We start from the raw sequence: 54,509 nt of genomic DNA, 5'->3' as shown, positions 1-54,509 counted from the left end.
GACGAGAATGCGGGAAACTATAGGATGGCTCCGAGGACGCCGTAGATAAACGCGGTGGTGACAGAACCCGTTCACACCGGCAGCATCGGTCAACAAAGGATTCAACCGCTCGCGCGGCGAACTCAAGGACGTGACTATGACAGTCGAGCGGAATTCGTCGTCGAGACGAACGTCGCGACGTCGTCCCGTCGTCGCTCATCGGAGTCGAATCGCTGCCTGCCGGACAGTGAATGGACGTCCTGGCCGAACCGACGGGGGAGGTCGATGCTGAACCCGGTCCGCGTCGACGCGGCGGTCGACCTCGCCTACGGTGCGCTGATCGTCATCGCGGTCGTCATGATCGCGACGCTCGAGTTCGGGATCGGACTCGCGTTCGCCCTCGGCGTCTTCGCGTCGTACGCCCTCCACGTCGTCTGGAAGATGGCCCGGTTCGATCCCGACTGGATGACCAAGGCAGTCGAGGAATCGGTCGGCGAGCAGATGCAGACGGTCGAACGGTCCGTCGAAGAGACCGTCGGAAAGACGGTCGAACAGGAGATGGAGAAGACGGTCCAGGCACAGGTCGGCGAAACGGTCGAACAGTCCGTCGAGGCGACCGTCCAGAAGACCGTCGGTGACCAAGTCGAAGCGACGGTTGGTGAGACGGTCGAACAATCCGTCCAGGAGACGGTCGGCGAACAAGTCGAAGCGACGGTTGGTGAGACGGTCGAGCAGTCCGTACAGGAGACGGTCGAGCAGTCCGTCGGTGAAACCGTCGAAAAATCGGTCGAAGAGACCGTTCAGGAGACTGTCGAGCAGTCCGTCGAAGAAACCGTTCAGGAAACCGTCGAAAAATCGGTCGAAGAAACTGTCGGCCAGACAGTCGAAAAATCGGTCGAGGAGACGGTGGGAGAGACAGTCGAAAAATCGGTCGAGGAGACGGTGGGAGAGACAGTCGAAAAATCGGTCGAAGAAACTGTCGGCGAGACAGTCGAGGAAACCGTCGGCGAGCAACTCGAGACGGTCCAGGAACAGGTCGAGGCCGTGGACGAGCGGATCAATCGTCGACCTCGCGAGGACCAGGTCGAGGAGTTGATCGAACAGACCGCAGGGAAAGCCGAGACGGACGACGAAACGAAGACGGACGGCGAGTAACCGCCCTGGCCCACCGAATTGCGCTCAGCGGACGATAATCACCGGAACCGGCGCTCGTTTCGAGATCGTCTCCGCGACGTTCCCGACGAGAAACCGACGAGTCGCCCGGCTCCAGTCTTCGCCGTGGGCCCCGACGACGATCGTGTCGTAGTCGTCGGCCCGATCGATCACGTTCCGGGCCGGGTGACCGACGCCGACGATCGTCTCGAGTTCCCGATCGTAGTCGTCCGCGGTCTCCCACGCGCGTTCGAAAACCGGTTCTGCGAGATCGGCAGCGGCGTCGTTAATGTCGTCTTCGAGGGTGAGAGCGACCGCCTCACCCATCATCATCGACGGGACGCCGACGACGTGTAAGACGGTGATCTCGGCCGCTGGAAAGTTCTCGAGAGCGTACTCGAGGGCGTGGCTAGAGTGCTCGGAGTCGTCCATCGGGACGAGGATTTGAGAGAGCATACGATCACAGTAGGAGATCAAGAACCTAAATCACCGCGTGCCCAGCCGATCCAGACGCACCCACACGATGGGGCCGTTGTGAGAAGCGGTCAGACGACGCCCGGAACCGCGATGAAAAAGCCATACGCCAGGATCGTCGACATCGACGGACCGATGACCCACATCGAGACGTACTTGATCACCGCTCGCGGGTTGAACAGGTCGGCACCCTGGAGAACCTGGCTGGGTTCGGGTTCGCCGATCGGGCGAGCATCCTCACCTTCTTCCTCCTCGGCGACGATCACCCCCAGTTCGATGTCGCGATCTTCCACCTCGCTGTCCCGCGTGACCGCCTCGCGGAACGTGATCGGTCGAGTTGCCCGACCCCAGCCGATACCGACGATCGTCATCACCGTCGCCATCACGAGACTGATCGGGATGCCAATGTAGGAGAGGGCAGTCGTGATCGTCGAGGCGGTCACCATCACGAACAGTGCCGCGAGCAGCGGGATGTCACTCAACTCACCGCCCACCGAGTCCATCGTCCGACGGGCGATGGTGAACCCACCGAAACCGATCGCGAGCGTAGCGATGATGACCGCAGTCGTCACCTCGAGGCCGGCCTCGCCGACCAGCGGTGCCGCGGCGTTCGGGATGTTACTCGCACCCGCGCTGAACGCCATGTAACAGCCGATTACGATGACGATGAACGTCGTCCCGAGTTCAGACCAGGTCGTGTTCGGACCGAGCGCAGGCGTCGGGAACCCCCCGTCGCGATCGAAGACGAGCAACGGGCCGTCGGACTTCTCGATCGTGACGCGCCGGTTGACCTCGGGATAGATGTAGCGACCGATGATCCCGCCGATCCAGAAGCCGATGATCGGCGTGACGATCCACCAGGAGATGATCTCCGCGATCGTCGCGTAATTGAGCGTTCCCGAAGCCAGCCCCAGTCCGGCGATGGCGCCGACGGTCGTCATCGACGTCGGTACGGGGACGCCGAAGATGTTCGCGACGAGAATCCCCAGTCCGATGAAAAAGAGAACGGCGACGCCCGCCTCGAGCGTCAGTGGAATCGTGATGATATCGTCGCTGAGCGTCGCCATGACGTTCTGTCCGACCGTCATCCCGCCCAGAAAGACGAAGACAGTCATCACCGCTGCTGCCGTCGTCTTCTTCACAATTCCCGCACCGACGGACGGGCCCCACGTAATCCCCGTAGACGAACCACCGATGTTGAACCCGACGAAAATAGAGGCGATAATACCGACTGCCAGAACTGTTTCGACCATCTGTAGCTGGATTCGACTTACATCGGAAAATACGTATTGGAATCGAGAGGGACGATCATCGCACGTGATCAGTCTCCCCCTGCTCTGTGTCTCGAGCCTGCCTGAACAGCTACGTAACCGACGGACTGAAGGTCACGACCTCCGAGGAGAGAGGTGATGGCCGACGAACTCAAACGCCGGCTGGTTCACGCCAGTGGAGCCGGACTGGTCGCGCTCTGGCTGCTCGCCGACGCCTTCGAGCTCGGACTGACCTGGGCGCAGTTTCGGCTCCTGATGGTCGTCCTCGCCGTCGGTGTGATCGGTCTGGAGTTCCTCCGGCTTCGGGTCGGCCTCGAGTGGTGGATCTACGAGAAGCTCACCCGCGAGTACGAAGCCGACCAGTTCGCCGGCTACGGCTACTATATGGTCAGTATGACGATCGTCGTGCTCCTGTTCCAGCCAGCGATCGCGCTACCGGCGATGTTGATGCTCGCACTCGGGGACCCGATCAGCGGAGCGCTCTCAGACGACACGTTACGTCGGGTCAAACGACCGCCGGTGCTCGCGGCGACCGCTGGCGTCATGCTGGTGCTTGCGCTCCCGTTCCTTCCGCCTGCGGCCGCCGTCGCCGCAGCTCTGGGAGGGACGGTCGCCGACGGGATCAAGGTCACCTACGGCGAGTTCGTCCTCGACGACAACCTGACGATCCCCATCTACGCTGCGGTAGCGGCGTGGCTCGTCCTCGAGTTCGTCCCGCTCTGATCGAGCCGCCATAGCTCGAGTCGGTAGTTCTGCTGCCACGACTCGAGTCGGTAGTTCAGCCGCCATAGCTCGAGGCGGTAGTTCTGCTGCCACGACTCGAGTCGTTAGTTCAGCCGCCACAGCTCGAAGTTGAGCACGGCCGCGAACGTCACCCAGAGGAGATAGGGGACGAGCAACGCCGCTGCCCGACGATCGACACGTCGAAAAGCGACGATCGTCGCGACGAGGACTACCCACAGTGTCCCGATGACCACCAGCCCGGCGAACAGTTCCTGGGCGCTAAAGAAGGTGGGCGTCCACGCCACGTTGAATACCATCTGGACGACGAACAGCCCCAGCGCGAGCCGTCGGCCCGGACCGTCCGCCCGCCAGACGAGCCAGAGGGCAACACCCAGTAGTGTAAACAGCGCCGTCCAGACCACCGGGAAGGCGATCTCGGGGGGATAGAACCACGGCTTCTCGAGCGCCCGAAACCAGGGGGTGTCGGGACTCGAGAGCACGCCGGGAACGCTCCCGACGACGTTGACCAACACGACGAAGCCGACCGCCTGGAGGAGGTCGGTACGGTCCGGGAGTCGGCTGGCGCTGGTTTCGAAGGCCATATCCAATGGAGGACCTCGAGGAACTTGATCGTCGCGGCGTCGGCGGTGGATATCGGGGGTCGACGGTTCGGACGTTCCGGGTCCGGTTGCGTACATTTGTTCAAGAATGTCTCGAAAACCTTTCGTTCAGAGAAGGTATTTGTGCGTGTGGCGACGTTCACTACGTATGGTCGTAACGGTCCGAAAGACACTCACATTCTTCCTCTCGTTTGTGCTCGTCATCTCCGTCGTAGCCGTCGGCGTGCTCGTCTACTTCGCGCTCGTCGACGTTATCCTCGAGGCGACGACGTAAGCCGACACGCGAGTGTCAGAACTGGCGTTCGAACTCGAGTAGCTCCGAGACCGTGTAGTAGGGGCCACCGAGTCGGCCTACGGTATCGAACTTGGCGGCGTCGATCTGGCCGTCGGTGAGCACCGCGTCGTCGACGTGGACGTACTCGACGTCGCCGAAGATCGTCAACCGGTCACGAATCTGCATCGAGTCGTATAGCGTACACTCCATGGTGACGACGGCATCGGCAACTCGCGGCGGGTCGATCCGCTCGCATGGGGCTCGGTCGACCTCGGCGAAGTCGAACTCGCTCTCGTCGGAATCGAGCGACGCCGCGGTCGTGTCCATCGCTTCGGCAAGGGGTTCGGTGACGACGTTGACCGCGAACTCCTCGGTCTCGAGGGCGTTTCGCGGCGTGTCCTTCTGGTCGTCGCCCTCGGCGTAGGGCGTGTTGAAGAGGACGACGGGCTCGTCCGAGGAGACGTAGTTGTAGCTGCTGAAAGGGGCGAGGTTGTCGACGCCGTCGGGACTCGTCGTGCTGATCCAGGCGATCGGGCGCGGCGAAACGGCCGATTTGATGATTCGGGCGCGGGCTCGAGGCTCGAGGGAGTCGATGTCGTATGCTGGCATTCGACTGTTGCGTTTCGGACCGACCACGATAATCGTTCGCAATGGGGTGGATGCGACCGACTGTCGGTGTACGGGAGGACACCCGTTTCACTTTCACCGCGGTACGGGAACCCTTATTCGGGGGGACGGCAAAGGGCCGCCAATGGCTACGACGGACGAGGAGCCACCGTCGATCGAGCACCCACTGCTCGAGGCGAATTTCTTGGAGCGTCGCCTCTATCAGTTGAAACTCGCCGGCACGGCCGCGAACGACCACACACTGGTCTGTCTGCCGACGGGACTCGGCAAGACGACGGTGAGCCTGCTCGTGACGGCACGGCGGCTCGACGAGGTCGGCGGAACGTCGCTCATGCTCGCACCGACGAAACCCCTCGTCCAGCAACACGCCGATTTCTACCGCGAGGCACTACGGATTCCCGACGACGAGATCGTCGTCTTCACCGGCGACGTCAGCCCCGACGACCGCGCGGCGCTGTGGGACGAGGCGACGGTCGTGATGGCAACCCCGCAGGTGATCGAAAACGACCTCGTCGGGAGCCGAATCTCGCTTGCGGACGTTACCCACCTCACCTTCGACGAGTGCCACCGCGCGACCGGCGACTACGCCTACAACTACATCGCCGAGCGCTACCACGCCGACGCCCGCGATCCGCTCGTCACCGGGATGAGCGCCTCGCCGGGGGGCGACGAAGAAGCCATCCTCGAGGTCTGTGAGAACCTCGGCATCCACGAGGTCGAGGTGATGACCGAAGCGGACGCCGACGTCGCCGAGTTCACCCACGACACCGACGTCGAGTGGGAACGGATCGACCTCCCCGACGACGTACTCGAGATCCGTGACGCGGTAAACGAGGTCATCCGCGAGCGCCTCGAGCACCTCAAAGAGCTGGGCGTCGCCGCCTCGACCCAGCCGGACCAGTCCCAGAAGGACCTCAACCGGATGCGAGCGGAACTGCAGAAACTGATGAACAACGACCAGTCGGAGGGCTACGAGGGGATGTCGATCCACGCGGAGGTGATGAAACTCCGGCAGGCCGTGACGCTGGTCGAAACCCAGAGCGTCGAGGCCCTGCGACGATACTTCGATCGCCAGCGCAATCAGGCCCGTTCGTCGGGCGCGTCGAAGGCGAGCCAACGGCTCGTGTCCGATCCGCGGATCCGGGAAGCGATGCGCCGCGCCGAGGAGTTCGATCAGTTACATCCGAAATACCGCAAGACCCGGATGCTGCTCGCGGAGACACTCGGCCTCGAGGGGGGCGAGCGCGTGATCGTCTTCACCGAGTCCCGGGACACGGCCGAGGCCCTGACCGACTTCCTCTGTGAGAGTTTCGACGCCAAACGGTTCGTCGGGCAGGGTGACCGCGAGGGGTCGGATGGGATGACCCAGACCCAGCAACAGGAAGTGTTAGACGACTTCCGCGCCGGCGAGTTCGAGGTACTGGTCTCGACGTCCGTCGCCGAAGAGGGGCTGGACGTCCCCGAGGTCGACCTCGTGCTCTTTTATGAACCCGTCCCGACCGCGATTCGGTCCATCCAGCGAAAGGGTCGAACCGGTCGTCAGTCGGAGGGTCGCGTCGTCGTTCTCATGGCCGAGGACACCCGCGACGAGGCCTACTTCTGGATCTCACGCCGACGCGAGAAGGAGATGGAGTCCGAACTGCGCGAACTAAAGGGCATAGCAGACGACCTCGAGAACGAACTCGAGGGCGACCAGCAAGCACTCTCCGACTTCGGCGGCGAGACCGCAGCGAAAGTGAACGGTTCGGATGGAAAACCCACCGACAGCGGCGACCCGTCCAGTGGAAGCGGGGGGGTTCAGTCACAGCCAGGACTCCAGGAGTTCGCGGCTGAAGACACCGACGACGCCGATCCAGACGCCGTCGAAACACACGAGCCACACGCGGACGGCGACACCGTCGAGGTCGTCGCCGACCAGCGCGAGATGGACGCGAACATCGCCCGTGACCTCTCGAGACGCGACGAAATCGAGGTTCGTCTCGAGACACTCGAGGTGGGCGATTACGTCCTGTCCGATCGCGTCGTGGTCGAACGCAAGTCAGTGGCCGACTTCGTCGACTCGCTGGTCGGCGGCGATCGATCCGTCTTCGAGCAGATCGGCGCGATGGCGCGTCATTACTCCCGCCCGATCGTGGTCGTCGAAGGAGAGGGGCTGTACGAACAGCGCGATATCCACCCGAACGCGATTCGTGGGGCGCTCTCGAGTCTGGCCGTCGACTTCGGCGCGAGCGTCCTCCGAACCGAGAGCGAGGCCGACACGACGGAGTTGCTCGCCGTGATCGCCGGTCGTGAACAGGAGATCTCGAGCCGCGAGGTCTCCGTCCACGGCGAAAAACAGGCCAAAACGCTCAGCGAACAGCAAGAGTACGTCGTCTCCTCGATCGCCGAGATCGGCCCCGTGACGGCGCGATCGCTACTCAGCGAGTTCGGGACCGTCGAAGCGGTGATGATCGCGACCGAGGACGAACTCCAAGAAGCCGACGGCGTCGGACGGGTGACGGCCGAGCGAATCCGCGAAGTGATCGGGACCGACTACACCGGCCCGTCCTGATCGGGACCCCGCCGTGGCTAGCAGGCGGCGGTTCGCCGACCGACTGCTGTCGATGGGTCGACCACTCACGGTGCTCGGTTCGACGAAAGGGACGGTCATCGAAACGAACAGAAAATACTTGTAACCACGCTGGGGACTATACAGGAGATAGCTGACCACTCCGGCCTCGAGCGACTACGGCCGGTATACGGCCGAATCGGACTCGAGCCGAGTCCGCCCCTTCCAATGAGCGACGTTCCACTCGACGCAAACGGTTCGATCGATCGGTACCGAAACGACTCTCGCCTGTCACCGGGTCCGTTACTCACGCGTCCGAAACGATGACGTCGGAATCCGCGCCAGGTGAGCCTTCGTTGGCCCGCCGTCTGCGACGCAACGTGCGCGACTGCGTCCGCATCGACACGCGGTCGCTGGCCGTGTTTCGGGTCCTGATGGGGGCACTCCTGTTTGCCGACGTGCTCTTGCGGAGTCGGAACTTCTCGTTTTACTACACCGACGACGGCGTGATGCCCCAGTCACTGGCGATGGAGATGACGCCCGATAACGCGTTCTCCGTCTTCTTCTTTACCTCCGATCCGACGGTGATCGCCGGGCTGTTCGTTCTGCAGGCGCTCGTTGCGATTCAGCTGATCGTCGGCTACAAGACTCGGATCGCCACGGTCCTCGCGTTCTTGCTGGTCATCTCGACGGATTACCACAATCCTGCGGTGACGAGCTACGCCGACGTTCTCTACCGGTTGCTCCTGTTCTGGGCCATCTTCCTCCCGCTCGGAGAACGCTGGTCGGTCGACGCCGCCCACGCCGACGGACCGCCACGGGCCTCCGTCGCCGGCGTTGCCTCCGCACTGATCCTGTTACAGATGTTCTATATGTATTTCTACAACGGCTATCACAAGCTCGAGGACGAGATATGGCACACCGGCGAGGCGGCACCGAAGGTGCTGGGGCTCGACGACATGACGTTTCTTGCGGCCGAGTACATCCGTGAGTTCCCTCTACTGTTGCAACTCGGTGGAGCGACGTGGTTCATCATGCTCCTCGGCTCGGGGCTGCTGATCGTTCTGGTGGGCCGACCACGCATGGCCGTTGTCGGGATGTTCATGATCGGCCACTTCTCGTTCGCCATCACCGTCCGAATCGGCGCGTTCGCGTTCGTCGCGATGGCCGCCCTCGTCCTCTTCCTTCAGGCGCAGTTCTGGGACGACGGCAAACGCGTCCTCGAGCGTCTCGGCGTCGACGACGGTCGGGTTCGGCTGCTCGAGCGAGCCTCGAGCCTCGAGCGCGTCGCGGCGTCCGTCCCACGGTTCAGAATCGACGACGAGCGCTACCGGCGGGCGAAATCGGGCGTCTACACCGTCAGCCTCGTCGTGATCATCGTCTCGGTCGCGTTGGTGCTTGCGGCGACGCACACGCCGCTTGGGACCGTCGGCGCGGTCGACGACACCGCAGACAGCGTCGACGACACGTTGTCCGTCGTCAACGCCGACCAGCCAGACTGGACCGTCTTCGCGCCGACGCCGCGAACCACCGACCGGTACTACGTCTTCGCCGCGAAGACTGTAGACGGTGATCGGATCGACGTCTACAACGACCGACCGTTGACCTACGACCGGCCCGGCCAGGAGCTACAGCAACAGTATAGCACCTACCGCGAACGGTTCTACATGAACAGCGTCCGCCGGCATGCAAACGACGAGCGGGCGAACGGTGCCCACATCGAACTCGCCGAGCACTACTGTACCACCTGGGCCGACGAGAACGACGTCGAACTCACCCACCTGAACATGTACCAGGTTTCGGAAGACGTCACGCTCGAGACGATTACCACGCCGGAAGACCGGGAAACGTGGACGTCCGAACTGTACCAACACGGTTGTGGCGACAACGAACCGACCGAGATCGAGCCACCCGAGTGAGACCGTCACCGCCGCGACGGGAAGTGAGACCCACCATCGCGACGGGAAGTGAGACCGTCACCGCCGCGACCGGAACGCTGAATTGCGCACGGACAGTATTCTCGCCCACTGATGGACGACGAGATCCCCACCGAGGACCCGATCGTCCTCTTCGACGGTGTCTGTAACCTCTGTACCGGGTTCGTCCAGTTTCTCATCCCGCGCGACCCAGAGGGACGCTTTCACTTCGCGTCGTTGCAGTCCGACGTCGGCGACCGGCTTCTCGAGGAACACGGCCTGGCGAGCGACGAGCTCGACTCGATCGTTCTGGTCGAGGGCGACGACGTCTATATCAAATCGTCAGCCGTGATCCGGATCGGTGCCATCCTCGGCGGCGTCTATACCCTTGGACGACCGTTGCGCTACCTCCCACGACGGGTGCGTGACTGGGGATACGACCTCGTCGCGGCGAACCGTTACCGCCTGTTCGGGAAGAAAGACCAGTGTATGATGCCAAGCGGCGACATCCAGTCGCGGTTTCTCGACTGAGTCGGACGACACCGCTCGAACGGCCCGTGTCGTCCCTTATCGAAGCGTACTTAGCGTCTCGCTCGCCTCGCGGGCGGCCTCGAGACACTCCCTGGCGTAGCGTGGGTCGTCCGTGCTGGCCGCCTCGGCGGCGAACTTCTCGAGGGCTCGCTGGAGGGAGTCGCGGGCCGTCTCGAACTCGCTGGTCGAGGCCGCACGCGGTTTCGGTCGGACCGGCTGCCGGTCGTTTCTCGTTGGACTGGAGCCGGTTGAACTGACCCGTTCGACGTCGGCCGTGGCGTCAGAGTCGGGGTCGGGTGCACGCTGTCGTCGGTCGACGGGGCCGGTGGGTCCGTCCTCGGACGGGCGGTCGGGCGACGGCGCGGGCTCGTCGGCGAGAGACGGCTCGGCGTCGGTTCCGGGCTTCCCGGCGTCGGGCGTCCCCTGATCGCTCGCTCCATCGTCAGTGGCGTCCTCGAGCCCCGTTCCCTCGACGGCCTCCGGGCCACCGTGACAGCCCGGACAGAACGTCGTCCCGTTCTGCTGGAACAACGGATCCCCGCAGGTCCCACAGTGGGCGTTGGTCATCGTGGCCCCTTTGAGCAGGAGGTCGCTCATCCGCTGGGTGGCCTCACGCTCGCGCTCGTCGCGCTCGTACTTCTCGCGGAGTTCCTCGCGCAGGGCCTCCTTGTCGATCCCTTCGTCGTCGCCTGCGTCGCTATCGCTCATACCCGCACTGAAGCGCTACACCGTCGAAAAAGCTGCGAAGTGACCGATTTCCCAATCACTGACGTCCGCCTGGGCGTACCCGCCGGGGTTTCCTCTCGCACGAGGGCAGACGTGCCGACGCCACCGGAGAGGTGTCAGTTCGGGGGACGAGCGCTCTCTGACGGCCGGTGATCCGTCGCCATCACCCGGTTCGACGGTACAGTCCTTTCGAGGCGGGCCGGGTCTCCTCGTACCCAAATCGCTCGTAGAAGCCGTCGACGTCCGCCAGCAGATTCACGTACGCGTTCGGGGGTGCCGTCTCGTCAATGTAGGCCTCGAGTCGGGCCATAATCCGCGTGCCGAGACCTCGGCGCTGGTGGTCCGGGTGGACGGCCATATCCGAAATCTGGTAGACCGTCCCACCGTCGCCGACGATCCGGCCCATACCCACCACTTCGCCCGTTGGCCGGTAGATCGCAACGACGCCGTAGATCGAGTTCGAGAGCCCGCGTTCGATCCCCTCGAGCGAGCGCGGCGACATCCCCGCGGCGTCACGCAGGCCAGCGAACGTCTCCGGCTCGGGGAGTTGCTCCCGGATCGCATAGGGATCGGGGTGGTTGGGTGCGGTCATGACTCGAGGGCAGCCTCGACGGCGTCGACGGCGGCTTCGGCCGTCTCGACGGTCTCGAGGCCGGGAACGTCGTGGGTGCCGAGACCGACGACCGGGCGGTCGTAGATGCCTGCGAACCCGAGTTCCGTGAGCGTGCCGTGGCCGCCAGAGAGGGCGATAACTGCGTCACCGTTGAGCGGGACGAGCGCGTTTCGGGCGTGGCCGAGGCCGGTCGCGATGGCCACGTCGACGTATTCGTTCGCCGCCTCGCGACGCTCGCCGGGGAGGATTCCGATCGTGGAGCCGCCCTCGGCTTTCGCGCCGCGACAGACGGCCTCCATCGTCCCGCCACGGCCTCCACAGACGACCGTCAATCCTCGAGTAGCAAGCTCGCGACCGACCGCAGTCGCGACCGTCCGTGATTCATCCGGAATGCTCCCACCGCCGATGACGCTGATACGATCGCTCATACCGAAGACGGTGCGACGCCGATGTATGATCGATTCGGTCTGCCTGAGACGCGCCGCGATTCGACGATCGACGTACTATTTCTCGTCAATATCAGGTCTGCGTGCTGAATCCGACGGATTTAACGCGAGGGGAGGTCGAGTTTGACGTGGTATGACGAAAGTTAGCGTAGTTGGCGCGGCCGGGACGGTCGGGGCCGCTGCAGGCTACAACATCGCACTTCGGGACATCGCAGATGAACTCGTCTTCGTGGACATTCCGGATCAGGAAGACACGACGATCGGCCAGGCAGCCGACACGAACCACGGTGCGGCCTACGATTCGAACACGACGGTTCGCCAGGGCGGCTACGAGGACACCGAAGGCTCCGACGTCGTCGTCATCACCGCCGGCATCCCACGCCAGCCGGGCCAGACCCGTATCGATCTGGCGGGCGACAACGCGCCGATTATGGAGGACATCGGCTCGTCGATCGCCGAGTACAACGACGACTACGTCACCGTCACCACGTCGAACCCCGTCGACCTGCTCAACCGCCACCTCTACGAGACCGGCGACCGCGCCCGCGAGAAAGTGGTCGGCTTCGGCGGCCGACTCGACTCCGCACGCTTTCGCTACGTCATCGCCCAGCGCTACGACGCCCCCGTCCAGAACGTCGACGCGACGATCCTCGGCGAACACGGCGACGCACAGGTCCCCGCCTTCTCGAAGGTGCGCGTAAACGGCCAGGACCTCGACTTTTCCGACGAGGAGAAAGACGAACTCCTAGAAGAACTCCAGACCTCGGCGATGAACGTCATCGAGAAGAAAGGCGCGACCCAGTGGGGCCCAGCGACGGGCGTCGCTCACACCGTCGAGGCCATCCTCCGTGACACCGGCGAAGTGCTGCCCTGCAGCGTCACGCTCGAGGGCGAGTACGGCCACGAGGACACCGCCTTCGGCGTCCCGTGTAAGCTCGGGAAAAACGGTATCGAAGAGGTCGTCGAGTGGGACCTCTCGGAGTTCGAACGAGACCAGCTCGGTGAGGCTGCCGAGAAGCTCTCCGACCAGTACGAGAAGATCTCGTAAGCTCGAGGGACAGTTCGACGCGACTGCACCTCGATTCCACGTTTTCGTCGCCGACCACGGGGGTGGGTCCCGTCGCCGACCCTGAATCGACACCGAGAGCGATTCGCACGGAAAACGGCCGCGTCAGCGCTGTTGCACTCGCTGCTCGAGCGGTCCCGGATTCAGCGTCGCCGCGAGAAGAGACGGGAACCTAGGGGATCAACTGCTCGCCATCGTCGTCGTAGATCACGATCGCATCGACCGGACACGTACGAGCGGCGAACTTCGCGTCGAGTTCTGCGTCCTCGGGCACTTCACGAGCGAAAACGCCGTCTTCGATCTCCGTTGCGTCCTCGAGGACCGCCTTTCCGCGCGATTTGTCCTTCTCGAAGGCATCCCACTCGGCGACACACTGGAACATTCCGATACACGTGTCCTCGTCGAATTCGATTCGCATAGTGAGTCGTTCGGCCGATCGGCGTAAATCGTTAGCGATCGAACGGAATCGACCGTCCGTACAGCCCGGGACAGTGCTCTCGAGCGATCGCGCGTCCGAGAGCGGACCCGGCCCCAAGAGCGGGCCCTGGACCAGCCATACGTGACTGTGGAGTCGGTCCCGCCGGTAAGAGACCGACGAAGGTCGCGTTCCGGCGTGTGTTGCACGAACTCAACTTATAGCCCACGTTATTCAACAAATCACAAATATAGGGACAAGAGTTAGACCCATTCCATTGTCTGAAGATATAATTGCTCTAGATACAACTCTAGTCGGAAGATACAAGACAGAGTCCGTGAAAAACCTTCCTGGAAGAAACTCACAACCATGTCAGAATCTACTCACGGGTTGGAAAAGACGTTAGGGAGCAAGGAGACGCTTATTCTCTCTTTCGGGGCGATGATCGGCTGGGGATGGATTATTCTCGCCGGCGACTGGATCGACTCGGGCGGCCCGCACGGGGCGATCGTCGCGTTCGTCGCCGGGGCAATCGTCGTCAGTTTCGTCGCGATCATCTACAGCGAACTCGCGTCGGCGATGCCGCTCGTCGGTGGGGCACAGGTGTATAGCCTCAGGGCGCTGGGACCAATCGGCTCGTTTCTCTGTACGTGGGCACTCATTTTCGGATACGTCACTGTCGCGGCTTTCGAGGCGGTTGCGTTGCCCTCGGCGATGGCGTTTATCATCCCCGGATTCGACGCGTTCCCGCTCTGGAACGTCGCTGGCGAACCGGTGTACGCCACGTGGATCGTCGTCGGCGTACTGGGAACGGTCGCGATGACGTTCCTGAACTACATCGGCATCCGCATCGCCGCCCAGTTCCAGATCATCATGACCGTCGTCATCGCACTGGCCGGTGTCATGCTGGTCGCCAGCGCAGTCACGAGCGGCCAGCCGTCACCTGATCCCTCGTTCGGTGCCGGTACCGCCGGCATCTTCGCCGTCATCTTGATGACCCCCTTCATGTTCGTCGGCTTTGATGTCATCCCGCAGTCGGCCGAGGAAGCCGACATTCCCGCCCGAACGCTGGGACTATTGATCTTGCTGTCGGTCGGGATGGCCGCGCTGTTTTACATGGCCGTCATCTGGGGCTCGAGTCGTGCCCTTCCGGGTGCCGAACTCGTCGACAGTACGCTGCCTGCCGCCGAGGCGATGGGTGTCCTCTACGACAGCACCACTGTCGGCCAGATCATGGCCCTGGCGGGTATCGCGGGGATTCTGACGAGTTGGAACGCGTTCATCATCGGCGGGAGTCGAGCGCTGTTCGCTCTCGCCGAAGCCGGGATGCTCCCGAAGTGGCTCTCGACGGTCCACCCCACGTACAACACGCCCAGTAACGCAATTTTGCTGATCGGTGCCCTGTCGGTACTCGCGCCGTTTTTCGGCGAGCAGATGCTGACGTGGATCGTCAACGCCGGCGGGATCGGCATCGTCGTCGCCTGGTTCTTCGTCGTCCTCTCGTTCCTGATCTTGCGATACCGTGAGCCGGAGATGGACCGCCCGTACAAGGTTCCTGGCGGCTACCTCACCGGTATCATCGGGCTGATACTGACTGGGGTCTTCGTCACGCTCTATCTCCCCGGCGGCCAATCCGCACTGCTATGGCCCTACGAGTGGGCCATCGTCCTCCTCTGGTGTGCGTTCGGGGTCGTCCTCTACGCGCTCTCCGGCGATTCACCGGTCGACTCCTCGGACGAAGTCGTCGAGAAGATGAGCGCGCTGAGCGACGACTAGACAACACCACACCCGAGCAACCCCCTCGGAACGGTCGTGGTCGAACGTGCACGCTGTTGACCGATCGCGTACCTTCATTACTGGTGAGCGAACTCTATCCAGATACGTCGTTTCGAGCCGGCGATCGATCGGTCGTCGTCGCTCGAGCGAACCGAACTTCACGTCGTAAACGATGGACGAAAAAGATATCCGGATTCTCAAGGCGGCAGCGGCAGCGGGCACCGATAGCGCAGTGGCGATCCACGAACACACCGGGATCCCAAAGTCGACGGTTCACTACCGGCTCAAACAACTCCGAGAGGAGGGGGTCGTGAAAAACGACCTGCTCGAGGTGGATCTGTCGAAGATCGGCCTCGAGATCGCGATCATCAGCGAGGTGTACGCCGAGTTCGGCGAGGGCTATCACGACGACGTCGGCGAGAAACTCGCGAACATCGAGGGCGTCAACCAGGTTTACTTCACGATGGGCGATACGGACTTCGTCCTCGTCGCACACGCGACCAGTCGGAAGATGGTCGAGACCCTCGTCGAGGAGTACGAGTCGATCGACGAGGTGACGCGGACGAGTTCGAAGTTCGTGATCACGACCGTCAAAAACGAGACGTACCCGGTCAACGACTTCGAAGTCGACACCCTCGTCGACGCACTTACCGACGAGGATTCATCCTGACCTTTGGGTCAGGCATTCTCCTTGCGCTTCTGTAACCGGACCCAGCGAGACGAGCGTTTTGATCACCCTCATCGCAACTTTCATGACCGTTCCCACATCGGATAGGCGACCGATACGAGCTGTTGTACCGGTGAGTCGGTACAAGCGCGTCGGCACGCACTCCATCGAAAACAGACAAAAGGCAGACTAAACGCCTCGAGACCGTTCGGGACAGCTTTGCCGACTCGTGCTGGTGGGTGAGTGCTAGCCGCTCGAACCACCTGGTCTCGAGGTGGCTCACGTGGCGACTGCTTGCCGTGTCGAGGTGTCGGCGACCCCGAGACGATTCGATCGGAGATCCCAGTCATAAACGTGGCGTGCGAGTGCGATCCGGCCGCGGAGACGACACTTTAAACCGCAACACGCTCCAAAGACGGCCAATGACTATCGAGGAGCTGTCGGGGCTCCCGCCCGGGGCCGTCTCACACTTCCGGGACGAGGGGATCGAGGCACTCTACCCACCACAGGCCGAGGCAGTCGAGGCCGGAGCACTCGAGGGTGAAAACCTCGTCGCCGCCGTCCCCACCGCCAGCGGCAAGACGATGATCGCGGCCCTCTCGATGCTGTCGGCGGTCGCCCGCGGCGGGAAGGCGCTGTACATCGTCCCCCTGCGCGCCCTGGCAAGCGAGAAACAAGCCGAGTTCGAAGCCTACGAGGAGTTCGGCGTCACCACCGGCGTCACGACCGGGAACTACGAGAGCACCAGCGACTGGCTCGCGACGAAAGACATCGTCGTCGCGACCAGCGAGAAAGTCGACTCACTCGTGCGAAACGGTGCCAGCTGGCTCTCGGAGCTGACCTGTGTCGTCTCCGATGAGGTCCACCTCATCGACGACCGCAACCGGGGCCCGACGCTCGAGGTTACCCTGGCCAAACTCCGGCGACTGAACCCCGGGATGCAGGTCGTTGCACTCTCGGCGACCGTCGGCAACGCCGGCGAGATCGCCGACTGGCTCGACGCCTCGCTCGTCGATACGGACTGGCGACCGATCGACCTCCGGATGGGCGTCCACTACGGCAACGCGCTCAACTTCGACGACGGCTCGACCCGTGAAGTGCCCGTCGAGGGCACTGAGAAACAGGAAGCCGCGCTCGTCCGCGATATCCTCCAGGAGGGTGGCTCCTCGCTCGTGTTCGTCAACTCCCGACGGAATGCAGAGGCCGCAGCCCGCCGGCTTGGAGGGGTCTCGAGTCACGAACTGGCCGAGGACGAGCGTACCGATCTCGCCGACCTCGCCGCGGAGATCCGCGACGACAGCGACACCGAAACCAGCACGGACCTCGCCGATTGCGTCGAACGCGGCTCGGCCTTTCATCACGCGGGGCTCTCTGCGACCCAGCGGTCGCTCGTCGAAGACGCCTTCCGTGACCGCCTGCTGAAGGTTATCTCGGCGACACCCACCCTTGCAGCCGGCGTCAACACGCCCGCCCGCCGCGTCGTCGTCCGCGACTGGCGACGATTCGACCCAAGCGCTGGCGGGATGGCCCCCCTCGACGTCCTCGAGATCCACCAGATGATGGGACGAGCCGGCCGACCGGGGCTCGACCCCTACGGCGAGGCCGTCTTGCTGGCGAAGAGCCACGACGAGAGTCAGGAACTGTTCGACCGCTACGTCTGGGCCGATCCCGAAGCCGTTCGCTCGAAACTCGCGGCCGAACCCGCACTGCGAACGCACGTCCTCGCGACCATCGCCTCCGGCTTCGCCCGGACCCGTGAAGGCCTCCTCGAGTTCCTCGAGGCGACCCTCTATGCGAGTCAATCCTCGGAAGCGGGCCGACTCGAGCGCGTCACTGACGACGTGCTCGCGTATCTCGAGCGGAACGACTTCATCGAACGCGCACCGTCAGGTGGCTCGGATCGCTCGAGCGAGCCACCGCGAGAGCGCGAAGGGGCGGAAGGCGGCGACGACGCGACGAGCGCGTTTACCGCCGCTGCCGACCTCGCCGACGACGCTGGCACGGACGAAGAACTCGAGGCCACCAGCCTCGGTCACACCGTCTCGCGGCTCTACCTCGACCCGATGAGCGCCGCCGAGATCGTCCACGGGCTCGAGGGCGCTGACGAGCGACCGACTGCTCTCGGTCTCTACCAGCTCATCTCGCGCACCCCGGACATGTACGAACTCTACTTGCGCTCCAGTGAGGACGAGACATTCGGCGAACTCTACTACGAACGCGAGCGCGAGCTGCTCGGGGACGCCCCGAGCGAGTTCGAGGAGAGTCGCTTCGAAGACTGGCTCGCCGCGCTCAAGACCGGGAAACTGCTCGAGGACTGGGCCGACGAGACCGACGAGGAGACGATCACCGAGCGGTACAAGATCGGTCCCGGTGACCTGCGGGGCAAAGTCGACACCGCCGAGTGGCTGCTCGGGGCCGCCGAGTCGCTCGCCCGCGAGGTCGACAGCGAGTGGACCGTCGCCGTCCGCGAGGCCCGCGCCCGCGTCGAACACGGCGTCGGCGAAGAGCTACTAGAACTCGTCTCGGTGGGCGGCGTCGGTCGCAAGCGCGCCCGGCGGCTCTACGCGGCCGACATCGAGGAGCCCGCCGACCTGCGGACGGTCGACAAAGGGGTCGTCCTGGGCGTCCTGAAAGGGGAGAAAACGGCCGAAACGATCCTCGAGAACGCTGGCCGCGAGGACCCGTCGATGGACGGCGTCGAGCCGATCGATCCCGAAACGGGCGGTGTGACACGCTCGAGCGGCGAGGGCAGGGACGACCCCGACCCGGGCGTCGAATCGGACGAGTCGGACGACGGCCAGTCGAGCCTGGGTGATTTCTAATGCGGGTGCTCGAGTGTCGACTGGCCGTCGACGACCTCGATTCGTTCGTCGCCGATCTCGGCACGATCGGCGAGCGCCACGGCGTGACGATCCAGGCGTTCGACGCCCACTACGTCGCAGACCGCGATCACCTCGAGCGGGCCGTCGAACTCGCCGACCGAGCGATCGAACGCGGCGAGAACATCGCCCGCGACCGGGCGGTCGAAATCCTGCTGTACGCCGCCGGCCGTCGCCAGATCGACCGCGCCCTCGAGATGGGCGTCGGCGAGGGCGAAAACCGGGCTGTGATCCTAATCGACGCCGGACCGAGTGATGATGCCGACGGCGACACCGACCGCGAAACCAGAGCGGCTGCTGCTTGCGAGCAGGTCCGCGGGCTGGACGCCATCGGCTCGCAGGAACCGACGCTCGAGCGAACCGACGCCGAGACACTGTGTGCGTTCTTCGACATCACCGAGGCTGAGCGGGCCGCCACCGACGCGTCACTCTCCGCGCTCGTCCGTGAGCGGGTGGCCTTGCTCGAAGTCGAGAAGTAACGCTCTGACAGCCACGCGTGGGACGGTTCTCCCGAACCGAGGAGGTCGCTATCGATCGAGATCGACAGACCACCGTCTACAGGCGGCGACGTGGGCAGTTCGCCAACGTAGAAGGGCCATTACAGGTCAGTTCAAGCATCGTCTATGATCGAGAGGATGGTGAAGGCCGTGCTTGTGATCGCCATCTGTGGCGGCGTCGCACTGGGCGGGTTGTTCGCGACGGGTGCTCTCGGCGTTCCAGACGCTGGACTCGAGGACAACGCCTGGGGCGAGGTCGACGACGAGCGCATCGAGGTGGTAACGGCGGTGTGGATCGACAACCCCAAGCCCGCCCTCGAGGTAGTCGACGACCTTGGAGCCCACCACACGGTCGACCCGAGCGAGGAGGATGTCGCCATGTCGTATCAGGGCGATCTCGTCGGTCGGTACACCGAACTGCAAGAGCTGGTCGCGCTCGTCGACCGCGGCGACGTCGAGTTACACACCGAACGCCACGACTTAGCGGAGATTAACACCGTCGCGGAGCGACTCGAGCACGGCGAGATCGAAGGCCGCGCGGTCGTACTCCCACCGTAAGTCCGACCTCGGGGTTGCCGACGGAGTGTCAGTCGGCCGCCGATTCCGTCGTGATGCGCCGTCGCGTGAGGGCTCCGACCACCGTTCCCGTGACCGTCCCGCTCAGCATCACGAGCGCGCTCCGTCTCGGAATCCGTCCGCGGAGTCCCGCCTCGAGAATCATGAGTGTGTCCAGCGTATCGACCAACAAGGCGATACGGTCCCAGTCGGGACGGCGGTCGGCGGACGCCGTCAGCTGCCCGAGTCCCAGGCCGAGTGCCCGAACGCACGCATACCGAAGGGCGACCTCGAGCGAGCCCCCATCCGCGGCGGACAGGCCGTACCACCGGCCGAGCAGGCGCGGGGATAGGAGACCGATCGTGCCGAACACCACGCGAAACCAGGGGAGGAATCGGGAGGCGTCGTCGACGGACGTCGGGATCGTGGACAGAGCTCCCATACTCGAGTCGTCCACAGCCGGAGACAAGAATCGTACCAGGCGATCGAAAGGCAGTCAAAACGGCTCAGCCGGGTAAGAAGACGTTGATGCCCGCCACGACGATCCCGGCCAGTCCCATGCGAACGGCCGCAACGTACCAGCGCTGTTTCGAGATCGACGCGAGATAGATCCCGAACGCCGCCAGGATCGCGACGCCGACGGCGATCGACGCCAGGACCGACTGGGCCATCGTAAAGACGACGCCCTCGAGCACCAGCGGCGAGAGCGTCAACAGGATGGCGAGGATCGGCCCGGTTGCGCTCGCGGTGGCGTGGACGATCTGGGCGGCGCGATGTTCACGCTGGACGCGGGTGTCCTCGAGTTCGGTGAGCATCGCCTGCTCGATACGTTCCTGTTCGGCCAGCGCCTGAGCGCGCTCGATCTCCCAGACGCTCCAGACGCCCGAGGTACCGAGCCCGACGGCCGCCCCGAGGCCGATCGCGACGACGGTGAGCCCCTCGTCGATCCCGGAGAGATACGCGCCGACGACGACGCCGATGCTGGTGAGCGTCCCGTCGAATCCGTTGGCGATGAAGTACCGCCGCGAGATCGAGCGGACGTCCTCTTTCTCGAGGACGCGACGAAGCCGGGCGAGTCGACGACCCATCGTCAGCCGAGCCAGGGATCGTCGATGGCACGCGAGCCACAGGCGACCTGATCGATCGAGTGAATCGACCCGCTCAGGTCCTGAATTTCCTCGCGGATCGCGTCGATCGAGAGGGCCTCGCCCTCGAGCGTTACCCGCAGCGTCTTGACGGTCTCGTCGACTTCGACGACCGTCGCCGTCGCCGCCTCGACGGCCTCGAGGTCGCCCAGTTCCGTCGTAAAGTCGACGACACCGGGGTCGTGGGGTTTCAACACGTCGAGGACGAGTCGCGTGATCGGAGCCATGCCCGTTCGAACGGCGAGCTGACAGATATGTCTACGGACACCGACTCACGAGAGCCGTTTTCGCCCACCGACGCTACGCTCTTGTGTACACCCGTAATAGACGGGCTATGGCCACCCTCGAGGACCCATTCGAGATCGGCGACGTGACGGTCCCGAACCGGCTCTACCGGGCACCGCTGCTCGAGTGTGCGGGCAACGGGCCGGACGCAGTCGAGACGCTGATCGAGGAACTCGAGCCCGCCGCCAAATCCGGCGTGGGACTGCTCTTTCAGGGCGCGACGATCGTCCAGGGCGAGGGCGGCTGTGCCGCACCGGGGATGACCCGCGTCCACGACCCCGCGTTCGTCTCGCGGCTGTCGCGGCTGACCGACCGGGTTCACGACCACGGGAGCCGCATCTTCATCCAGCTCGAACACGGCGGCCTGCGGAGCATGGAGACCTGGAACGCCGAGTACCGCCGCAAACACCCCGAACTCGAGCAACTCGCCGTCTCCGAACTCCCGTGGCAACTGCGACTGTTCGATCGCGTGGGAGCGCTCTCGTACGACCCCCACGTCCTCTCGACCGAGGAGGTGTACGATCTCGCAGCTGACTTCGGCCGCTCGGCCGCCTACGCCGCCGACGCCGGCTACGACGGGATCCACATCTCGGGGGCGAACATGGGGATCGTCCAGCAGTTCCTCTCGCCGTTTTACAACCGTCGCGACGACGAGTTCGGCGGCTCACCCGAGGCCCGCCTCGAGTTTCTCGCGCTCGTTCACGACGAGATCCGCGACCGGGCGGGGGACATCCCGCTCGTGACCAAAGTCCCCGCAGAGACCCCCGCGCCGCCGTCGCCGCTGGTACGGCGGAAGCTCTCGCTCGCCGACGGCGTCGAAATCGCCCGCCGCCTCGAGACGATCGGCTACGACGCCGTCGTCCCCGTCCTGACGTCGGTCGTCTGGGATATGAGCATCGTCCGTGGCGAGTACCCCGCTCGAGCCTGGGAGAACGAGGCGCTACAGGAGGGGTACGACGCGGCCTTCGGCGGCCCCGTTCGGAAACGACTCGTCGCCCTCGGCAATCGCGTGGAGTCGCTGCAGTACGACTTCGAACCGGCCTGGAACGAGGCGTTCTGTCGCCGAGTGAGAGACGAGGTGTCGATCCCCGTCCTGGCGGAGGGCGGGATCCGCGAGCGCGGGCAGATGGATCGGCTGCTTGGTGACGGCTCGAGCGGGACTGAACCGGCATGTGACGCCGTCGGGCTCGCCCGTCCGTTCTACGCGGAGCCACGGCTCGGTGCTCGGTTGTTGCACTCGAGCGACGACGACCCGACCGTCCTCTGTGAGAACTGCAACAACTGTACCGTCCCGCAGGCGACCGGCGCTCCCGGTATCTGTCGAACACCGAGCGTGTTACGACGGCGCGGTGTCCTCGAGCGTGAGGGAGCGTACGACCAAAATCGACAGTGATTCTGCACTTCCCAGCACAGACAACCACGTCACACTAACCCCTTCGTTTCAGGTGGAAACCGATAGAGGCGGCTACCAACATTGTCGAAGCGAAGCGGTAGAGAAGTAGTCCATCCTGGATTCGAACCAGGGTCGAAGCCCCCAGAAGGCTTCAGGATTGGCCACTACCCCAATGGACTGATATGTTTCCGTTGAGCCAGTTCCAACGGTGTATCCATTAATAGAGGGTGCACGTATTAGAGCGTTACGAACTCAACCGGAGAACGGACGGTGGATGGTTGGGTCGACGAGGTGAAAGAACGCTATTGCAGGTCAGCGACAAACGTTCAGATCACAGATCCTCAGTTGGAGAGAGCTGAGAGCGCTAGTCCCGATAAGGTGGCACGTAGTGCTCTATTCTATGGCAGTTCGCACAGAGGACGGTACATCGATCAATCTCCGCCTGTATCCGCTTTTTCGACCGGTTTTCGGAGGTCAATGATGCGACTGTCGCTTCTTTCTCGTCCGTAGTATGGTGGAAGTCCAAACACGCTGGTCGATTTTCCTCACACCGGGCGCATCCACCTGCTATCTGTTTCCGTTCCCAGACCCACTGTTTCAGTTCACGTTCCGGTGGGTCGCAATGAGTGACTCGATGGCAGTTCGCACAGAGGACGACACACTTTTGGATTTCATCCCAGATACCGTCCTTGCCATATCCATACGTGATCATACGACCAACGCTCATCCGCTTGGTTCGTGCCGATACGTGATGAAAGTCGAGACAGGCAACAGTGTCTACGCCACAGGAGTGACATGCACATCTGCGTTTGTAATCGTTGAGCCATCGTCTGTGTCGGGCACGACGACGTAGCGACCGCTCGGTGTTCCACTCGGCGTTTCGGTAGTGCCACCGCTGATCGACGCTCAGTTCGTCCCACGACGTGTCGTTTGGGAGTTGGATGTCGTCGGGAGGCGGACTAACCCGAGGCCCTCGCGAGGAATACGTCTCGAGCCCGGCTAGCCCTTTCGCCTCGTTCCACCCGCCGACCGTCCGAATGATTGTCGCTGAAGCAGGCGTTAGCCCTAGCTCCTCGTACTCCGCCTTCGTCGGCGACTTTCCGAGCTGGTCGGCAGCCCCACGCAAGGCGTCCAGACACTCCCGTTTCGTCGTCACACCCCTGTTGGTCGCGTCATCGGTTATAAAATCGGGGACTCGAGATGAACCCGCGAACCGACACGCCTTTTCCCCTCTCTCACACACCACCGGGTATGTACGTCGGACGATTCGTCGTCGTCGGCCCCGAGGGCGGTGCCTACCGCGTCTCCTCGAGATCGTTTCCCAACCGCGAGATTACGGCTCGAGACGAGGCGCTCACCGTTGGCCCGACCGACGACGCCCCGGAAACGGACAACCCGTACGTTTCCTACAACTGCCTGCGCGTCGTCGAGACGCCGACCGGCGAGACGGTCGCCTTTGGCAACGGCTCGCAGGTCGATCCGATCGCCGAAAAACTCGAGTTGGGGTATCCCGCTCGAGACGCGCTCGCGGAGTGTCTGCTCGCGCTCGATTACGAGAAAGACGACTACGACACCCCTCGGATCGCGGCGACGATCGACGACGAGGGTGAGGCGTTGATCGGGACGGTTCGCAAGGACGCCCTGGTCGTCGAAACCGTCGAGAAACCGACGCTCGTCGCGACCTACGAGAAAGACACTCCCGAGCCGTTCGACTTCGAGGCCGAAAGCGCCGCCGAGGCAGCACGGGCGGCCTACGGTCTCGAGTTCGAACACGCCGTCTGTGCAGCGGGCGTCGTTCGGACCGACGACGGCTTCGAGACGGCGATCGAGAACGGCGCGTAATCGACACGGACACATCGCCACGCCGGACAACGTTCTTACGGGGCGATCTGGTAGCGACGGCCATGCGCGTCGGACTCATCTCGGACGTCCACGGCAACCGGGTCGCCCTCGAGGCCGTCCTCGCGGACATGCCGACGGTCGACGAACTCGTCTGTGCGGGCGACGTCGTCGGCTACAACCCCTGGCCCGCCGAGTGCGTCGACGAACTCCGCGAGCGAGCCGTCCCGACGGTGTGTGGAAATCACGATGCTGCGGTCGTCGAGGGCCGAACAGCCGGGTTCAATCACACGGCGCGGGCGGGCCTCGAGCACGCGCGAACCCAGCTGTCCGACGATCAGCTCGAGTGGCTCTCGAACCTGCCGGTCGAGCGCCTCGCGTGTGACGATCGCATCCGGCTCGTTCACGGTCACCCGGATGACCCCGACCGGTACACCCGCTATACGTATCCCGACGAGTTCTCGCCGCGATTGCTCGGGGACGAGCAGGTTCTCGTCCTCGGCCACACCCACGTTCAGGGAGTCCGACAGTTCACCGAGGGACTCGTCGTCAATCCCGGAAGCGTCGGCCAGCCACGCGACGGCGACCCCAGGGCCGCCTACGCGGTGGTCGACCTCGAGACGATGTCCGTCGACCTGTTCCGTATCGAGTACGACGTCGACGCCGTCCAGGCGGCCGTCAGGGATGCGGAACTTCCAGCCCGGATCGGTCGGCGGCTCGCTCGCGGCGCCTGAACGGACACCACGAGAACGAACTACTTTTGGCCGACTCGAGAAGTAAGTCGGATATGGACGACACCGGCCACACGGAGCGAATCGAACGAGCACGATCGCGGGACGCCGTCGGCCGGTGTCGGCTGACGGGAACGGTCCTCGAGCGCCAGTACCGACGCGTCACGAACGCCAGCGGTCCGCAGACGGGGATCGATGTTCGGCCGACTGCGTGAGGACACGCGGGCGATGTGTCGGCGCGATCCGGCCGCAAGCGGCTGTCTCGAGGTCGCGCTCTGCTATCCGGGCGTCCACGCCGTCTGGGGCCACCGGATCGCCCACCGGCTCTGGACCGGCGGCTTTCGGCTGTTCGCCCGGCTGTTCTCTCAGCTCGTTCGGCTGCTGACTGGCGTCGAGATCCACCCTGGAGCGACCGTGGGTCGGCGAGTGACGATCGACCACGGGATGGGCGTCGTGATCGGCGAGACGGCGGAACTCGGCGACGACGTCCACATGTATCACGGCGTCACGCTTGGTGGGGACGCAAACGAGCCAGTGAAACGACATCCGACGCTCCAGGACGGCGTCCGGGTGGGCGCCAACGCGACGCTGCTCGGCGACATCACGATCGGCGACGGGGCGACCGTCGGCGCGGGCTCGGTTGTCACCGGCGACGTCGAGGCAGGCGCGACCGTCGCTGGCGTTCCGGCCCGGCGCGTCGACGATTGATCTGCCGACTCGACGATCGATCAACACTTTTGGGTCGACAGGCGAATTTGAGATCTGATGTCCGTCGGACCGACCAGCCTCCAGGTTCGAATGCTCGCCGCCCTCGTCGGACTGACACTCGTCACCGCCGGGTTCCTCGTTGGCGTCTGGGTGATCTTCTACGTCACCCTCCTGATCGTCGGACTCGAGTTCCCCACGCTGTTCGCATCGATCGCAACCGCCGGGACGGTGCTCGTCATCGGATACCTCGAGTATCACCAGCCCGAGACGGTCGAACGACTCGCGGACGCGTATCCGGTCGACGAAGAGACCGCGCCCGAACTGTACGAACTGACGACGCGCGTGGCCGCCCAACTCGGCGTTCCAGCACCGACCATCGCCGTCTCCGACCGCGACGCACCCGAAGCGCTGGTGGTCGGGTTCCGCCCGAAGCGCATCCACCTGGTCCTCTCGCTCGGAACGATCGATGCGCTCTCGCAGGCGGAACTCGAGGCGGTGATCGCCCACGAACTCGCCCACGTCGCGAACCGGGATGCGATGGTGATGACGGTCGTCTCGCTGCCGGTCGTGATCGCCGAGGGGATTCGATCACGGATCATGAAGATCGAAAATCCGGGCTGGACCGCCGTCGTGATCGTCCCGCTGGGACTGGTGTCGACCGTCGCGTGGACCACCGGACAGGCGATCACCGCTCGGCTTTCACGAACCAGAGAGCGAGCCGCCGACCGTGCCGCCGCGGCAGCCATCGGCTCCCCCGCCACGCTCGCAAGCGCCCTCGAGCGGCTGGATCACGAAATCGCCGCCACGCCGAACCGCGACCTCCGGGAGGTTTCGGGCGTCTCCTCGCTGTCGATCCTCCCGCTCGAGCCCCGCGAACTCGAGAAGGTCATGCTCGGCCCCGACGGTGACCGCGAGCCCGACCACTGGTGGTTGCAGACGCGGCTGCATCGGCTCGAGCGGTGGCTGTTCGATACGCATCCACCGACCGACGAGCGCGTACAGGAGTTAGCGGCGCTCGAGCGCGAGACGTGACGGCGACCGATGGGGTGAGATGTGGGAACTGAACTGGTGTGCACACCGACCGAACCGTCCGCAGTTTGCACTCGATTCCTCGCTCCGAACCGCGCTCCCGCCGTGCGGTGAGGTGGGTTCTAGCGTTCAGTGGCCACTATCGTTACCCGTCGTCGACGGTGCCGTCCGTTCCGGGCGGCGAGCCCTGCGCGGCGACACCCTCCTCGGTTTCGACCTCGCTCGCTGACGCACTGGGCGCGTCGTCGGTCGTCGACTCCGGGTCCGAGGTGTAGCCGAGTTCGAACCAGAGTGTCGCGGTACAGTCGAACGCTTCCTCATCGAGTTCGGTATCACCCTCCCGCTGGTCCAGATAGCCGTTACAGCGGCCGTGGTTGACGACGTTCATCAGCGACGCCGTGGAGCCACACTGCGGGCAGTCGATGTAGTAGTTGCCCGCGTCGTTCTGGTGCCACGAATCGGGCGTGAGTTCCGTGTAGGCGGCGTCCTCGTGGGTCCGTTGACTCATGTCCGTCACGTAGATACCGAGTCCAGTAACGGCCGACCCGGAGTGTGCAAGTCGCCCTCGAGCTCCGCCAGAACCGACTCTAGACGAGCGGTTCGACGAGTTCCCGACCGGCCTCGAGCAACGTCTCGATCCGGTCTGCGTCCGAGGCTTCGGCGTACACCCGCAGGACGGGTTCGGTTCCGCTCGGACGGACCAGCACCCACGAGCCGTCGGCGAGCCGGAGCTTGAAGCCGTCGGCGGTGTTGACGTCCTCGACGGTCGTGCCCGCGACGGCGTCGGGAATCTCGTCCTCGAGATCCGCGAGGACGCGCGTCTTCTCGTGGTCGGGACAGGCCAGGCTGATCTTGTCCTGGACGACGGTGCCGTGTGCCTCGAGCAATCGGTCGACGCGTGAGTCGAGTGACTCCTCGGCGTGCATCGCGGCCGCGAGCACCGCCATGAGGACGCCGTCTTTCTCGCGGACGTGACCCCGGACGGTGAAACCGCCCGACTCCTCGCCGCCGACCAGCGCGTCGCCGTCGGCCATCGCCTCGGCGACCCACTTGAAGCCGACGGGCACCTCACGGACGGCCTCGCCGTGAGCGTCGGCGATGCGATCGATCAGGAACGTCGTCGAGACGGTCCGGATCGCCGGCCCGGAATCGTCCTCGAGGAGGTAGTCGTACAGCGCCGCGAAAAAGAGATTCTCGTCGAGGTAGCCCCGCTCGGGGGTGACGATCGCGATGCGGTCGGCGTCGCCATCGTTGGCGATTCCGAGCGCCGGCTCGGAGCCGTCGTCGGTGACGAGGGCGATCAACGCCGCTAAGTTCTCGGGTGCGGGTTCGGGCGCGCCGCCCCCGAACTCGGGGTCGCGGTCGCAACGCAGGCACTCGACGGTGGCACCGGCGCGCTCTAAGAGGGCATCAGTCGTGTCGCGGCCGCTGCCGTGCATGGCGTCGTAAGCGATGACCTGTCCCTCGAGATCGGTGGCTCCCGTGATCGTCTCGACCAGCTCGAGGGCAGCGTCGGCGTGCGGTTCGACGAGGTCGGCCTCGCGGACGCTCCCGTGGTCGGCCTCTGGAAGTGGGTCGGGGTCAGCCAGTCGGTCGGCGATGGCGTCGGTCACCTCGGGCAGCGCCGGCGCGCCGTCGTGGGGGATGAACTTCACGCCGTTGTACTCCGGCGGATTGTGCGAGGCCGTGACGGCGAAGCCGCCGACGAGGTCGCGGTCGACGATCGCGTGGGCGTAAAGCGGTGTTGGACGGTCGCGGTCGGGCATCACGACGTCGAAGCCGTTCGCACACAGCACCCGTGCCAGCTCTTCGGCAACGCCTCGTGAGGTCTCCCTGGCGTCGTACCCGACGGCGACCGTCCCCTCGAGTCCCTCGTCTCGAAGGTAGGTCGCAACCGCTTGCCCGACCATCCGAACCCGTGGTGTCGTGAACTCCTCGAGCGTCGCCCGCCAGCCGTCGGTGCCGAAACTGATCGTCTCCATACGCGTTCGTCATCGGGAGTGGCGAAAAAAGCGACGCTGACGCTCACGCAGAGACAGCCCGGCCATCTTGGTCTCACTGACAAACAACGGCGTTTTCCGCCCACGGGCCGATACCGTCACTAATGAGCCAGTGTCCCTCCATCGTCGCCATCTGTGGAAGCATCCGTGAGGAGAGCTACACGCGAACCGCGCTGAAATACGTCCTCGAGGCCGCAGCCGACGAAGGCGCAGAGACGACGTTGCTGGACCTCCGCGAGTACGACCTCCCCGTGTTCGATCCCGACGTCGACGATTCCGAACAGGGTGATGCGATCGAGGTCAAACGGCTCGTCCGCGAGGCCGACGCCGTCGCGCTGGGGACGCCGGTCTACCACGGCTCTTACTCGGGCGCACTGAAAAATCTCCACGACTACTGTGGCTTCGACGAGTACGAGGACACCACGGTCGGCCTGCTGGCGACCGCCGGCGGCGGGAGCTACGGGTCGACGCTCGATCACCTCCGAATCACGGTCCGCGGCGTCCACGGGTGGGTCCTCCCCCATCAGGTCGGCCTGCGTGCTGCAAGTGACCAGTTCGAGGCCGACCCAGACGCCATCGACGGGCGACGGTTTTGTGACCCCGACCTGCAAGCGCGGGTCGAACAGCTCGGACACAGCCTCGTCGAGTACGCCTCCATCGACCCGAGTGTCAGCAGTTCACGGTCGGCGACGGCCACCGACTGACCGGTCACCCGAGGGCGTCGAGTCGCTGTTCGAAGAGTCGTTCGCCCGTCTCCTCACAGGTAACGGCGATCACGTCGTGGCTCGTACAACAGGACTCGACGACCGCTTCGCCCATCGTCACGTCGCCGCCGGTCGGACACCGCTCGAGGAACATTCGCAACGCGTTACAGAGTTGTCCTTTCGTCTCCGGCGCTGTGACGTCCCAGTCGGGCACCCAGTGCTCGAGGGTCCGGCTGGCGGCGACGTCGGCGAGCAACGCAGCGCGTGAGGGCCACCGCCCTGCGATTGCCGTCTCGGAGACGAGACTGTACGTCTCGTTGCCGGATCGAAGTTCGTAGTCGTCTGCAACCGCGTCGAAGTCGAAGGCATCGATGACGAGAGCGGCATCGAGCCCCGACTCGTCGACCGACTCGATCCGGTCGAACCAGGCGCGCTCGAACTCGTCGGTGAGACAGAGGTCGTCCTCGTCGGCACACGGCTCGAGGACCCCGTGTGTTCGGAAGTACCGCTCGAGGTCGAGGTGACCGTCGACGGCGTCGACGGGACCAGGAGCGTCGCTACTGGGAGTGTCGTCGGTGGGTGCGTCGCTGTCAGCGGTGCTGTCGCCGGACGTGTCACCGGCCGAAGTCCCGTTGCCGGCGGCCGTTCGTGACGGGCCGTCGCTCGAGTCAACGCCTCCGGAGTCAGCCCTACGCTCGAGGCCCGTTTCGTCGGCCGACGAATCCATGGCGTGCGCGCTGAAGCCGCTCGCGGGGGCGGGCGCTGAGCCTTTACCGAACCAGTCGAGGACGGTGGCTGGCAGGTATCGCTTCGTCAGCGTGGGCGTACCGGGAACGAGGTAGCCCCGCAGATAGACGAGCGCAATCGACGCCACGGTCACGAAGAGTCCGGCGGTTCTGGACTTGCGAGCGACGAGTGTGCCGAGTATCGCGGCGATCACTAGATTGACGATCGTACACGGCAGACAGCGATTCCGACCCGTGTACTCGGGCTGCTCGAGGCGGTCGAGGAGGTCGTCGAACATCTCGTCTCGAGTGACTATGGACCCAGCTATGTATCTTTCTACGAGGGAGCACTCCGCCGGTTAGTGGACACCGAAAAAGGCGACACGGTTCGGAGCCGACGCTGCATCGGGGATCGGAGACTCGAGTCCTCGAGGGCGGCGAGCGCTCACGCGAGTCCGACGAGCCGTTCTTTCTGTGCTCGAGTGAGCTGTTTGATCTCGTACTCGCGGGACATCGCCGCCGAACGCGACTCGTATCGCTCCTGATGGCGGACGACGACGGGCGTTCGGCCGCGAGTGTACTTCGCGCCGTCGCCGTCGTTGTGTTCGGCGACGCGTCGCTCGAGATCGGTCGTATAGCCGGTGTAGAGGGATCCGTCGGCACATTCGAGCACGTAGACGACGTGGTCGTCGGGCATCGGGGTGACGTACGGCCGCGTCCGGTAAAAAGCGGCTCGTCCGTAGGGGCACGTGGGTAGTCCGAGTCCGGTTCTCGAGTGGTCAGGTTCCGCGGGCGCGATCTCTCGCCACTTCCGCGATCCCTGCGTTCGCCGAGCAACTGATACACGCGTGAATTTCACCGTACTCATCGGCGAAGACGCGGGCAAAGCGCTCGGAAACGTGCGCGTCGCAGTGGTTACACTTGGGCATTGGTCACACCGGCCGGAGCCGGTATCTACTGCTACCAGGGGAATCTATAAAAGCGCTTTCCCAAACGATGGGAAGATTTCTCCAGCAGACGATGATAGTTACCCATCTCAAAAGTTATTTTCTATTGTGGCCAATTCACCGTCGGCCTGCGTCGATCGCTCGAGCGATCAACGTCGCCTGTCCACCGGCGACGAACCCAGCGTCGACGTTGACGACAGATAGCACGGTACAGGACTGCAACATTCCGGCGAGCGCAGCCTCGCCGTCGCCGCCGAACCCGTAACCGCTCGAGACGGGCAGACCGATCACGGGCGTGTCGACGAGTCCGGCGACGACGGTCGGCAGGGCCCCTTCTCGCCCGGCGGCGACGACGAGCACGTCGGCTGCCCGAAACCGGTCGACCTGATCGAGCGTTCGGTCGAGCGCCGCGACACCGACGTCGTCGATCCGTTCGACCGTCGCGCCAGCGTCGGCACAGACGACGTGGGCCTCGTCAGCGACCGGGGCATCGACCGACCCTGCGGTGACGATTCCCACCGTAGCGTCGAGCGACGGCGAGTCGTACTCGGGCGATACGACGCGTATCGTCGAGTACCGGCGCTCGAGGGTGGCCTCCGGCACCGACTCGGAAAGTGCGGACTCGAGCGCCGCGAACCGCTCGTCCGAAACGCGCGTCAAAAGCGCCCGATCGGTCGTCTCGAGGGCCAACTCGGTGAGTGAGATGACCTGCTGGATCGACTTACCCTCGGCGAGGATGGCTTCAGGAATGCCACGACGCTGTTCTCGGGCCGCATCGAATCGGCCCGCGTCGTCCGTAACGTATCCCTTCAGTTTCGCTTCCGCCTGTGTTGGCGAGAGGGAGCCATCGGCGACGGCCTCGAGGAGTTCGCGCATGCCGGCGTTCCGCGCCGGATGTACTCCAATCCGTCGACACTGCGGGCCGATTCCGTGATCGACCGCGAGTGGACTCGAGGGTGCGCGCGAGCGTGCTTTTTCGCCTTGAGAGGCGTGCGACCGATGGGGGCTACTCATCAAACATATACTTTCCGGTGGAACCGACCGTCGAAACGGTCGAATCAACCGCTGCAACCCCCGTATTTCCATCAATAACCGGAATGCTTATACCATGGAAAGGGAAACGGATACATCGTATGGCAGACCTTATCGTCAAAGCCGCCGTGAAGGAAGCGCTCGATGACAAGAACGTCGCCTCGGACTTCTACGACGCACTCGACGAAGAAGTAGACCAGCTCCTCGAAGACGCCGCCCGACGCGCGGAAGCCAACGACCGGAAGACGGTCCAGCCCCGCGACCTGTAAGGGACGCCGACTGACTACCGATTTTTCGCGCAACCGCTCGAGCAGCCGACGGTACCCTCAACGAGTGGAGCCATCGAAAACTGACAGCGACCAGCGAGCCGACTCGTGACGCGGCGACGCCGGCTACTGGCGACGTTGTGTCAGGTACTCCTGCGTTCGGCCGAGTACCACGTACTCGGCTTCCCGAAGGTCCTCGACCGACGCCGAGCCGGTGACGAACATCGCGGTTCGCAACTCGAGCGCAAGCGTCTCGAGGAAGTCGACGACTGCCTCGGTGCCCTGGCCGGCAGGGCGGAGGAATGGCTTCGCGAGGCCGCCGGCGCGCGCGCCGAGTGCGACCGCCTTCGCGACGTCGAGCCCGGAGCGGACGCCGCCGCTGGCGATCACACAGTCGTGTTCGTTTGCAGCTTCGATCGTACTGACCGCGGTTGGGACTCCCCACGCCCGGAACAGCTGACCGACTTTCTCCTGGCGGTCGGCACCGACTGCGGCCGCCCGGTAGGATTCGATACCCGACCAGGTCGTCCCGCCCTGCCCGGCGACGTCGATGGCGTCGACGTCGGCGTCGGCGAGCCGACGGGCCGTTTCCCGGGAGATGCCGTTGCCCGTCTCCTTGACCACGATCGGTACCGAGAGGTCCGAAGCGATGTGTTCGATCGCCTCGAGACATCCCTGTGCATCGACGTCTCCCTCCGGCTGGACTGCCTCCTGAAGGAAGTTCAGGTGGATCGCCATCGCGTCGGCGTCGATCATCTCGACGGCCGTTTCGACATCGTCAACGTCGTACTCGAGGAGCTGTGCCGCGCCGACGTTGCCGTAGAGGAAGGCGTCGGGGGCGGCGTCACGGACGACGGTGTAGGACTCGAGTAAGTCCTCGTCGTCGAGTTCGATACCGGCGCGCTGGCTACCGACTCCCATCGCGACGCCGACTTCCTGGGCGGCCTCGGCGAGCGCCCGATTGATCTTCGTCGTGTTGGGATGGCCGCCGGTCATGCTCTCGATGACGATCGGGACCGCCAGTTCGTGCCCGAACAACGTCGTCGTGGTGTCGATCTCGTCGCGATGGATCTCCGGGAGGGCCTCGTGAACGAACTCGACGTCCGCGAATCCCGTCCCCGAGGTTTCGACGTCCTCTTCTTCGATTATTCGAATATGATCGTCTTTCCTGTCGGATGTCTCGGGCATCGAATCGTCTCCACCGGAACGTAGTGTGACGTCGTTGAAAAGGTGTCCATTATCGTCGGCGACGATTCGCACTCCAACGGTCAGTGAACGAAAATCTGAACCACGCACCCGGTTTTATCACATACTATCGTGACAGACAGCCCTACTCAGACCGGTGCTGATCGCGTTCGACCTCGTGGAAATCGAGAATCCACGGCCCGTCATCGAGGCCTGCGAACGCATCGGTCTCGAGACTCCCAAAGAAGCCAAGCGTCACCCGTGGGCGCTATGGGGTGGCCGGCTCGAGGGGGCAACGTTGCGCTGAGTGCTCGCCCGCCGGGACAGCAGCCTGTCTGATCTTTCGGTCGCGGTCGGCGTATTCGGCGTCGCGACGGCGTTCTGGCCGCGGACGACCGTCGATTTCCTCCTCGAGGTGGCCTACGAGAACGCACCGGAACTCGAGGTGAGGCCGTGGGTCGTGGCCGCGGCGCGGCTCCTCGGGGCCCTCTACGTGGTACTCGGGGTGTTCACCGCCCGTGCGGACGCACCGGCAGACGAGGAGCCGGTAGCGAAGTGAGTAACAGGAAGCTGGCTCGGGCCGGCGGTCGGCAGTCAGTACGCCCGGACCTCGAGGCCGTCTTCGGTCCCGACGTACGTCGCGTCGGCGAGATCGACGAAGAGCCCGTGTTCGACGACGCCCGGAACGCTCGAGAGCGTCGACGCCAGTTCTTCGGGATCGTCGATCGGCCCGAATTCGCAGTCGAGTACGAGGTTGCCGTTGTCGGTAACGACGGGGCCGTCCTTGTGTTCGGCCGCACGTAGCGAGGGGTCGCCGCTCAGGTCGCGAACCCGGTCGGCGACGACGCTGTGAGCGGCGGGGAGCACCTCGAGCGGAACCGACCGCTCGAGTCGGTCCGCGAGCTTCGAGGGGTCGGCGACGACGACGAACCGATCCGCGGCGGCGTCGACCAGTTTTTCGCGGGCGTGGGCTGCGCCTCCACCTTTGATCAGCGTGCCGTGGGCTGGCGAGCCGGGGTCGTCGACGACCAGGTCAGCACCGTCGATCGCGAGATCGACGGTTTCGACGGCGTCGAGCGTCGTTAGCGGAATTCCGACCTCGAGGGCGAGTTGCCGCGACTGAAAAGAAGTCGGAATTCCCCGAACCTCGAGACCGTCGGCGACCGCGTCGCCGATCGCCTCGATCGCGTAGGCCGTCGTCGAACCGGTGCCGAGGCCGACGACGAAGCCGTCTTCGACCTCCTGGGCGGCCTGTTCACCCGCCCGGCGTTTCGCGTCCGCGGAGCCACCTGCCGTCTTCATGATAGCTCACGCGCGCGGCGACGGGAAAAACGTTGATCTCTTACTCGAAGTCGGGTTCGCGGTCCTCGACGAAGGCGGTCAGCCCCTCGCGCTGGTCGTGCGTGCCGAAGAGACTCGCGAACGCGCGTTTCTCGTAGTCGAGACCGGCAGTCTGGGAACCCTCGAGCGTCTGGTTCATCGCCTGTTTGGCCGTCTGGATGGCGAATTTCGGCTGTGCGGCGAGTTGCTCGGCCAGTTCGAACGCGGTCTCCTCGAGTTCGTCGTCGGGGACGACCTCGCCGACCAGCCCGGCCTCGGCAGCGCTCTCGGCGTCGAGTCGCTCGCCCAGGAAGATCATCCGACGAGCGGTCTCGTCGCCGACGATCAACGGCAGCCGCTGGGTGGCCCCCCAGCCGGGGATGATCCCGAGGTCGATCTCGGTATTGCCGATCAGCGCCGACTCCGCGGCGACGCGCAGATCACAGGCGATGGCCATCTCGCAGCCGCCGCCGAAGGCGTAACCGTTGATCGCCGCAACCGTCGGCGCGGGAAACGACTCGAGGGCGTCGGCGACCGCGTGGCCGAGTTCGCCCCACTCCTGGGCCTCCTCGGTCGAGAGGTCCTGCATGTACGTGATGTCTGCACCGGCGATGAACGCGTCGTCACCGGCGCCCGTGAGGACCAGCGCGCGAGCGCCTTCGGCTTCGGCCTTCGCGAGCGCTTCGAGCATCGACTCGAGGGTCTCGACGTTGAGGGCGTTGAGCGCCTCGGGGCGGTCGACGGTCAGCGTCGCTACGTCGTCATCCAAGTCCAGCTGGACGGTTTCCCAGGACATACGGTGTCATTCCACGGGCATCGTACAAGTGTATAGTGTATTCGATCTGGAGACCGAACGCCGGTCGCGGTCACGGCCCGTCGCCGGCGAACCTTTTTCCCCACATCCGTGGTCGGACGGTCCATGGCGAAACCGGGGAGCGCCGTTTCCCTCGAGAACGTCCGCAAAACCTACCAGTTGGGCGAGCCGGTCCACGCCCTCGACGGCGTCTCACTCGAGATCGAACGCGGCTCCTACACGGCGATTATGGGCCCGAGCGGTTCGGGTAAGTCGACGCTGATGAATCTCGTCGGCTGTCTCGACACTCCCACCGAGGGGACCGTGGTCGTCGACGGCCAGGACGTCGGCAGCCTCGGCGGCCGTGAACGAACCCGACTCCGAGGGACGACTGTCGGCTTCGTCTTCCAGACGTTCAACCTGATGCCACGGCTCACCGCCCTCGAGAACGTCGCACTCCCACAGCTCTTCCAGGGGATCGACCGCGACGAGCAACGACAGCGAGCCCGCGAGTTGCTCGAGCGAGTCGGGCTGGCCGACCGGGCCGACCACCTGCCGAACGAACTCTCCGGTGGCCAGCGTCAGCGAGTCGCGCTGGCTCGCGCGCTGGTGAACGATCCGGCGATCGTGCTGGCCGACGAACCCTCGGGGAACCTCGACACCGAAACCGAAGCGGACGTCCTCGACCTCTTCGCGGAGTTTCACGAGGGTGGCACCACGATGGTCGTCGTCACACACGAGCGCCACGTCGCCGAACGCGCCGAGCGAATCGTCCACCTCTTAGACGGTCGAATCGAGCGCATCGAGTCGCTCGAGGAGGAAGCGAGCGGTCGCCCATCCGAACCGGGGTCGAGCGACTGATGCGGCCGCTCGAGTTCGTGCGACTCTCCTGGCGGTCGATCCGCGGCCACAAGCTCCGGTCGGCGCTGACGACCCTCGGCGTCGTGATCGGCATCGCGGCCGTGATCGCGTTCGTCACGCTCGGCGCGAGCCTGCAGGCCGGTGTCATCGGCGACATCAGCCCCGACGACCAGCGCAACGCCTACGGCTGGGCCGCCGATCCTGACGTCGAGGGCGGTCCGCTCGCGGGTGCTCAGCCGGTGTTCAGCCAGGATGACCTCGAGACGCTGAACGAGGCCGAGGCGATCGACGCGGCCTACGGATACATGCCGCTGTCGACGCAGGCGCTCGTCTACGAAGACGAGATTTCACCACAGAGCGATGCGCTCGTGGCCGCCGGCCCGTCGTATATTCGCGAGGAGACACTCGAGGAGGGCCGACAGTTCGAATCCGGCGAGCGCGAGGCGGTGATCAATCCGGCCGTTGCCGGCCAGTTCGAGGAGAACGTCTCGGTAGGCGACGAGCTAACGATCGCGCTCCAGGGCGGCCAACAGACGACCGTCACGGTCGTCGGCATCACCGAGGATTCGGAGGGACTGAGCCCGTTCGAGGGCTTCGAACCCTCGCCAAGAGTCTACGTGCCGACTGATCCGTACTACACCGAGGAAGCCGCCACGATGCTCCCCGGCGACGACGGACCGGGCGAAGACGGACCGGAAGCGGACGAGCCAGCAGCCCTCGAGGACGGAGACGAGACAGACGACGCGCTCTATCTCGCCATCGTCGTCGAGGCCAGCTCCGCCGACGACGAAGACGTCGACGCCGCCCGCGAGCGAGCGCTCTCCTACCTCGAGAGCGACGAATCCGACGCGAGCGACCTGCTGGGCGACGACCTCGAGGTCACCCTCCAGACCAGTGCCGAGTTGCTCCAGCAACTGCAGGACGTCCTCGATCTGTTACAGAACTTCATCGTGGGGATCGCAGCCATCTCGCTCGTGGTGGGCTCGATCGGCATCGCGAACATCATGCTCGTCTCGGTGACCGAACGAACCCGCGAGATCGGCATCATGAAAGCCGTCGGCGCACAGAACCGGGACGTCCTCGGGCTGTTCCTCGCCGAGTCGGTGGTCCTCGGGGCGATCGGAGCGATCCTCGGAACCGCGCTCGGACTCCTCGTCGGCTACCTCGGGGCATGGTACGTCGATCTTCCGCTGGTCTACCCGCTCGAGTACGTCGCCCTGGCGATCATCATCGGCGTCCTCGTGGGCATCGCCTCCGGGCTTTACCCGGCCTGGCGGGCAGCCAGGACGGACCCGATCGACGCCCTTCGATACGAGTGACTCCGTCGTCGCTACCGTGGTATTTTCCAACTAGTTGCGTTCGGACAGGATTGACCAGTGAACGGACACACAAGGCTTATCCTGAGAACATATAGAGTGGGAAGTATATACACGTCACCGGCGAGGGCCGACTCGGCCGTCAGATTCGGTCCGTCGCCTCGAGACTGATCGAGTAATCCGGACTCTTCACACCAATGCGCGACGAACGAAGCTCCCGCCCGAAAACGAACAGGAGTCCCAAGGGACGAACCCGCCTCGAGTCGGTCAAGAGCGCAGTTCGGTCGCGTTTCGAGGTCGATACACGCGCCCTCGCCGCGTTGCGCATCGCACTCGGTTCGATCCTCCTGCTCGATGTGATCCATCGGGTAGGCGACATCGAGACGTACTACACCGACGCCGGGGCATACCCGCTCGAGGCCTACGAAGCCACGTATCCACAGTTCAACGGCCTCTCGATCCACGCACTGTCCGGTGAGTTGTGGGTCCAGCAACTCCTGTTTCTGGTCGCCGGGGTGTTTGCAGTCGCGTTGATCGTTGGCTACCGGACGCGGCTGGTTGCCGCCATCTCGCTCGTCTTATTGCTCTCACTTCACGCCCGAAACCCGGCGGTACTCAACGGCGGCGACCGACTGCTTCGAGTCATGCTCTTGCTTGCGCTCGTAACCCCCATCGGAGAACGGTGGTCGGTCGACGCCCTCCGCCGCGGGTCGACACGCCCCGTCGTCGCGAGTTTCGCCACCGCCGCGTTGCTCGTCCAGCCCGTCGTCGTGTTCACCCAGAACGCGATCCTCAAACATCGCGGGGACACCTGGTACAGCGGCGACGGGGTAAAGATCGCGCTCGCCAACGACGTCATGACGATCCACCTCGGTAACCACCTCGGTGCGTATCCGGCCCTGCTCGAGGTGTTGAACTGGGTGTGGGTGATCCTACTCGCCGGATCGGGCGGCTTCTTGCTGGTGACGAGCGGGCGACTGCGAGCGCTGTTCGCACTCGCCTACATCGGTGCGTTCGTCGGATTACTGACGTCGGTCGCCGTCGGACTGTTTCCGCTCGTGTTGATCGCGACGATGATTCCGTTTCTGACGACACCGTTCTGGGAGACGCTGGCCCGATTCGTTCCGTCCCGACTGACCGATCGACTCCCATCCGCGTCGGCGCTCGGGCCGCTGAGTCGCCCGCCGGTCGAACGGCGTGCCCTCGAGTCAGCCCGAACGCGCGGATACGAGCGAGTGACGTCGGTCGCCGAGACACACGGTCGGTCGCTACTGACCGCAGTAGGCGTCCTCTTGCTGTGTTGGATCCTCCTGTTCAGCGCGATCAACGTGGTCGATCACGACGGCTCGGGGGGGATAGAGACCGAATTTTCCAACGAACAGCACTGGGGGCTGTACGCACCCGATCCGTCGACGTCCTACAGCTGGTTCGGCGCGGAGGCAACTCTCGAGAACGGGTCGACGGTCGACGCCTTCGAGGGTGGTGAACTAGCCATGGAACGGCCGGTAGATGCCTCACAGGAGTACGACACGTTCCGTGAGCGAAAGTTCTTGGAAGCCGTGCGCGATTCCGGTCGCGAGGGGACGAACAACGTCACCGCCGAGAGCTACGCCGACTGGGTGTGTGACCGCGCCGACGACGAACACGATGCGGACGTCGACGAGGTGCGCCTGTTCCGGCTCGTCCAGGCCAGCCCCGTCGATGGGGAGTACGAGGACCTACGAGCACAGACGGTGATCGAGCGGGCGTGTTGAGTCAGTATAGACCACCTCACCGCTCCGTGGGGTCATCCCTGTCGTGGCTGTGGTCGTGGTCCCACTGGCGATCGTCGGGCCGGCGAGCTGGCTCCGGGGCGTCAGATTTCGTCCGGTCTCGTCGATCGGCCCGCCGGTCGACATCGGCCGACCGCATGCCGATCGTCTCCGTGACAGTAGAGTGGCGATCGGGGTACTCCTGGGCGAAGTACGCACCGAGATAGCCGCCGAGCGCGCCGAGACCGATGGTGTAGACGAACAGGACGAAGACGCCGAAGCCAAGGATCACGAACAGGAAGAACGCACCCCCGATCGGGAGGCCGACCCCGATGCCGAAGCCCAGCAAGCTGGCGAACAGCGCCACGAACAACCCGATTGGAACGAACATGAAGAGCCCAGCAAGCGCGCCAGCAAGCGCGCCGTCAGTACCGTCAGGGCCCTCGAGAAAGCCGGACGCGATCCCGCCGAGGAGCGTCGACAGCGGGAGAAACGAGAGGACGACGCCGACGACGGCTCCGATGAGTGCGTTGATGACGGTTCGGCCGCTGACCATACCGACGCGACCACGAGCAGCGAGAAAAGGGTTGGTGAAACGGTCCGAATCGAGAGACAGCTCGAGTGCTGTTCGGTCCCGATGTGACCGCAGGCGACCGGCGAGTTCGCCGTCTATCGGTCAGCAACTCACTCAGTCGTCGGCGGCTCTCGAGCCGGATTCCTCGAAGGCAGTCACCTCGCCCTCAGTGGGATCGCTTTCCGGCGGGTCGTTGGCCGCTGATTCGACGATCTCCGTAAACGTCGAGTCGCTGTTGACTTCGTCGGCGAGGAGATCGACGGCCTCGACGAAGACGGCAACGATCAGCGGTCCGACCACGATGCCGATCGGTCCGAGCGTGAACAGGCCACCGGTAAAGCCGACGAAGTAGAGGCTGCCGGGAAGACCGGCCGACCGTCGTGCAAGTCGTGGCCGGACAGCCACGTCGGGGAGCCAGGCGACGAGGGTGATGCCGAAGACGCCAACGAGCGCGGCGGCGGCCAGGTCACCCGCAGCGACGTGGTACAGCGCGATCGGGACGACGAGGAGGCTCGGGCCGATGATCGGAACGAACTGCAAGATCGCGGCGAGAAGCGCGAGCGTAAACGGCATCTCGTAGCCGAGCATCCAGAACAGCCCGTATCCGATGAACAGAGTCGCGATGGAGGTCGCCAACTGCAAGACGTAAATGGCGTACAGCGTCTCACGGGCACGGTTGGCCAGCGCGTAAACGACGTCGCGATAGGCTCGAGGGATGGGGGCAATAGCGGCTCGGCCCGCTTCGTCACCTTTCAACAGGAGCGCAAACAGCAAGATCACGAAGAGCGCGAACTTGATGGCGATCACCGGCAGCTGCGTGGCGAATGCGAAGCCAACGTCTCTGAGGACCGTAATCGCGATCTGTTGGACCTCTGCAACCTCCACGACATACGTCATCTCGAACGCCGACACCGGGATCTCCCGTGGAAGCTCCTCGACGATTTCGATCACCTGATCGATCCTGACATACAGCGTGAAGAAGATCGGTGAGAAGACGACGACTGCAGTGACGAAGCCGATGAGCGTCGCCAACGCGGCGGCCGTCCACTCGGTGAGTCCCCGTCGAACCAGCCAGCCCTGAACCGGCATGAGGACGTACGCGACCGTCAACGCGAGGAGAATCGTCCCGAGAACCTCGAGGAGGATCGCACCGGTGACGATTCCAAGGGCGACGACGATACCCGCAAGCACGTACCGGCGGGTTCGGTCCGTCGAAGTCGGCGTCGGTGTCACAAGGGTGACTCTCACTCGGACGATAAAATTCTTCGGCTCGAGGAGGAACTCCGGACCCGACGCTTAAGCCACCGGGGCGAGTGCACTGACCAATGAGGCGACGGACGTTCGTCCGCACTGGGGCGGCCGCTGCAGGGATCGGCGTCGCGGGGTGTGTTATGCCAGCCACCGACGACGAACCCGACGACGATCTCGAGGTCGACGAACCCGAGAACGACGAGCAAAACGGTGGTAGCGACGACGATGGAACGCTTCGAATCGCGACGTACTCGTCGATGGTGACGGGCGAAACCCCAGCGGGTGAGTGGCTTACCGAGACATTCGAAGCGCAGTTTCCGGACGCCGAACTCGAGTGGACGGTGCCGGAGTCCGGTATCGATCACTACGTCCAGCGGGCCCGACTGGGCGCGGAGATCGACGCCGACATCTACCTGGGTCTACCCGTCGACGGCCTCGTCCTGGCCGATGTAGAACCCGAGGTATCGCTATTCGAGACGCTAGATCGGTCGAAACTCGAACGAGAGTCCCGAATTCGCGACTCGATCGCGTTCGACGATCCCGACGGGCGAATCGTTCCGTTCGGCGTCGGCTACGTCGCGCCCGTCTACGACGGTGAGACCCTCTCGGCTCCCGAAACGCTCGACGACCTGCTCGATGAGCGCTACGAGAACGCCCTCCTCGTCCAGAATCCCCGATACTCCACGCCAGGTCGGGCGTTCCTGCTATGGACGATCGCGACATACGGCGACGACTACCTCGAGTACTGGGAGGGGCTCCTCGAAAACGGGCTCGAAGTCCACCCATCCTGGACCAGCGCCTACCGCGACAGCTACCTCGAGGGCGTGCGATCGATGGTCGTCTCCTACACGACGGATCAGGTCGCAGCGACCGTTGCCGAGCGGGACCTCGAGCGCCACCAGGTCGCTACGCCCGACGGCGAGGCGTATCGTAGCGTCGAGGGGATGGCCATCTTCGAGGAGACCGAGAAGCCCGACCTCGCCTACGAGTTTCTGGATTTCGTCCTCTCCAGGGAGGTACAGGGTGAACTCGCGACCCGTAACGTCCAGTTTCCTGCGGTCGAACAGGAGTACGTCGGCGTCGAGGAGGCGTTCGTCGACTATGCGATCGAGCCCGACGAGCCGGTAACGGTGGCGTACGACGATATCGCCGACGACCTCGAAACGTGGATCGATGCGTGGGAGTCAGAAATCGGCGACTGAGCTGCTCGGTAGGGTGTTGCCGAGTGCAACTTTAAGAACAGGAGCGTGGTACGTCGCGGCGCATGGCGCTCAAACGGTTACTCACAGGCGACCCCGCAAAGACGTCGAAACTGTATCTCGGGATCGGCGTCCTCTCGCTACTCAAAGCGATCGCGGTTCGCGACGACCGGAACCGGTTTCGACGGGAACTCCTCGATGCCGGCCTGTTCATCGGGATCGGCATCGTGCTCCGACGGTATAGTCAGCTCAAAGCCGAAAAGCGAGCGGAAATCCACGACAGCGTCCCCGACTGGCTCGTCAGCGTCGCAGCGTCCGACGCCGCGAAACAGGGGATCAGAACCGTCGCGAAACAGCAGCTCGGACGCGAACCTGAGCCCGAACCATCGATCCGTGATCGAGCACGGGGACTCGTCTCGGGTTCGTAGTCGAGTCACGCGAGGAGGTTGCTCGCACAGATCGACGCAACCTCACCTGTCAGTTCGACGTCGAGGGCGTCGACCGCGGCTCGAGTTCGGCCGTGAAGTGTCTGATTTCGGGCATCGTCGGCTCACTCGCCAGTTCGAGGCCAGCGACCGTTGTCGCCGACTCGAGGACGGCCTCGGCAGTCTCGGCGACGTGTTCGAAGTGCTCGCGGTGGTAGGTGCGACGTGGGACGGCTAACCGGACCAGTTCCGGGCGCTCCGTCCCGGGGAACGCGAAACTCCCGAGTTCGACGCCTCTGACTCCTCCTTCGCGGTAGAGTTCACAGACCAGCGCCTGGCCGGGAAACGCCGACGGCGAGAGGTGTGAGAGCGCCTCGCCGGCGTCGAGGTAGACCGCGTGGCCGCCAACTGGCCGGTAGATCGGGACGCCGACGTCCTCGAGCAGGGACGCGAGCGTCTGGACCGACTCGAGACGATCCTCGACGTACGACGCGTCGACGGCTTCCCGGAGGCCGACCGCCATCGCGGCGAGGTCGCGACCGGCCATCCCACCGTAGGTTGGAAAGCCTTCGTAGAGGATCGCTCGTTGCTTACAGCGGTCGAAGAGGTCTGGGTCGTCCGTCGCGACGAAGCCGCCGGCGTTGACCAGTCCGTCTTTCTTCCCGCTCATCACGACGGCGTCCGCATGCGAGAGCTGTTCGCGGACGATCTCGTCGATCGCGACGTCGTCGGCGAAGTCGGGTTCGCGCTGGCGGACGAACGCGGCGTTTTCGGCGAACCGGCAGGCATCGATTACGAACGTTGCGTCGATCTCGTCGGCGAACGCGCGGACGCGACGGGTGTTCTCGACGCTGACCGGCTGACCGGCCGTCGAGTTGTTCGTGATCGTCTGGATCACCACGGGCACCCGATCAGCGCCGACCTCGTCGACGACCTCGCGGGCGTGCTCGAGCGAGAGGTCGCCCTTGAACGGTGCCTCGAGCGACGGGTCGAACGCCCCCGGCGTCGGACAGTCGATCGGCTCTGCGCCCTGATTGGCGACGTGAGCTCGCGTCGTGTCGAAGTGGGTGTTGTTCGGGACGACGTCGCCCTCCGAGAGCAGGGTGCCGTAGAGGACGTTTTCGGCCCCCCGGCCCTGGTGGGTCGGGACGACGTACTCGAAGCACATCACGTCTCGGACGGCCGACGCAAGTCTGTCGAAGCTTCGCGAGCCGGCGTAGGCTTCGTCTCCGCGGACGAGCGCGGCCCACTGAGCGTCGCTCATCGCGCCCGTGCCGCTATCCGTGAGGAGGTCGACGAAGACGTCCTCGGAGGCGAGGTTGAACACGTTGTAGCCCGCCGCCTCGAGCGCACGTTCTCGGCGTTCACGGGAGGGAAGAGAGATCGGTTCGACTACTTTCGACTTGTATGCCACCATACGATCCGTCTCGCGAGCGGGCCAGTTCAAATCGAGTGACGAACGCTGTTCGTCAGGGGCATGAGCAGGCAGACAGGTTACGCGAGCGAGAGCCGATAGTCACGATCTGGCACCGATGGGCACATCCGGTAGCCACTGTAGCGATCAGAGCGACGAACACCGACAGTTTCGACGCCTCGAGGAGTGACCGATGCGGTCGGACACGAAACAACGGTTGTAAACAATCTTCCGGTTTACGCCGGCAGAATTATTGCGGGGTAACGAGGCAGTATCTACCATGGGAGGATACGACCAAACCCTTCGACCGTTCCTGTGGCGAGCCGAACGATTGCATCCGGGCCAGGAGGTCGTTTCACGGACACACGAGGGTATCGTACGGAACACATACGCGGAGTTCGGTGATAGAACACGCCAGCTCGCGAACGCACTCGAGGACGTCGGTGTAGGCGACGGCGACCGCGTCGCAACCTTCTGCTGGAATCACCACCGCCACGCAGAGGTCTACTTCGCGGCGCCGAACATCGGCGGACAGCTCCACACGATCAACCCGCTGTTGCCGGCCGAACACGTCCAGTACATCGTCGAGAACGCCCAGGACAAGGTCTTGCTGGTCGACCAGTCGCTGCTCGAGCCGCTCGAGGCAGCCTACGACGAGGAGGCGTTCGCAAGCGTCGAGCAGTTCGTCGTGATGAGCAGCTCGCTCCCGGAGACGAGTCTCGAGCCAGTCACCGACTACGAGTCGTTCATCGACGAATACGACAGCGAGTACGACTGGCCAGAACTCGACGAGGACACACCGGCTGGGATGTGTTACACCTCGGGGACGACGGGCAAGCCCAAAGGTGTCGAGTACACCCAGAAGATGCTCTGGTCGCACACGATGGCGAGTCTGACACCGCAGGGACTCGGCATCGAAGAGACCGACGTCATCATGCCGGTCGTCCCGATGTTCCACGTCAACGCCTGGGGACTGCCGTTCTCGACGACCGCCGCTGGTGCAAAACACGTCTATCCCGGTCCCTCACCGGATCCGGCCGACCTCGTCTCGCTCATCGAAGACGAAGGCGTCACGATGACCGCGGGCGTGCCAACCGTCTGGCTCGGCGTCCTCGAGTACGTCGAGAACCACGGGGCCGACCTCTCCTCGCTCGAGCGGATCATCATCGGCGGCAGCGCCGCCCCCGAAAGCCTCATCAAGAAGTACGACGACCTCGGCGTCGAGGTCGTCCACGCCTGGGGAATGACCGAGATGTCGCCACTCGGCACCGTTGCTCACCTCAAAGCCGATCTCGAGGACCTCTCGCCCGAAGAACAGTACGCAAAACAGGCCAAACAGGGGCTGATCGTCCCCGGCCTCGAGTTCCGGGTCGTCGACGACGACGGCGAGGAAGTCCCCTGGAACGGTGATGACTTCGGCGAACTGTGGATCCGTGGCCCCTGGGTCACCGACTCGTACTTCAAACGTCCTGACGCGAACGAAGCCGACTTCGAGGGGTCGTGGCTCAAAACCGGTGACGTCGTCACCGTCGACGAGGACGGCTACATCCAGATCGTCGACCGCGCGAAAGACGTGATCAAAAGCGGCGGCGAGTGGATCTCCTCGGTCGAACTCGAGAACAAGCTGATGGCCCACGACGCCGTCAGCGAGGCGACCGTCGTTGGCGTTCCCCACGAGAAGTGGCAAGAACGCCCCGTCGCGTTCGTCGTCCCAACCGACGACGCCGAGATGGACGAAGCCGAGTTCCACGAGGAGATCGAGTCGTTCGTCGCCGAAGACTACCCCAACTGGTGGACACCGGACGCCGTCGTCCACATCGACGAAGTCCCCAAGACCGCCACCGGCAAGTTCGACAAAAAGGTCCTCCGAGAAGAGTACGCCGACGAGGACCTCCTCGGCGACGACTAGGTAGCCACTGGACGCCAGTGCGCACCCGATCGCACGACGGCTGTGTGATCGGTGTGCAAACCGTTTAGGTTGGTGCTATAGGGAGCCACGTCCATCGCATCGGTACGAACCGTTTCGAATCCGGTCACGTTTCGCCCGGACGACCGTCACTAACTCTCGAGCCCCGATCATCGGTCCTCGAGCCCCAATGACCGTCCGTCTCGAGGGGTCACGAGCGGGTGAACAGTGACGTCGGGTGGCTCGACCGCCTGAACGCCCCCGAACTCTAGAACATGTCCTGGGTCAGTTCGAGGGCCTGTTCGCGGTCGTCCCAGTCGACAAAGAGCGCGACGCTCGTCGCGCTGGTGATAACGTCCTGAAGGTGGATCCGTTCTTCGGCGAGGGGATTGATGATCTCGCTGATGATCCCGGGCTGACTGGGGATCTCGCCACCAGTGACGCGGACGACGGCGACCGGCGAGTCGACAGTGACACTCGAGAGTTCGTCTCGAGCGATGACCTCGCGGTGGAGGATGTTCTCGGCGCGTTCAGCCTCTTCTTCGTCGACGTAGAACGTGACGGTGTCCATCCCGCTGGCGACTGCGTCGATATTGATGTCGCTGTCGGCGAGCGCCTCCGAGAGGTGATGGAAGACGCCCGACTGGTTGCGGATCGCTCGACCGGCCACGGTCATGCAGGCCAGCGGCCGTTCACGGAGGCCGACGAGGTTTTTGAACTCACCCTCGATGCTCGTCCCCCCGGAGAGGAGATCACCGTGTTGGTAGTGGACGACACGGACATCGAGGCCGCCGTCTTTGTACGACAGCGCCGACGGCGCAACGACCTCGGCCCCACGGAACGAGAGGTTTCGGAGTTCGTCGACCGAGATCTCGCCGACGTTTCGGGCGCCCTCGACGACACGTGGGTCTCCGGTCATCACTCCTTCGACGTCGGTCACGATGACGACCTCGTCGGCGTCCATGTACTTGCCCATCATCACGGCGGTCGTGTCGCTGCCCCCGCGACCGAGCGTCGTGATCGACCCCTCGGGACCTTCCGCGAGGAACCCGGTGATGACCGGGACCGTCCCCTCGAGTTCGCCAGCGAGTTCGAGGGCACGCTTTTGGGTCTCCTCGGCGTCGACTTCGCCGTACTCGTCGGTGACGATCGGCCAGCCGTCGGCGCCTGGCTCGAGGAAGGTAGCATCGATCCCGCGCGAAGAGAGCGCAGCCTTGAGCATCCGGACGGAGGTCCGCTCGCCCATACTGACGATCTGGGCGCGGTCGGCTTCGTCGGTCTCGAAGGTGATCTCTCCGAGAAGGTCGTCGGTCGTCGACCCCATCGCACTCGCGACGACGGCGATCTCGTGGCCGTCCTCGACGGCGGCGGCGACCGAGTCAGCAGCCCGGTTGATTCGGTCACCGCTGCCGAGACTGGTTCCGCCGAACTTGGCGACTACGCGCATGCTGACACCTCTACGTCCGTTCGATCAGTTTCTTGCATACCGGTGTGGCTCATACTCCGTGCGTTACGAGAGCGTGCAGATAACTGTGTCTCATTGGTTGCCGGTTTCTACGGATCGATCCTCGAGACGTCGAGTGTCAGACACATCGTGGACAACTCGAGCAGGGAAAATCCTACTCGGCTGCGGCTGGGATTTATAATCACGGGTGGCGTTACCACGCCGTAATGAACGTCCGTGACGCCCTCGAAGCTGACGCCGACGCACTGGCGGCAATTGCGGATTCGCCGACCGACGTGATGCGTAACCTCGTCCACGACCGGACGGTCCGGGTCGCCGAAGACGGTACGCACGACCCACATGCCGACGTCTCGAGCGGTCAGTACAGTGGCTCGAACCCGGAAGACCTCCTCGGATTCATCAGCTTCGACGCCCGCGAGGACACCGTCCACGTCACCCAGCTCGACGGCACGCCCGATGCCTGCAAGCAACTGCTCGCCGAGCCCGTCCGCTTTGCCGACCGCGAGTCGATGGCCGTCGAGTTGCTGGTGTCACCGGGTGCTGACGCGGTGGCCGACGCGGCCCGCGAACTCGGGTTCGAGCGGACGGGGACGGGCCCCAGGTTCGACGGCTCCCGGACGATTCGCTATCGACTCGGGGCCGAAGCGTGATGGGAGTGGCCGAACGACAATGACGGCAGAGCCGTCGACGGTCGCCATCGCCTGTCAGGGTGACGGGAGTCATACGGCGTTCGCCGACGGCGAGGCTGCGGCCGACGCGTTCCTCGAGCGGCGGACAGCCCAACGGAGCTAGCTGAACTTCTGGACGGTGACGTCGAGGGTGTCCAGATCGACGATCGGAGCATATCCCGAGTCCGGGTTGATGTTGACGCTCTTCTGGAAGTCGGTCTGGGCCTGCCAGCAACCCGAGTTCATCGCGAGCACGTTGTGATACTTGCCGAAACCGAGTTTGTGAACGTGGCCCGTATGGAAGATGTCGGGCACCTCGTCGATAATGAGGTAATCTTTCTCCTCGGGAGCGAGCCGGGTATGGCCCCCGAACTGTGGGGCAACGTGGCGCTTTTTTAACAGCTGGTACATCGCCTTGTGTGGCTCGTCGTAGCTTGCTTTCTCCTCGGGGAGTTCGGCGATCACCTCGTCGAGACTGACGCCGTGATACATTAGCACGGAAACGCCCTCGAGCGTGACCATCGAGGGGTTACTTACGATACGAGCGTCGTGTGCGGACATGATCTCGCGGAGGTCGTCGTCGAAGCCAGGCTGGGGTTCGGCCAGCCGGACCGCGTCGTGGTTACCGGGAATCATGACCATCTCGATGTTTCCGGGGACCTGCTTGAGGTACTCGTTGAAGACCTCGTACTGCTCGTAGATGTCGACGACGTCGAGTTCTTCGTCCTGGTTGGGATAGACGCCGACGCCCTCGACCATGTCACCGGCGATCAGCAGGTACTCGACGTGCTGAGCCTCGGGCGTGTGGAGCCAATCGGTAAAGCGGTTCCAGGCGTCGTGCATGAACTCCTGGCTCCCGACGTGGACGTCGCTGATCAGCGCTGCCTGAACGTGTCGATCCGCCGTCGATGGCTCGTGAGTGCGCGGGACGTCCGGAAAGAACATCGAATCGACGAACGCAATTCCCGAATCCCCCGAGAGTGTCCCCTCCATCGCCAACACCTCATCACAGAGCAGTTCTTCGACGAGGTCGGCATACTCCCGATCTTTCATGACGAGCCACGGGAACGTCCCGGTGGCGTCCTCGAGTTCGACCAGCCAGTGGCCGCTCGCCGTCGATCGCACGTCGTTGACCAGCCCGACCATGGCGACCTCCTCGCCGCCGGGCATGTCCTGGATCGCAGTCGCCGGCCGGTGGTTGACTCGTCCCCTGAGTTTGGAACCGAGTCGCTCGAGACGGTCGCGAAAGACGGCGACGAAGTCTTCGTACTCGCCCGTTCCTGTACTCTCACCGGTCATGTCGTTGGCGATTTCGAGCGAGCGCAAGTCGGGGTCGGTCGACCGACCGGAACCGGGCTTCGACCCCTTCGTTTCACCTGGAGATTGATCCGCAGATCCACCCACCGTCGACGGGGTGTTTGCAGTCGAACCGGAGGGGGTCGAATCGCCGTCGGTCGCCCCGACCGAACGCATAGCGCCAGCGCCATCGGAGTCGACGCCTGGCTGGTCGTCGTTTCGCTGGGCCGCTCCGGTCGTGTGGGCGTCACCGTTCGAAAGGATCGCATCGACGTGTTCGGTCCGAACGACCAGCGTGTCCTCCGGAAGGTCCTCGACGACTCGCTCGAGTGCCGCATCCGGATTGGCGACGGCGGCGAGTTTCGTGACGGCTTCGCGCTCGACGTTGTAGCCACGACTCGTGAGTTCGCTGACGATCCGGGCGGTCACCTCGAGTGGCACACGACTCGCATTCGTGACCGGGGAAAAAAGCGTAGCGAATCCCGCGCTCACACCCACCTCGAGTTCGAACCGTAGACGCGAATGAGATAATCCCGAGAACGACTGGAGAGGGGGGTTCCGATCAACCACCGCTGGTTGATCAAGAAGCTCCTGATCGGCAATCACTGGTTGATACGGTTTTTGGGGCCATCAAGGCAGCTCACTGACGGACCGTCGACAACCGGCCGTCACCGCCGTAGCGTCGTACGGTCCGAGCAGAAGGTTGATTGCCGCCCCCAGCAAAACCCGGGTCAATGAGCGGTCCCGACTCCGACGGCTACGAGGGAGGGGGCAAACCCGACCGCGACGACGTGGCCACCGACTCGAGTTCGGTCACGATCGAAGACGACGGCGTCGTTCGCTGGTTCCTCCGAAGCGACGACGATACGATCGTCCTGGTTAGAGACGTCGTGAGTAGCGTCGCGATCGTCGCAGTGATCGGGTTGCTTCTGTTCGGGGTCAGTGGTATCTGGCCGCCGCTGGTCGCCGTCGAGAGCGGGAGCATGGAGCCAAACATGGAACGCGGAGATCTCATCTTCGTCGTCGATACCGACCGCTTCGTCGGCGACGATCCCGTCGAGGGAACCGGAGTGGTCCCCCTCGAGCACGCCGAACGGAACGGCGACGAGTCGTTCGGTAAGTCCGGCGACGTCATCGTGTTTAAACCAAACGGCGACGGACACGAGACGCCAGTCATCCATCGAGCCCACTACTGGGTTGAGGAAGGCGACAACTGGGTCGACGAACAGGCCGACGAGGAGGTCATCGGCGACGCGACCTGTGACGACGTCCCGACCTGTCCAGCCAACCGCGATGGCTTCATCACGAAAGGCGACGCCAACGGCGGGTACGACCAGTACCGCGGCGGTGCCCAGACCGACGTCGTCGAGCCGGACTGGGTGACCGGTAAAGCCCAGTACCGCATCCCATGGCTCGGCTACGTCAGGCTCTTCTTCGACGGCCTCTTCAGCGGGCTTATCGCGCCGATATCGCCCGCAAACGGCCCAGCAACGATCGCTATCGGCATCGAGTCAGCTAGCGCCCAGACGACTGTCGGCAGTAGCCCCACCGCCGCCGGAAGCGGCGTCGTGACGGCTCTCACGATCGGACGATAGACGACATCATAAAGCGGGTTCCATCGACGAAAGCATACGTCGCCCTTTTGCTCTAAATTCTCTGGACCCCCTCGTTTCCACTCGAGACTGCCCCTCTACCAATCGATTGAGGCCGTGACGAGGAATAGCTCGAGTTCGTCCCATAGGGGTGGTTCCCCATCGGGGCTTACCTCTTCCATGAGGCCGTCCTCAGGTGGATTGCCGTCCAGCGGTTTCAAAAGTTCGTGATCCATCCACGGGTTGCTTCGATACCTAGAGACACCAGATCATCCCACTCAAGTCCACCAATCATACCGCGCAAGTCCACCAATCATACCGCGCAAGTGAAACAGACCGTCTCAGTTCTCGAACCGGGCCTGAACGAACGGCTGGACGTCGTCGATATCGCTCAGCCGCGAGTCAGAGAGCAAGACCGCTTCGGTCTCATCGAGTGGAACGGAGAGGCTGATCTCTTTGGTGCGGCCGTATCGTCCCTTCGAGACGACGACGGCGTTGACGATCCCGAGCATGTCCAGTTCGCTGATGAGGTCCGTGACCCGTCGCTGAGTGAGAACGTCGGCTTCGATCTCCTCACAGAGTCGCTTGTAGATGTTGTACACCTCGCCAGTATTGATGCTTTTGACGCCGTTTTTCTCGAGCGAGATGATCGAGAAGAGGACCAGTTTGCTCTGGGTCGGAAGCGTCCGGACGACCTCGACGACGCGGTCGAGTTCGATCTTGTCCTGAGCCTGGCGAACGTGGTCTTCGTCGACGGTTTCGGCCTGGGATCGTTCGGCGAGTTCCCCTGCCGTTCGTAAGAGATCGAGTGCGCGGCGGGCGTCACCGTGTTCCTGTGCTGCAAACGCCGCACACAGTGGGATCACGTCGTCCGAGAGCGCCCCGTCTTTGAACGCGACATCCGACCGATGCTCGAGAATATCCCTGAGCTGATTCGCGTCGTACGGTGGGAAGACGATCTCCTCTTCGCCGAGCGAGGATTTGACGCGAGGGTCGAGGAAGTCGGTGAACTTGAGGTCGTTGCTGATCCCGATGATCGAGACGCGTGAGTTCTCGAGTTCGGAGTTCATCCGCGAAAGGTTATAGAGCGTGTCGTCGCCGCTTTTTTCGACGAGTTTGTCGATCTCGTCGAGCATGATGACGACGACGCGTTCGTCGTAATCGACGGCGTCGAAAAAGACGCTGTAGACGCGGTCGGTCGGCCAGCCGGTCATCGGCACCTCCTCGAACGACGCTTTGTCGTCCTCGAGTGCTTCGATGCGCGCTTCGACGGCCGACCGAGAGTCGAACGGCGTCGACGCTAGCGGATGTGCGGGTGCGTCCGGCCCGTCGTCCGTGGAAGCCGTCGGCCCCTCCCCGTGTTCGCTGTCAGAGTCAACCGGTTGTCGATACCCCTCCGTTTCAGGTGGAGACTCGCTACCAGGGCTGGTCGACCGGCCGTTGTTCGATCCACTCGAACCGGTGGGGGAGTCGGTCGACGTCGGTGTCGTCGAGTCCAGATAGTCGAACGGATCGTCGGCCGACTGATCTTCAACGTGGGTATCGGTTTCGGACTCGTTGGCCGCCTCGTACTCGTCGATCGCCTCGAGGACACCCTCGAGCGAGGCGACTTGATCGTCGATCCGGGCCTCGTTCTTCTCTATGAACTTGTTCGCTAGCTGTGCGAGAACGCGGTACTGGGTGTCCGTGACCTCACAGTTGATGTACTCGACGTCACAGGGGACGCTATACTTCTGGGAGGTGCTCTCGAGTTCCTTGCTGACGAACTTCGCGCTGGCGGTCTTTCCAGTGCCCGTCTTTCCGTAGATCAAGATGTTCGATGGCGTTTCGCCACGAAGGGCGGCGACGAGGATCGTCGCCATCTTGTTGATCTGGTCGCTCCGATGGGGGAGTTCGTGTGGAGTATACGATGGACGGAGGACTTCCTTGTTATCGAAGATCGGTTCGCCGCTCAACAGGTCGTCGAACAATCCCTGGTTCGATTCCTCCTCATCGAGGTCCGTTCCCTCGAGATGTGAGGAGAACCCGGCGCTACCCTCGATCTCGAGGCCGTCTCGATCTGGTGGCTGCGTTTCGTCGTCTGACATTCGTCGTATTCGTACCCCCTCATTTCGACTGGAGATCCTGCACCGGGAGTGGATTTTAGACGCGATAGACGGGCCACGTTGGCCCATTTACGATCTCGGTTACCTGGCACGGATCCAGTTGATGCAAACGAACCAGAGGAAGACATTGATATTAAATTCTTCCCTTCAGTTCTCGGACGAGACGACTGGCTCCGACTTGACCGTTCGTATCGAGGGGAGGGCAACCGATGGACAGAGGTACGGTGGATGGATCGAGATACAATAATAATCATACGCGGGAAGAGGATTTGTCGGTCACAGGCCGACGCGTTTCGGTCTCGAACCACGCGGCTCTCGGACTCTACCCCTTCGCTTCGTGTCGAACGACGACCTGGGCGTGCAAATCGCACCGTGATGGACCGAGTATAGAACAACGGCTCGACAAAGGAGATCGACCACGAGAACCGGTTCGGAGACATGAACACATCACACCGGTCATATCGGTTGTGACAGGGTGCCATGGCAGTCACACCGATTGTGACAGAGCGCCATGGAGAACATCCATCGGCAAAAGATCCCAGAGCAGATCGTTCAGAGGGGATGTTGTCATTTGTTTTATTGAATTTGGTAATGGGATCCGGGGAGAAGATTCGAAGAGGGACCCCCCCACCCCTTCGTTTCTACTGGAACAGAACGAGAGAGGGGAAGCGAACGAGAGATTTTGGAATAGCAGGATTTACATGGGTGGGTGAGAAACAAGATCCGTAATACTAGCAAAAAAGAGATTGTACTAGTGTGGAGCTGTTTTATTACTAGTTGTTACTAGAAAGGCTCTGTCAGCGACTAGAAGTTGCTAGAACGGAGAATT

General features: G+C 63.8%; 57 protein-coding genes, 1 tRNA gene and 2 pseudogenes (1 of these 60 running past the window's edge). 31 read left to right on the top strand and 29 right to left on the bottom strand.

The window, feature by feature from the left end:
• Nucleotides 1-21: pseudogene (locus AArc1_RS01415) on the bottom strand (universal stress protein) (its annotated part extends 395 nt beyond the left edge of the window); the annotation flags it as partial.
• Nucleotides 22-264: 243 nt separating this feature from the next.
• Between AArc1_RS01415 and AArc1_RS01410 the strand changes: the two are divergent.
• Nucleotides 265-1,134: a hypothetical protein gene (locus tag AArc1_RS01410; RefSeq protein ID WP_117362587.1), complete on the top strand. Its 870-nt coding sequence runs from the start codon at nt 265-267 to the stop codon at nt 1,132-1,134.
• Nucleotides 1,135-1,158: 24 nt separating this feature from the next.
• Here the strand turns inward: AArc1_RS01410 and AArc1_RS01405 are convergent, their stop codons facing one another.
• The gene (locus tag AArc1_RS01405; protein ID WP_117362586.1) at nt 1,159-1,587 is read right to left on the bottom strand and encodes a universal stress protein; all 429 of its coding nucleotides are present in this window, start codon (nt 1,585-1,587) and stop codon (nt 1,159-1,161) included.
• Nucleotides 1,588-1,676: 89 nt separating this feature from the next.
• A complete protein-coding gene (locus AArc1_RS01400) occupies nt 1,677-2,858 on the bottom strand; it encodes an inorganic phosphate transporter (protein WP_117362585.1) in 1,182 nt (393 codons plus the stop codon).
• A gap of 156 nt (nt 2,859-3,014) precedes the next feature.
• Between AArc1_RS01400 and AArc1_RS01395 the strand changes: the two genes are divergently transcribed.
• A complete protein-coding gene (locus AArc1_RS01395) occupies nt 3,015-3,599 on the top strand; it encodes a diacylglycerol/polyprenol kinase family protein (protein ID WP_117362584.1) in 585 nt (194 codons plus the stop codon).
• A gap of 104 nt (nt 3,600-3,703) precedes the next feature.
• Here AArc1_RS01395 and AArc1_RS01390 read toward each other — a convergent pair whose 3' ends face one another.
• Nucleotides 3,704-4,201: a TspO/MBR family protein gene (locus AArc1_RS01390; protein WP_117362583.1), complete on the bottom strand. Its 498-nt coding sequence runs from the start codon at nt 4,199-4,201 to the stop codon at nt 3,704-3,706.
• 166 nt (nt 4,202-4,367) lie between these two features.
• Here AArc1_RS01390 and AArc1_RS19445 point away from each other — a divergent pair, with 166 nt between their 5' ends.
• A complete protein-coding gene (locus AArc1_RS19445) occupies nt 4,368-4,493 on the top strand; it encodes a hypothetical protein (protein WP_267130083.1) in 126 nt (41 codons plus the stop codon).
• Nucleotides 4,494-4,508: 15 nt separating this feature from the next.
• Here AArc1_RS19445 and AArc1_RS01385 read toward each other — a convergent pair whose 3' ends face one another.
• Nucleotides 4,509-5,102 (bottom strand): flavin reductase family protein, encoded by a 594-nt coding sequence (locus AArc1_RS01385; protein ID WP_117362582.1) that lies wholly within the window; start codon nt 5,100-5,102, stop codon nt 4,509-4,511.
• A gap of 142 nt (nt 5,103-5,244) precedes the next feature.
• Between AArc1_RS01385 and AArc1_RS01380 the strand changes: the two genes are divergently transcribed.
• The 3 genes from AArc1_RS01380 to AArc1_RS01370 all read left to right on the top strand — a co-directional run bounded on the left by AArc1_RS01380 (nt 5,245) and on the right by AArc1_RS01370 (nt 10,115).
• Nucleotides 5,245-7,671, top strand: a complete 2,427-nt coding sequence (locus AArc1_RS01380; RefSeq protein ID WP_117362581.1) for a DEAD/DEAH box helicase — start codon at nt 5,245-5,247, stop codon at nt 7,669-7,671.
• Between the two features lie 320 nt (nt 7,672-7,991).
• Nucleotides 7,992-9,587 (top strand): HTTM domain-containing protein, encoded by a 1,596-nt coding sequence (locus tag AArc1_RS01375; RefSeq protein WP_117362580.1) that lies wholly within the window; start codon nt 7,992-7,994, stop codon nt 9,585-9,587.
• Nucleotides 9,588-9,698: 111 nt separating this feature from the next.
• Nucleotides 9,699-10,115: a thiol-disulfide oxidoreductase DCC family protein gene (locus AArc1_RS01370; RefSeq protein ID WP_117362579.1), complete on the top strand. Its 417-nt coding sequence runs from the start codon at nt 9,699-9,701 to the stop codon at nt 10,113-10,115.
• A 36-nt stretch (nt 10,116-10,151) separates the two neighbouring features.
• On the opposite strand, the gene AArc1_RS01365 is transcribed toward AArc1_RS01370, so the two are convergent.
• From AArc1_RS01365 to AArc1_RS01355, 3 genes are all read right to left on the bottom strand, one after another.
• A complete protein-coding gene (locus tag AArc1_RS01365) occupies nt 10,152-10,823 on the bottom strand; it encodes an Sjogren's syndrome/scleroderma autoantigen 1 family protein (RefSeq protein WP_117362578.1) in 672 nt (223 codons plus the stop codon).
• Between the two features lie 181 nt (nt 10,824-11,004).
• A complete protein-coding gene (locus AArc1_RS01360; RefSeq protein ID WP_117362577.1) occupies nt 11,005-11,433 on the bottom strand; it encodes a GNAT family N-acetyltransferase in 429 nt (142 codons plus the stop codon).
• The gene (locus AArc1_RS01355) at nt 11,430-11,882 is read right to left on the bottom strand and encodes a TIGR00725 family protein (RefSeq protein WP_117362576.1); all 453 of its coding nucleotides are present in this window, start codon (nt 11,880-11,882) and stop codon (nt 11,430-11,432) included. The genes AArc1_RS01360 and AArc1_RS01355 overlap by 4 nt, the downstream gene beginning before the upstream one ends.
• Nucleotides 11,883-12,033: 151 nt before the next feature.
• On the opposite strand from AArc1_RS01355, the gene mdh reads away from it, so the two are divergent.
• Entirely contained in the window at nt 12,034-12,948 is a 915-nt protein-coding gene (gene mdh, locus AArc1_RS01350) for a malate dehydrogenase (RefSeq protein ID WP_117362575.1), read from the top strand.
• Nucleotides 12,949-13,138: 190 nt separating this feature from the next.
• Here the strand turns inward: mdh and AArc1_RS01345 are convergent, their stop codons facing one another.
• A complete protein-coding gene (locus AArc1_RS01345) occupies nt 13,139-13,384 on the bottom strand; it encodes a ferredoxin (RefSeq protein WP_117365718.1) in 246 nt (81 codons plus the stop codon).
• A 366-nt stretch (nt 13,385-13,750) separates the two neighbouring features.
• Here AArc1_RS01345 and AArc1_RS01340 point away from each other — a divergent pair, with 366 nt between their 5' ends.
• From AArc1_RS01340 to AArc1_RS18855, 5 genes and pseudogenes are all read left to right on the top strand, one after another.
• Nucleotides 13,751-15,157 carry an APC family permease gene (locus tag AArc1_RS01340; RefSeq protein ID WP_117362574.1) on the top strand — a complete coding sequence of 469 codons (1,407 nt, stop codon included), beginning with the start codon at nt 13,751-13,753 and terminating at the stop codon, nt 15,155-15,157.
• Nucleotides 15,158-15,329: 172 nt separating this feature from the next.
• Nucleotides 15,330-15,827 carry an Lrp/AsnC family transcriptional regulator gene (locus AArc1_RS01335; protein WP_117362573.1) on the top strand — a complete coding sequence of 166 codons (498 nt, stop codon included), beginning with the start codon at nt 15,330-15,332 and terminating at the stop codon, nt 15,825-15,827.
• Between the two features lie 419 nt (nt 15,828-16,246).
• On the top strand, nt 16,247-18,646 hold the full coding sequence (locus AArc1_RS01330) for an ATP-dependent DNA helicase (RefSeq protein WP_117362572.1): 2,400 nt from the start codon (nt 16,247-16,249) through the stop codon (nt 18,644-18,646).
• On the top strand, nt 18,646-19,182 hold the full coding sequence (cgi121, locus tag AArc1_RS01325) for a KEOPS complex subunit Cgi121 (RefSeq protein ID WP_117362571.1): 537 nt from the start codon (nt 18,646-18,648) through the stop codon (nt 19,180-19,182). The genes AArc1_RS01330 and cgi121 overlap by 1 nt, the downstream gene beginning before the upstream one ends.
• 330 nt (nt 19,183-19,512) lie before the next feature.
• A pseudogene (locus tag AArc1_RS18855) lies at nt 19,513-19,758 on the top strand (NAD(P)-dependent alcohol dehydrogenase); the annotation flags it as partial.
• Between the two features lie 28 nt (nt 19,759-19,786).
• On the opposite strand, the gene AArc1_RS01315 reads toward AArc1_RS18855, so the two are convergent.
• The 3 genes from AArc1_RS01315 to AArc1_RS01305 form a co-directional block, all read right to left on the bottom strand.
• A complete protein-coding gene (locus AArc1_RS01315) occupies nt 19,787-20,197 on the bottom strand; it encodes a hypothetical protein (RefSeq protein ID WP_117365717.1) in 411 nt (136 codons plus the stop codon).
• 64 nt (nt 20,198-20,261) lie between these two features.
• A complete protein-coding gene (locus AArc1_RS01310) occupies nt 20,262-20,843 on the bottom strand; it encodes a VIT1/CCC1 transporter family protein (RefSeq protein ID WP_186336631.1) in 582 nt (193 codons plus the stop codon).
• 2 nt (nt 20,844-20,845) lie between these two features.
• Nucleotides 20,846-21,127: a DUF211 domain-containing protein gene (locus AArc1_RS01305; protein ID WP_117362568.1), complete on the bottom strand. Its 282-nt coding sequence runs from the start codon at nt 21,125-21,127 to the stop codon at nt 20,846-20,848.
• Nucleotides 21,128-21,234: 107 nt separating this feature from the next.
• Here AArc1_RS01305 and AArc1_RS01300 point away from each other — a divergent pair, with 107 nt between their 5' ends.
• Nucleotides 21,235-22,578, top strand: coding sequence for an oxidoreductase (locus AArc1_RS01300; RefSeq protein WP_117362567.1), 1,344 nt, complete (start codon nt 21,235-21,237; stop codon nt 22,576-22,578).
• Between the two features lie 106 nt (nt 22,579-22,684).
• Here AArc1_RS01300 and AArc1_RS01295 read toward each other — a convergent pair.
• Nucleotides 22,685-22,757 (bottom strand) — tRNA-Gln (locus tag AArc1_RS01295).
• Between the two features lie 185 nt (nt 22,758-22,942).
• Nucleotides 22,943-23,734, bottom strand: a complete 792-nt coding sequence (locus AArc1_RS19260; RefSeq protein ID WP_117365716.1) for a homing endonuclease associated repeat-containing protein — start codon at nt 23,732-23,734, stop codon at nt 22,943-22,945.
• Nucleotides 23,735-23,829: 95 nt separating this feature from the next.
• Between AArc1_RS19260 and AArc1_RS01285 the strand changes: the two genes are divergently transcribed.
• The 5 genes from AArc1_RS01285 (at nt 23,830) to AArc1_RS01270 (ending at nt 26,888) form a co-directional block, all read left to right on the top strand.
• Nucleotides 23,830-24,420: an IMP cyclohydrolase gene (locus tag AArc1_RS01285; RefSeq protein ID WP_117362566.1), complete on the top strand. Its 591-nt coding sequence runs from the start codon at nt 23,830-23,832 to the stop codon at nt 24,418-24,420.
• Between the two features lie 62 nt (nt 24,421-24,482).
• Nucleotides 24,483-25,151, top strand: a complete 669-nt coding sequence (locus AArc1_RS01280) for a metallophosphoesterase family protein (RefSeq protein ID WP_117362565.1) — start codon at nt 24,483-24,485, stop codon at nt 25,149-25,151.
• Between the two features lie 53 nt (nt 25,152-25,204).
• On the top strand, nt 25,205-25,363 hold the full coding sequence (locus tag AArc1_RS18610) for a hypothetical protein (protein WP_154670584.1): 159 nt from the start codon (nt 25,205-25,207) through the stop codon (nt 25,361-25,363).
• Nucleotides 25,344-25,856: a serine O-acetyltransferase gene (gene cysE, locus AArc1_RS01275; protein WP_117362564.1), complete on the top strand. Its 513-nt coding sequence runs from the start codon at nt 25,344-25,346 to the stop codon at nt 25,854-25,856. The genes AArc1_RS18610 and cysE overlap by 20 nt, the downstream gene beginning before the upstream one ends.
• 90 nt (nt 25,857-25,946) lie before the next feature.
• Complete coding sequence (locus AArc1_RS01270) at nt 25,947-26,888, top strand: M48 family metalloprotease (RefSeq protein WP_117365715.1); 942 nt, start codon at nt 25,947-25,949, stop codon at nt 26,886-26,888.
• Nucleotides 26,889-27,030: 142 nt separating this feature from the next.
• On the opposite strand, the gene AArc1_RS01265 is transcribed toward AArc1_RS01270, so the two are convergent.
• On the bottom strand, nt 27,031-27,393 hold the full coding sequence (locus tag AArc1_RS01265; RefSeq protein WP_117362563.1) for a hypothetical protein: 363 nt from the start codon (nt 27,391-27,393) through the stop codon (nt 27,031-27,033).
• Between the two features lie 79 nt (nt 27,394-27,472).
• Nucleotides 27,473-28,867, bottom strand: coding sequence for a phosphoglucomutase/phosphomannomutase family protein (locus AArc1_RS01260; RefSeq protein ID WP_117362562.1), 1,395 nt, complete (start codon nt 28,865-28,867; stop codon nt 27,473-27,475).
• A 122-nt stretch (nt 28,868-28,989) separates the two neighbouring features.
• Between AArc1_RS01260 and AArc1_RS01255 the strand changes: the two genes are divergently transcribed.
• Nucleotides 28,990-29,589 carry an NADPH-dependent FMN reductase gene (locus tag AArc1_RS01255; protein WP_117362561.1) on the top strand — a complete coding sequence of 200 codons (600 nt, stop codon included), beginning with the start codon at nt 28,990-28,992 and terminating at the stop codon, nt 29,587-29,589.
• A 4-nt stretch (nt 29,590-29,593) separates the two neighbouring features.
• On the opposite strand, the gene AArc1_RS01250 is transcribed toward AArc1_RS01255, so the two are convergent.
• From AArc1_RS01250 to larB, 4 genes are all read right to left on the bottom strand, one after another.
• Nucleotides 29,594-30,613 (bottom strand): hypothetical protein, encoded by a 1,020-nt coding sequence (locus tag AArc1_RS01250; RefSeq protein ID WP_117362560.1) that lies wholly within the window; start codon nt 30,611-30,613, stop codon nt 29,594-29,596.
• 146 nt (nt 30,614-30,759) lie between these two features.
• Nucleotides 30,760-31,011: a GIY-YIG nuclease family protein gene (locus AArc1_RS01245; RefSeq protein ID WP_117362559.1), complete on the bottom strand. Its 252-nt coding sequence runs from the start codon at nt 31,009-31,011 to the stop codon at nt 30,760-30,762.
• Between the two features lie 82 nt (nt 31,012-31,093).
• Entirely contained in the window at nt 31,094-31,243 is a 150-nt protein-coding gene (locus tag AArc1_RS19735) for a DUF7563 family protein (protein ID WP_449289242.1), read from the bottom strand.
• 135 nt (nt 31,244-31,378) lie between these two features.
• Entirely contained in the window at nt 31,379-32,137 is a 759-nt protein-coding gene (gene larB, locus AArc1_RS01240; protein ID WP_117362558.1) for a nickel pincer cofactor biosynthesis protein LarB, read from the bottom strand.
• A gap of 257 nt (nt 32,138-32,394) precedes the next feature.
• On the opposite strand from larB, the gene AArc1_RS01235 reads away from it, so the two are divergent.
• Complete coding sequence (locus tag AArc1_RS01235; protein ID WP_086888072.1) at nt 32,395-32,562, top strand: DUF1931 family protein; 168 nt, start codon at nt 32,395-32,397, stop codon at nt 32,560-32,562.
• Between the two features lie 123 nt (nt 32,563-32,685).
• Here the strand turns inward: AArc1_RS01235 and fni are convergent, their stop codons facing one another.
• Nucleotides 32,686-33,747 carry a type 2 isopentenyl-diphosphate Delta-isomerase gene (gene fni, locus AArc1_RS01230; RefSeq protein WP_117365714.1) on the bottom strand — a complete coding sequence of 354 codons (1,062 nt, stop codon included), beginning with the start codon at nt 33,745-33,747 and terminating at the stop codon, nt 32,686-32,688.
• A gap of 154 nt (nt 33,748-33,901) precedes the next feature.
• On the opposite strand from fni, the gene AArc1_RS18605 reads away from it, so the two are divergent.
• Together AArc1_RS18605 and AArc1_RS01225 are read left to right on the top strand one after the other, a co-directional pair.
• On the top strand, nt 33,902-34,051 hold the full coding sequence (locus AArc1_RS18605) for a hypothetical protein (protein WP_154670841.1): 150 nt from the start codon (nt 33,902-33,904) through the stop codon (nt 34,049-34,051).
• Nucleotides 34,052-34,303, top strand: coding sequence for a hypothetical protein (locus AArc1_RS01225; protein ID WP_117362557.1), 252 nt, complete (start codon nt 34,052-34,054; stop codon nt 34,301-34,303). It abuts the gene before it with no gap.
• 35 nt (nt 34,304-34,338) lie between these two features.
• Here the strand turns inward: AArc1_RS01225 and rpiA are convergent, their stop codons facing one another.
• Entirely contained in the window at nt 34,339-35,046 is a 708-nt protein-coding gene (gene rpiA, locus AArc1_RS01220) for a ribose-5-phosphate isomerase RpiA (RefSeq protein WP_117362556.1), read from the bottom strand.
• Nucleotides 35,047-35,086: 40 nt separating this feature from the next.
• A complete protein-coding gene (locus AArc1_RS01215; RefSeq protein ID WP_117362555.1) occupies nt 35,087-35,860 on the bottom strand; it encodes an enoyl-CoA hydratase/isomerase family protein in 774 nt (257 codons plus the stop codon).
• 123 nt (nt 35,861-35,983) lie between these two features.
• On the opposite strand from AArc1_RS01215, the gene AArc1_RS01210 reads away from it, so the two are divergent.
• The 3 genes from AArc1_RS01210 (at nt 35,984) to AArc1_RS01200 (ending at nt 39,788) form a co-directional block, all read left to right on the top strand.
• Nucleotides 35,984-36,718, top strand: coding sequence for an ABC transporter ATP-binding protein (locus tag AArc1_RS01210; RefSeq protein WP_117362554.1), 735 nt, complete (start codon nt 35,984-35,986; stop codon nt 36,716-36,718).
• A complete protein-coding gene (locus AArc1_RS01205; protein WP_117362553.1) occupies nt 36,718-38,037 on the top strand; it encodes an ABC transporter permease in 1,320 nt (439 codons plus the stop codon). Before AArc1_RS01210 ends, AArc1_RS01205 begins: the two co-directional genes overlap by 1 nt.
• A gap of 194 nt (nt 38,038-38,231) precedes the next feature.
• Entirely contained in the window at nt 38,232-39,788 is a 1,557-nt protein-coding gene (locus tag AArc1_RS01200; RefSeq protein ID WP_117362552.1) for an HTTM domain-containing protein, read from the top strand.
• 16 nt (nt 39,789-39,804) lie between these two features.
• Here the strand turns inward: AArc1_RS01200 and AArc1_RS01195 are convergent, their stop codons facing one another.
• Nucleotides 39,805-40,341, bottom strand: a complete 537-nt coding sequence (locus AArc1_RS01195) for a DUF5518 domain-containing protein (protein WP_117362551.1) — start codon at nt 40,339-40,341, stop codon at nt 39,805-39,807.
• 132 nt (nt 40,342-40,473) lie between these two features.
• A complete protein-coding gene (locus AArc1_RS01190) occupies nt 40,474-41,592 on the bottom strand; it encodes an AI-2E family transporter (RefSeq protein ID WP_228442364.1) in 1,119 nt (372 codons plus the stop codon).
• A gap of 92 nt (nt 41,593-41,684) precedes the next feature.
• Between AArc1_RS01190 and AArc1_RS01185 the strand changes: the two genes are divergently transcribed.
• Together AArc1_RS01185 and AArc1_RS01180 are read left to right on the top strand one after the other, a co-directional pair.
• Nucleotides 41,685-42,812, top strand: a complete 1,128-nt coding sequence (locus AArc1_RS01185) for a thiamine ABC transporter substrate-binding protein (protein ID WP_117362550.1) — start codon at nt 41,685-41,687, stop codon at nt 42,810-42,812.
• Between the two features lie 62 nt (nt 42,813-42,874).
• Complete coding sequence (locus tag AArc1_RS01180) at nt 42,875-43,237, top strand: hypothetical protein (protein ID WP_117362549.1); 363 nt, start codon at nt 42,875-42,877, stop codon at nt 43,235-43,237.
• 49 nt (nt 43,238-43,286) lie between these two features.
• Here AArc1_RS01180 and AArc1_RS01175 read toward each other — a convergent pair whose 3' ends face one another.
• A complete protein-coding gene (locus tag AArc1_RS01175) occupies nt 43,287-44,651 on the bottom strand; it encodes a tryptophanase (RefSeq protein WP_117362548.1) in 1,365 nt (454 codons plus the stop codon).
• A gap of 277 nt (nt 44,652-44,928) precedes the next feature.
• On the opposite strand from AArc1_RS01175, the gene AArc1_RS01170 reads away from it, so the two are divergent.
• Nucleotides 44,929-46,557: a long-chain fatty acid--CoA ligase gene (locus tag AArc1_RS01170; protein ID WP_117362547.1), complete on the top strand. Its 1,629-nt coding sequence runs from the start codon at nt 44,929-44,931 to the stop codon at nt 46,555-46,557.
• Nucleotides 46,558-46,822: 265 nt separating this feature from the next.
• On the opposite strand, the gene AArc1_RS01165 is transcribed toward AArc1_RS01170, so the two are convergent.
• A complete protein-coding gene (locus AArc1_RS01165; protein WP_117362546.1) occupies nt 46,823-48,001 on the bottom strand; it encodes an aspartate kinase in 1,179 nt (392 codons plus the stop codon).
• Between the two features lie 224 nt (nt 48,002-48,225).
• On the opposite strand from AArc1_RS01165, the gene AArc1_RS01160 reads away from it, so the two are divergent.
• A complete protein-coding gene (locus AArc1_RS01160; protein ID WP_117362545.1) occupies nt 48,226-48,669 on the top strand; it encodes a hypothetical protein in 444 nt (147 codons plus the stop codon).
• A gap of 19 nt (nt 48,670-48,688) precedes the next feature.
• A complete protein-coding gene (locus tag AArc1_RS19440) occupies nt 48,689-48,811 on the top strand; it encodes a hypothetical protein (protein ID WP_267130082.1) in 123 nt (40 codons plus the stop codon).
• Here the strand turns inward: AArc1_RS19440 and AArc1_RS01155 are convergent.
• Nucleotides 48,808-50,424, bottom strand: coding sequence for a DNA-directed DNA polymerase II small subunit (locus AArc1_RS01155; protein ID WP_117362544.1), 1,617 nt, complete (start codon nt 50,422-50,424; stop codon nt 48,808-48,810). The two genes, AArc1_RS19440 and AArc1_RS01155, sit on opposite strands and share 4 nt — an antisense overlap.
• Before the next feature lie 293 nt (nt 50,425-50,717).
• On the opposite strand from AArc1_RS01155, the gene AArc1_RS01150 reads away from it, so the two are divergent.
• The gene (locus tag AArc1_RS01150) at nt 50,718-51,578 is read left to right on the top strand and encodes a S26 family signal peptidase (protein WP_117362543.1); all 861 of its coding nucleotides are present in this window, start codon (nt 50,718-50,720) and stop codon (nt 51,576-51,578) included.
• Between the two features lie 338 nt (nt 51,579-51,916).
• Here AArc1_RS01150 and AArc1_RS01145 read toward each other — a convergent pair whose 3' ends face one another.
• The gene (locus AArc1_RS01145; RefSeq protein WP_117362542.1) at nt 51,917-53,662 is read right to left on the bottom strand and encodes a Cdc6/Cdc18 family protein; all 1,746 of its coding nucleotides are present in this window, start codon (nt 53,660-53,662) and stop codon (nt 51,917-51,919) included.
• Nucleotides 53,663-54,509: the final 847 nt, after the last annotated feature.

This window comes from Natrarchaeobaculum sulfurireducens (genome assembly GCF_003430825.1).
Lineage (GTDB): Archaea > Halobacteriota > Halobacteria > Halobacteriales > Natrialbaceae > Natrarchaeobaculum > Natrarchaeobaculum sulfurireducens.
This window is presented reverse-complemented; position numbering and strand designations above follow the sequence as displayed.

What these genes read in the sequence shown, in the direction of transcription:
- AArc1_RS01410 (WP_117362587.1), top strand. Translation starts at nt 265, where the DNA reads ATGCTGAACCCGGTCCGCGTCGACGCGGCGGTCGACCTCGCCTACGGT.
- AArc1_RS01405 (WP_117362586.1), bottom strand. Translation starts at nt 1,587, where the DNA reads ATGCTCTCTCAAATCCTCGTCCCGATGGACGACTCCGAGCACTCTAGC.
- AArc1_RS01400 (WP_117362585.1), bottom strand. Translation starts at nt 2,858, where the DNA reads ATGGTCGAAACAGTTCTGGCAGTCGGTATTATCGCCTCTATTTTCGTC.
- AArc1_RS01395 (WP_117362584.1), top strand. Translation starts at nt 3,015, where the DNA reads ATGGCCGACGAACTCAAACGCCGGCTGGTTCACGCCAGTGGAGCCGGA.
- AArc1_RS01390 (WP_117362583.1), bottom strand. Translation starts at nt 4,201, where the DNA reads ATGGCCTTCGAAACCAGCGCCAGCCGACTCCCGGACCGTACCGACCTC.
- AArc1_RS19445 (WP_267130083.1), top strand. Translation starts at nt 4,368, where the DNA reads ATGGTCGTAACGGTCCGAAAGACACTCACATTCTTCCTCTCGTTTGTG.
- AArc1_RS01385 (WP_117362582.1), bottom strand. Translation starts at nt 5,102, where the DNA reads ATGCCAGCATACGACATCGACTCCCTCGAGCCTCGAGCCCGCGCCCGA.
- AArc1_RS01380 (WP_117362581.1), top strand. Translation starts at nt 5,245, where the DNA reads ATGGCTACGACGGACGAGGAGCCACCGTCGATCGAGCACCCACTGCTC.
- AArc1_RS01375 (WP_117362580.1), top strand. Translation starts at nt 7,992, where the DNA reads ATGACGTCGGAATCCGCGCCAGGTGAGCCTTCGTTGGCCCGCCGTCTG.
- AArc1_RS01370 (WP_117362579.1), top strand. Translation starts at nt 9,699, where the DNA reads ATGGACGACGAGATCCCCACCGAGGACCCGATCGTCCTCTTCGACGGT.
- AArc1_RS01365 (WP_117362578.1), bottom strand. Translation starts at nt 10,823, where the DNA reads ATGAGCGATAGCGACGCAGGCGACGACGAAGGGATCGACAAGGAGGCC.
- AArc1_RS01360 (WP_117362577.1), bottom strand. Translation starts at nt 11,433, where the DNA reads ATGACCGCACCCAACCACCCCGATCCCTATGCGATCCGGGAGCAACTC.
- AArc1_RS01355 (WP_117362576.1), bottom strand. Translation starts at nt 11,882, where the DNA reads ATGAGCGATCGTATCAGCGTCATCGGCGGTGGGAGCATTCCGGATGAA.
- mdh (WP_117362575.1), top strand. Translation starts at nt 12,034, where the DNA reads ATGACGAAAGTTAGCGTAGTTGGCGCGGCCGGGACGGTCGGGGCCGCT.
- AArc1_RS01345 (WP_117365718.1), bottom strand. Translation starts at nt 13,384, where the DNA reads ATGCGAATCGAATTCGACGAGGACACGTGTATCGGAATGTTCCAGTGT.
- AArc1_RS01340 (WP_117362574.1), top strand. Translation starts at nt 13,751, where the DNA reads ATGTCAGAATCTACTCACGGGTTGGAAAAGACGTTAGGGAGCAAGGAG.
- AArc1_RS01335 (WP_117362573.1), top strand. Translation starts at nt 15,330, where the DNA reads ATGGACGAAAAAGATATCCGGATTCTCAAGGCGGCAGCGGCAGCGGGC.
- AArc1_RS01330 (WP_117362572.1), top strand. Translation starts at nt 16,247, where the DNA reads ATGACTATCGAGGAGCTGTCGGGGCTCCCGCCCGGGGCCGTCTCACAC.
- cgi121 (WP_117362571.1), top strand. Translation starts at nt 18,646, where the DNA reads ATGCGGGTGCTCGAGTGTCGACTGGCCGTCGACGACCTCGATTCGTTC.
- AArc1_RS01315 (WP_117365717.1), bottom strand. Translation starts at nt 20,197, where the DNA reads ATGGGAGCTCTGTCCACGATCCCGACGTCCGTCGACGACGCCTCCCGA.
- AArc1_RS01310 (WP_186336631.1), bottom strand. Translation starts at nt 20,843, where the DNA reads ATGGGTCGTCGACTCGCCCGGCTTCGTCGCGTCCTCGAGAAAGAGGAC.
- AArc1_RS01305 (WP_117362568.1), bottom strand. Translation starts at nt 21,127, where the DNA reads ATGGCTCCGATCACGCGACTCGTCCTCGACGTGTTGAAACCCCACGAC.
- AArc1_RS01300 (WP_117362567.1), top strand. Translation starts at nt 21,235, where the DNA reads ATGGCCACCCTCGAGGACCCATTCGAGATCGGCGACGTGACGGTCCCG.
- AArc1_RS01285 (WP_117362566.1), top strand. Translation starts at nt 23,830, where the DNA reads ATGTACGTCGGACGATTCGTCGTCGTCGGCCCCGAGGGCGGTGCCTAC.
- AArc1_RS01280 (WP_117362565.1), top strand. Translation starts at nt 24,483, where the DNA reads ATGCGCGTCGGACTCATCTCGGACGTCCACGGCAACCGGGTCGCCCTC.
- AArc1_RS18610 (WP_154670584.1), top strand. Translation starts at nt 25,205, where the DNA reads ATGGACGACACCGGCCACACGGAGCGAATCGAACGAGCACGATCGCGG.
- cysE (WP_117362564.1), top strand. Translation starts at nt 25,344, where the DNA reads ATGTTCGGCCGACTGCGTGAGGACACGCGGGCGATGTGTCGGCGCGAT.
- AArc1_RS01270 (WP_117365715.1), top strand. Translation starts at nt 25,947, where the DNA reads ATGCTCGCCGCCCTCGTCGGACTGACACTCGTCACCGCCGGGTTCCTC.
- AArc1_RS01265 (WP_117362563.1), bottom strand. Translation starts at nt 27,393, where the DNA reads ATGAGTCAACGGACCCACGAGGACGCCGCCTACACGGAACTCACGCCC.
- AArc1_RS01260 (WP_117362562.1), bottom strand. Translation starts at nt 28,867, where the DNA reads ATGGAGACGATCAGTTTCGGCACCGACGGCTGGCGGGCGACGCTCGAG.
- AArc1_RS01255 (WP_117362561.1), top strand. Translation starts at nt 28,990, where the DNA reads ATGAGCCAGTGTCCCTCCATCGTCGCCATCTGTGGAAGCATCCGTGAG.
- AArc1_RS01250 (WP_117362560.1), bottom strand. Translation starts at nt 30,613, where the DNA reads ATGTTCGACGACCTCCTCGACCGCCTCGAGCAGCCCGAGTACACGGGT.
- AArc1_RS01245 (WP_117362559.1), bottom strand. Translation starts at nt 31,011, where the DNA reads ATGCCCGACGACCACGTCGTCTACGTGCTCGAATGTGCCGACGGATCC.
- AArc1_RS19735 (WP_449289242.1), bottom strand. Translation starts at nt 31,243, where the DNA reads ATGCCCAAGTGTAACCACTGCGACGCGCACGTTTCCGAGCGCTTTGCC.
- larB (WP_117362558.1), bottom strand. Translation starts at nt 32,137, where the DNA reads ATGCGCGAACTCCTCGAGGCCGTCGCCGATGGCTCCCTCTCGCCAACA.
- AArc1_RS01235 (WP_086888072.1), top strand. Translation starts at nt 32,395, where the DNA reads ATGGCAGACCTTATCGTCAAAGCCGCCGTGAAGGAAGCGCTCGATGAC.
- fni (WP_117365714.1), bottom strand. Translation starts at nt 33,747, where the DNA reads ATGCCCGAGACATCCGACAGGAAAGACGATCATATTCGAATAATCGAA.
- rpiA (WP_117362556.1), bottom strand. Translation starts at nt 35,046, where the DNA reads ATGAAGACGGCAGGTGGCTCCGCGGACGCGAAACGCCGGGCGGGTGAA.
- AArc1_RS01215 (WP_117362555.1), bottom strand. Translation starts at nt 35,860, where the DNA reads ATGTCCTGGGAAACCGTCCAGCTGGACTTGGATGACGACGTAGCGACG.
- AArc1_RS01210 (WP_117362554.1), top strand. Translation starts at nt 35,984, where the DNA reads ATGGCGAAACCGGGGAGCGCCGTTTCCCTCGAGAACGTCCGCAAAACC.
- AArc1_RS01205 (WP_117362553.1), top strand. Translation starts at nt 36,718, where the DNA reads ATGCGGCCGCTCGAGTTCGTGCGACTCTCCTGGCGGTCGATCCGCGGC.
- AArc1_RS01200 (WP_117362552.1), top strand. Translation starts at nt 38,232, where the DNA reads ATGCGCGACGAACGAAGCTCCCGCCCGAAAACGAACAGGAGTCCCAAG.
- AArc1_RS01195 (WP_117362551.1), bottom strand. Translation starts at nt 40,341, where the DNA reads ATGGTCAGCGGCCGAACCGTCATCAACGCACTCATCGGAGCCGTCGTC.
- AArc1_RS01185 (WP_117362550.1), top strand. Translation starts at nt 41,685, where the DNA reads ATGAGGCGACGGACGTTCGTCCGCACTGGGGCGGCCGCTGCAGGGATC.
- AArc1_RS01180 (WP_117362549.1), top strand. Translation starts at nt 42,875, where the DNA reads ATGGCGCTCAAACGGTTACTCACAGGCGACCCCGCAAAGACGTCGAAA.
- AArc1_RS01175 (WP_117362548.1), bottom strand. Translation starts at nt 44,651, where the DNA reads ATGGTGGCATACAAGTCGAAAGTAGTCGAACCGATCTCTCTTCCCTCC.
- AArc1_RS01170 (WP_117362547.1), top strand. Translation starts at nt 44,929, where the DNA reads ATGGGAGGATACGACCAAACCCTTCGACCGTTCCTGTGGCGAGCCGAA.
- AArc1_RS01165 (WP_117362546.1), bottom strand. Translation starts at nt 48,001, where the DNA reads ATGCGCGTAGTCGCCAAGTTCGGCGGAACCAGTCTCGGCAGCGGTGAC.
- AArc1_RS01160 (WP_117362545.1), top strand. Translation starts at nt 48,226, where the DNA reads ATGAACGTCCGTGACGCCCTCGAAGCTGACGCCGACGCACTGGCGGCA.
- AArc1_RS19440 (WP_267130082.1), top strand. Translation starts at nt 48,689, where the DNA reads ATGACGGCAGAGCCGTCGACGGTCGCCATCGCCTGTCAGGGTGACGGG.
- AArc1_RS01150 (WP_117362543.1), top strand. Translation starts at nt 50,718, where the DNA reads ATGAGCGGTCCCGACTCCGACGGCTACGAGGGAGGGGGCAAACCCGAC.
- AArc1_RS01145 (WP_117362542.1), bottom strand. Translation starts at nt 53,662, where the DNA reads ATGTCAGACGACGAAACGCAGCCACCAGATCGAGACGGCCTCGAGATC.